At 61.7% G+C, this 55,653-nt stretch carries 56 protein-coding genes and 1 pseudogene (1 of these 57 only partly in view); 37 read left to right on the top strand and 20 right to left on the bottom strand.

Going from position 1 to position 55,653, the window contains the following annotated elements; translation table 11 throughout:
• On the top strand, positions 1-47 hold the 3' end of the coding sequence (gene rarD / locus ACTHN9_RS19885) for an EamA family transporter RarD (protein WP_440538490.1). It extends 853 nt beyond the left edge of the window; the window shows 47 of its 900 coding nt (coding positions 854-900); its start codon lies beyond the left edge, outside the window; the stop codon is at positions 45-47.
• On the opposite strand, the gene ACTHN9_RS19880 is transcribed toward rarD, so the two are convergent.
• The 3 genes from ACTHN9_RS19880 to ACTHN9_RS19870 form a co-directional block, all read right to left on the bottom strand.
• Positions 44-583, bottom strand: coding sequence for an Mpo1 family 2-hydroxy fatty acid dioxygenase (locus ACTHN9_RS19880; RefSeq protein ID WP_440538489.1), 540 nt, complete (start codon positions 581-583; stop codon positions 44-46). The two genes, rarD and ACTHN9_RS19880, sit on opposite strands and share 4 nt — an antisense overlap.
• 145 nt (positions 584-728) lie before the next feature.
• Positions 729-995 carry a hypothetical protein gene (locus ACTHN9_RS19875; protein WP_440538488.1) on the bottom strand — a complete coding sequence of 89 codons (267 nt, stop codon included), beginning with the start codon at positions 993-995 and terminating at the stop codon, positions 729-731.
• Positions 988-1,737 carry a DNA/RNA non-specific endonuclease gene (locus ACTHN9_RS19870; RefSeq protein WP_440538487.1) on the bottom strand — a complete coding sequence of 250 codons (750 nt, stop codon included), beginning with the start codon at positions 1,735-1,737 and terminating at the stop codon, positions 988-990. Before ACTHN9_RS19870 ends, ACTHN9_RS19875 begins: the two co-directional genes overlap by 8 nt.
• A 683-nt stretch (positions 1,738-2,420) precedes the next feature.
• On the opposite strand from ACTHN9_RS19870, the gene ACTHN9_RS19865 reads away from it, so the two are divergent.
• The 21 genes from ACTHN9_RS19865 (at position 2,421) to ACTHN9_RS19765 (ending at position 25,849) form a co-directional block, all read left to right on the top strand.
• The gene (locus ACTHN9_RS19865; protein WP_440538486.1) at positions 2,421-2,996 is read left to right on the top strand and encodes a helix-turn-helix domain-containing protein; all 576 of its coding nucleotides are present in this window, start codon (positions 2,421-2,423) and stop codon (positions 2,994-2,996) included.
• A gap of 363 nt (positions 2,997-3,359) precedes the next feature.
• Positions 3,360-6,059 (top strand): TonB-dependent receptor, encoded by a 2,700-nt coding sequence (locus tag ACTHN9_RS19860; protein ID WP_440538485.1) that lies wholly within the window; start codon positions 3,360-3,362, stop codon positions 6,057-6,059.
• A 231-nt stretch (positions 6,060-6,290) separates the two neighbouring features.
• On the top strand, positions 6,291-6,986 hold the full coding sequence (locus tag ACTHN9_RS19855) for an energy transducer TonB (RefSeq protein ID WP_440538484.1): 696 nt from the start codon (positions 6,291-6,293) through the stop codon (positions 6,984-6,986).
• 98 nt (positions 6,987-7,084) lie between these two features.
• The gene (locus ACTHN9_RS19850) at positions 7,085-7,999 is read left to right on the top strand and encodes a MotA/TolQ/ExbB proton channel family protein (protein ID WP_440538483.1); all 915 of its coding nucleotides are present in this window, start codon (positions 7,085-7,087) and stop codon (positions 7,997-7,999) included.
• 28 nt (positions 8,000-8,027) lie between these two features.
• Positions 8,028-8,450: an ExbD/TolR family protein gene (locus ACTHN9_RS19845; protein WP_440538482.1), complete on the top strand. Its 423-nt coding sequence runs from the start codon at positions 8,028-8,030 to the stop codon at positions 8,448-8,450.
• Positions 8,451-8,516: 66 nt separating this feature from the next.
• Entirely contained in the window at positions 8,517-8,945 is a 429-nt protein-coding gene (locus ACTHN9_RS19840) for an ExbD/TolR family protein (protein ID WP_440538481.1), read from the top strand.
• Positions 8,946-8,955: 10 nt separating this feature from the next.
• Positions 8,956-10,161, top strand: a complete 1,206-nt coding sequence (locus ACTHN9_RS19835) for a tetratricopeptide repeat protein (RefSeq protein ID WP_440538480.1) — start codon at positions 8,956-8,958, stop codon at positions 10,159-10,161.
• A 140-nt stretch (positions 10,162-10,301) separates the two neighbouring features.
• Positions 10,302-12,149, top strand: a complete 1,848-nt coding sequence (locus tag ACTHN9_RS19830; RefSeq protein ID WP_440538479.1) for an extracellular solute-binding protein — start codon at positions 10,302-10,304, stop codon at positions 12,147-12,149.
• A 24-nt stretch (positions 12,150-12,173) separates the two neighbouring features.
• The gene (locus tag ACTHN9_RS19825) at positions 12,174-13,232 is read left to right on the top strand and encodes a microcin C ABC transporter permease YejB (protein ID WP_440538478.1); all 1,059 of its coding nucleotides are present in this window, start codon (positions 12,174-12,176) and stop codon (positions 13,230-13,232) included.
• A complete protein-coding gene (locus ACTHN9_RS19820; protein ID WP_440538477.1) occupies positions 13,186-14,295 on the top strand; it encodes an ABC transporter permease in 1,110 nt (369 codons plus the stop codon). The genes ACTHN9_RS19825 and ACTHN9_RS19820 overlap by 47 nt, the downstream gene beginning before the upstream one ends.
• Entirely contained in the window at positions 14,295-15,935 is a 1,641-nt protein-coding gene (locus tag ACTHN9_RS19815; protein ID WP_440538476.1) for an ABC transporter ATP-binding protein, read from the top strand. The genes ACTHN9_RS19820 and ACTHN9_RS19815 overlap by 1 nt, the downstream gene beginning before the upstream one ends.
• Positions 15,932-17,368: a TldD/PmbA family protein gene (locus ACTHN9_RS19810; protein ID WP_440538475.1), complete on the top strand. Its 1,437-nt coding sequence runs from the start codon at positions 15,932-15,934 to the stop codon at positions 17,366-17,368. The genes ACTHN9_RS19815 and ACTHN9_RS19810 overlap by 4 nt, the downstream gene beginning before the upstream one ends.
• Positions 17,368-18,702 carry a TldD/PmbA family protein gene (locus ACTHN9_RS19805; protein ID WP_440538474.1) on the top strand — a complete coding sequence of 445 codons (1,335 nt, stop codon included), beginning with the start codon at positions 17,368-17,370 and terminating at the stop codon, positions 18,700-18,702. The genes ACTHN9_RS19810 and ACTHN9_RS19805 overlap by 1 nt, the downstream gene beginning before the upstream one ends.
• A gap of 46 nt (positions 18,703-18,748) precedes the next feature.
• Complete coding sequence (locus tag ACTHN9_RS19800) at positions 18,749-21,913, top strand: multidrug efflux RND transporter permease subunit (protein WP_440538473.1); 3,165 nt, start codon at positions 18,749-18,751, stop codon at positions 21,911-21,913.
• Positions 21,914-21,921: 8 nt separating this feature from the next.
• On the top strand, positions 21,922-22,524 hold the full coding sequence (locus tag ACTHN9_RS19795) for a helix-turn-helix domain-containing protein (protein ID WP_440538472.1): 603 nt from the start codon (positions 21,922-21,924) through the stop codon (positions 22,522-22,524).
• Positions 22,525-22,646: 122 nt separating this feature from the next.
• The gene (locus ACTHN9_RS19790) at positions 22,647-22,892 is read left to right on the top strand and encodes an AbrB/MazE/SpoVT family DNA-binding domain-containing protein (RefSeq protein ID WP_440538471.1); all 246 of its coding nucleotides are present in this window, start codon (positions 22,647-22,649) and stop codon (positions 22,890-22,892) included.
• Positions 22,889-23,287, top strand: coding sequence for a PIN domain-containing protein (locus ACTHN9_RS19785; RefSeq protein ID WP_440538470.1), 399 nt, complete (start codon positions 22,889-22,891; stop codon positions 23,285-23,287). The genes ACTHN9_RS19790 and ACTHN9_RS19785 overlap by 4 nt, the downstream gene beginning before the upstream one ends.
• Before the next feature lie 284 nt (positions 23,288-23,571).
• Positions 23,572-23,766 carry a YqaE/Pmp3 family membrane protein gene (locus ACTHN9_RS19780; RefSeq protein WP_440538469.1) on the top strand — a complete coding sequence of 65 codons (195 nt, stop codon included), beginning with the start codon at positions 23,572-23,574 and terminating at the stop codon, positions 23,764-23,766.
• Between the two features lie 42 nt (positions 23,767-23,808).
• Positions 23,809-24,549 (top strand): DUF5677 domain-containing protein, encoded by a 741-nt coding sequence (locus ACTHN9_RS19775; RefSeq protein WP_440538468.1) that lies wholly within the window; start codon positions 23,809-23,811, stop codon positions 24,547-24,549.
• A 128-nt stretch (positions 24,550-24,677) separates the two neighbouring features.
• Positions 24,678-25,130: a hypothetical protein gene (locus tag ACTHN9_RS19770; RefSeq protein ID WP_440538467.1), complete on the top strand. Its 453-nt coding sequence runs from the start codon at positions 24,678-24,680 to the stop codon at positions 25,128-25,130.
• A 290-nt stretch (positions 25,131-25,420) separates the two neighbouring features.
• Positions 25,421-25,849 carry a hypothetical protein gene (locus ACTHN9_RS19765; protein WP_440538466.1) on the top strand — a complete coding sequence of 143 codons (429 nt, stop codon included), beginning with the start codon at positions 25,421-25,423 and terminating at the stop codon, positions 25,847-25,849.
• A gap of 116 nt (positions 25,850-25,965) precedes the next feature.
• Here the strand turns inward: ACTHN9_RS19765 and ACTHN9_RS19760 are convergent, their stop codons facing one another.
• Positions 25,966-26,307, bottom strand: a complete 342-nt coding sequence (locus tag ACTHN9_RS19760; RefSeq protein ID WP_440538465.1) for a hypothetical protein — start codon at positions 26,305-26,307, stop codon at positions 25,966-25,968.
• 419 nt (positions 26,308-26,726) lie between these two features.
• Between ACTHN9_RS19760 and ACTHN9_RS19755 the strand changes: the two genes are divergently transcribed.
• The 6 genes from ACTHN9_RS19755 (at position 26,727) to ACTHN9_RS19730 (ending at position 28,439) form a co-directional block, all read left to right on the top strand.
• Entirely contained in the window at positions 26,727-26,921 is a 195-nt protein-coding gene (locus ACTHN9_RS19755; RefSeq protein WP_440538464.1) for a hypothetical protein, read from the top strand.
• Between the two features lie 20 nt (positions 26,922-26,941).
• Entirely contained in the window at positions 26,942-27,160 is a 219-nt protein-coding gene (locus ACTHN9_RS19750) for a hypothetical protein (RefSeq protein ID WP_440538463.1), read from the top strand.
• A 55-nt stretch (positions 27,161-27,215) separates the two neighbouring features.
• Positions 27,216-27,467, top strand: coding sequence for a hypothetical protein (locus tag ACTHN9_RS19745; RefSeq protein ID WP_440538462.1), 252 nt, complete (start codon positions 27,216-27,218; stop codon positions 27,465-27,467).
• A gap of 44 nt (positions 27,468-27,511) precedes the next feature.
• Positions 27,512-27,844, top strand: coding sequence for a hypothetical protein (locus ACTHN9_RS19740; RefSeq protein ID WP_440538461.1), 333 nt, complete (start codon positions 27,512-27,514; stop codon positions 27,842-27,844).
• Between the two features lie 37 nt (positions 27,845-27,881).
• Positions 27,882-28,100: a hypothetical protein gene (locus ACTHN9_RS19735; protein ID WP_440538460.1), complete on the top strand. Its 219-nt coding sequence runs from the start codon at positions 27,882-27,884 to the stop codon at positions 28,098-28,100.
• 84 nt (positions 28,101-28,184) lie between these two features.
• A complete protein-coding gene (locus ACTHN9_RS19730) occupies positions 28,185-28,439 on the top strand; it encodes an H-NS family nucleoid-associated regulatory protein (protein WP_440538459.1) in 255 nt (84 codons plus the stop codon).
• 176 nt (positions 28,440-28,615) lie between these two features.
• Here ACTHN9_RS19730 and ACTHN9_RS19725 read toward each other — a convergent pair whose 3' ends face one another.
• Together ACTHN9_RS19725 and ACTHN9_RS19720 are read right to left on the bottom strand one after the other, a co-directional pair.
• Positions 28,616-28,963: a hypothetical protein gene (locus ACTHN9_RS19725; protein ID WP_440538458.1), complete on the bottom strand. Its 348-nt coding sequence runs from the start codon at positions 28,961-28,963 to the stop codon at positions 28,616-28,618.
• 213 nt (positions 28,964-29,176) lie between these two features.
• Entirely contained in the window at positions 29,177-30,544 is a 1,368-nt protein-coding gene (locus ACTHN9_RS19720; protein ID WP_440538457.1) for an MATE family efflux transporter, read from the bottom strand.
• Between the two features lie 535 nt (positions 30,545-31,079).
• On the opposite strand from ACTHN9_RS19720, the gene ACTHN9_RS19715 reads away from it, so the two are divergent.
• Positions 31,080-31,862 (top strand): Fic family protein, encoded by a 783-nt coding sequence (locus ACTHN9_RS19715; RefSeq protein ID WP_440538456.1) that lies wholly within the window; start codon positions 31,080-31,082, stop codon positions 31,860-31,862.
• A 46-nt stretch (positions 31,863-31,908) separates the two neighbouring features.
• Here the strand turns inward: ACTHN9_RS19715 and ACTHN9_RS19710 are convergent, their stop codons facing one another.
• Positions 31,909-35,628: a CheR family methyltransferase gene (locus tag ACTHN9_RS19710; RefSeq protein WP_440538455.1), complete on the bottom strand. Its 3,720-nt coding sequence runs from the start codon at positions 35,626-35,628 to the stop codon at positions 31,909-31,911.
• Positions 35,629-35,845: 217 nt separating this feature from the next.
• A complete protein-coding gene (locus ACTHN9_RS19705; protein WP_440538454.1) occupies positions 35,846-36,364 on the bottom strand; it encodes a hypothetical protein in 519 nt (172 codons plus the stop codon).
• 451 nt (positions 36,365-36,815) lie between these two features.
• Here ACTHN9_RS19705 and ACTHN9_RS19700 point away from each other — a divergent pair, with 451 nt between their 5' ends.
• The 7 genes from ACTHN9_RS19700 to ACTHN9_RS19670 all read left to right on the top strand — a co-directional run bounded on the left by ACTHN9_RS19700 (position 36,816) and on the right by ACTHN9_RS19670 (position 44,672).
• Entirely contained in the window at positions 36,816-38,279 is a 1,464-nt protein-coding gene (locus ACTHN9_RS19700; RefSeq protein ID WP_440538453.1) for an efflux transporter outer membrane subunit, read from the top strand.
• A gap of 57 nt (positions 38,280-38,336) precedes the next feature.
• Entirely contained in the window at positions 38,337-39,593 is a 1,257-nt protein-coding gene (locus ACTHN9_RS19695; protein ID WP_440538452.1) for an efflux RND transporter periplasmic adaptor subunit, read from the top strand.
• A 90-nt stretch (positions 39,594-39,683) separates the two neighbouring features.
• Positions 39,684-40,379 (top strand): ABC transporter ATP-binding protein, encoded by a 696-nt coding sequence (locus ACTHN9_RS19690; protein ID WP_440538451.1) that lies wholly within the window; start codon positions 39,684-39,686, stop codon positions 40,377-40,379.
• 4 nt (positions 40,380-40,383) lie between these two features.
• Complete coding sequence (locus ACTHN9_RS19685; protein ID WP_440538450.1) at positions 40,384-41,529, top strand: ABC transporter permease; 1,146 nt, start codon at positions 40,384-40,386, stop codon at positions 41,527-41,529.
• Positions 41,526-42,704: an ABC transporter permease gene (locus tag ACTHN9_RS19680; RefSeq protein WP_440538449.1), complete on the top strand. Its 1,179-nt coding sequence runs from the start codon at positions 41,526-41,528 to the stop codon at positions 42,702-42,704. Before ACTHN9_RS19685 ends, ACTHN9_RS19680 begins: the two co-directional genes overlap by 4 nt.
• A gap of 128 nt (positions 42,705-42,832) precedes the next feature.
• Positions 42,833-43,936: a sensor histidine kinase gene (locus ACTHN9_RS19675; protein ID WP_440538448.1), complete on the top strand. Its 1,104-nt coding sequence runs from the start codon at positions 42,833-42,835 to the stop codon at positions 43,934-43,936.
• A gap of 1 nt (position 43,937) precedes the next feature.
• A complete protein-coding gene (locus tag ACTHN9_RS19670) occupies positions 43,938-44,672 on the top strand; it encodes a LytR/AlgR family response regulator transcription factor (protein WP_440538447.1) in 735 nt (244 codons plus the stop codon).
• A 53-nt stretch (positions 44,673-44,725) separates the two neighbouring features.
• On the opposite strand, the gene ACTHN9_RS19665 is transcribed toward ACTHN9_RS19670, so the two are convergent.
• The 11 genes from ACTHN9_RS19665 to ACTHN9_RS19615 all read right to left on the bottom strand — a co-directional run bounded on the left by ACTHN9_RS19665 (position 44,726) and on the right by ACTHN9_RS19615 (position 54,647).
• Entirely contained in the window at positions 44,726-44,992 is a 267-nt protein-coding gene (locus ACTHN9_RS19665) for a hypothetical protein (RefSeq protein ID WP_440538446.1), read from the bottom strand.
• A complete protein-coding gene (locus ACTHN9_RS19660; RefSeq protein WP_440538445.1) occupies positions 44,989-45,537 on the bottom strand; it encodes a hypothetical protein in 549 nt (182 codons plus the stop codon). Before ACTHN9_RS19660 ends, ACTHN9_RS19665 begins: the two co-directional genes overlap by 4 nt.
• 293 nt (positions 45,538-45,830) lie before the next feature.
• Positions 45,831-46,319 (bottom strand): GFA family protein, encoded by a 489-nt coding sequence (locus ACTHN9_RS19655; protein ID WP_440538444.1) that lies wholly within the window; start codon positions 46,317-46,319, stop codon positions 45,831-45,833.
• A gap of 50 nt (positions 46,320-46,369) precedes the next feature.
• Positions 46,370-48,007 (bottom strand): AMP-binding protein, encoded by a 1,638-nt coding sequence (locus ACTHN9_RS19650; RefSeq protein ID WP_440538443.1) that lies wholly within the window; start codon positions 48,005-48,007, stop codon positions 46,370-46,372.
• 13 nt (positions 48,008-48,020) lie between these two features.
• On the bottom strand, positions 48,021-48,416 hold the full coding sequence (locus ACTHN9_RS19645; RefSeq protein ID WP_440538442.1) for a RidA family protein: 396 nt from the start codon (positions 48,414-48,416) through the stop codon (positions 48,021-48,023).
• Complete coding sequence (locus ACTHN9_RS19640) at positions 48,413-48,874, bottom strand: acyl-CoA thioesterase (protein ID WP_440538441.1); 462 nt, start codon at positions 48,872-48,874, stop codon at positions 48,413-48,415. The genes ACTHN9_RS19645 and ACTHN9_RS19640 overlap by 4 nt, the downstream gene beginning before the upstream one ends.
• The gene (locus ACTHN9_RS19635; protein ID WP_440538440.1) at positions 48,871-50,115 is read right to left on the bottom strand and encodes an acyl-CoA dehydrogenase family protein; all 1,245 of its coding nucleotides are present in this window, start codon (positions 50,113-50,115) and stop codon (positions 48,871-48,873) included. The genes ACTHN9_RS19640 and ACTHN9_RS19635 overlap by 4 nt, the downstream gene beginning before the upstream one ends.
• Before the next feature lie 2 nt (positions 50,116-50,117).
• Positions 50,118-50,975 carry an enoyl-CoA hydratase family protein gene (locus ACTHN9_RS19630; RefSeq protein WP_440538439.1) on the bottom strand — a complete coding sequence of 286 codons (858 nt, stop codon included), beginning with the start codon at positions 50,973-50,975 and terminating at the stop codon, positions 50,118-50,120.
• Between the two features lie 23 nt (positions 50,976-50,998).
• Entirely contained in the window at positions 50,999-51,532 is a 534-nt protein-coding gene (locus ACTHN9_RS19625; RefSeq protein WP_440538438.1) for a MarR family winged helix-turn-helix transcriptional regulator, read from the bottom strand.
• Positions 51,529-52,314: an SDR family NAD(P)-dependent oxidoreductase gene (locus ACTHN9_RS19620; RefSeq protein ID WP_440538437.1), complete on the bottom strand. Its 786-nt coding sequence runs from the start codon at positions 52,312-52,314 to the stop codon at positions 51,529-51,531. The genes ACTHN9_RS19625 and ACTHN9_RS19620 overlap by 4 nt, the downstream gene beginning before the upstream one ends.
• Positions 52,315-52,316: 2 nt before the next feature.
• Positions 52,317-54,647, bottom strand: a complete 2,331-nt coding sequence (locus tag ACTHN9_RS19615; protein ID WP_440538436.1) for a bifunctional salicylyl-CoA 5-hydroxylase/oxidoreductase — start codon at positions 54,645-54,647, stop codon at positions 52,317-52,319.
• A 164-nt stretch (positions 54,648-54,811) separates the two neighbouring features.
• Here ACTHN9_RS19615 and ACTHN9_RS19610 point away from each other — a divergent pair.
• Positions 54,812-54,919, top strand: a pseudogene (locus ACTHN9_RS19610) (IS66 family transposase); the annotation flags it as partial.
• 96 nt (positions 54,920-55,015) lie between these two features.
• On the opposite strand, the gene ACTHN9_RS19605 reads toward ACTHN9_RS19610, so the two are convergent.
• Entirely contained in the window at positions 55,016-55,645 is a 630-nt protein-coding gene (locus tag ACTHN9_RS19605) for an MBL fold metallo-hydrolase (protein WP_440538435.1), read from the bottom strand.
• Positions 55,646-55,653 lie beyond the last annotated feature (8 nt).

Raw genomic sequence — 55,653 nt, 5'->3', positions numbered from 1 at the left:
CGGCTGTGCACAGCGTGCTGCTGTTGCGCGAACAACGAAGGCTTTAAATCGGCTGATGCCGATCGTGCTGACTATCGCGCAGCGCGGCGGCTCGGCGCTCGACTGAATCGCGCAGTGCGCGGCGCCAGCCGAAGCCGAAGAGGATTTCGGCGAGCACGAACAGCGGGCCGATGACGAGGCCGATCACGTCGTCGGCGAAAGCAGGCTTGCGATGCTCGTAAGCCATATGTCCCACGAATTGGAAGATCCACCCGACGATGAAGAGCGCCGCGCCGCAGCCCGCCCAAATCGGCGTGGATCGATGCGCGAGCCATGCGCCGGCGGTGAGACAGGCCGCCGAGAACACCGCCATGACTAGTCCCAGCGCGACATCGAGCGCGACATAGTAAACCGTGGCGCAGCCGAACAGCAGGAGGGCCGGCGACAGGGCTAGCGGGACGGAAGTCAGGCTCCACTGCGGCCGGCTCAGCAAGATCGCCAATGCCAGCACGATCATCGGAATGCCCACGAAGTGCGTGATGATATTGCGCCGGTCTCGGTGGTAGGACGCATATTGCGCGAGTTGGTCGGTCAACGTTTTCATGCGAGCGATCCTTTTGCCGGCGGGCGTGTCGCTACTCCCTATTGCCCTATTGCCCTATTGAGCGACGAATCCTCGAACCATCGCATGCGCGCGCCCTTTCTTCAAGCGATTGAACGTATCGTTCGCATAAAAGCGCGGCCCGCCTTTAAAGAAACGGATTGTCGACGTGGCCTTGGGCGGCGGGTGGCTCGTCCTTCGAGCCGTCGGGTAGTGCTTTTTCACGCTCGAGCGTTGCGACGATGTCGTCCACCGCCTGCTTGAGTGCGCGCGCCGCTTTCAGGCCTTGCTTGTCCTTGCCGATCTTGAGGGCGCCCGCGATGAGGATTTGGGTCGTGCCGTTCGATATCGTCAGCGCGTCGCCTTCGATGCTCAATACGTCGTCGTCGCTTTCGAATGCATGGAAATCAGACACCTTTGAGTCCTCCGATACGTTGATCTTTCAGTGCCTCCGGAATGCCGGGGAAGCGCAAGCCGCTCATCGTTTCGAGTTCGTGCACGGTCTTCACATCGTAGCGGTTCGTCGCCGTGTTATCGACAACGATTGCGAATGCTTTGTTCGCGCCGGGGACGTACACGACTTTGTAGAGCTGCGTGGGCACGAATACCCCGGTCGGGCCGATCGTGCGCAGCGATTGTCCCGCGAAAAGCGGGCCCGTGACGACATAAGCCTCGCCGTAGCGGAGGGCGATCTTGCGCACCGACGACTCGATGCGCGCCCACAGATGCTCGTTGTTGTCGCGATCCTGGGGGACGACGTTCGCCAGCGTGAACGATTGCGCCATCGCTTCGCCGTTCCAACGGTCGCCGGCCGGACTCATGTGTCCGCGATCGAAGCCGCTGCGTTTGTAGTCGGCGAGCGTGGCGCCGTCGCCTGGCGGGAGCGCGGTTTCTTCGAAGAACTTATTCGTGCGTACTTGCTGTTTGGCCGCGCTTAGATGGGCGCGTGTCAGATATTCGGCGGACCACAACGGGCCATGCGTCAACCCGGAGTGCAGGACCACGAAATCGGAATAGCACAGCACGTGGGTTTTCGGGGCTAGCTTTGGGTTGGCGAGAATGGGGAACTGCGCGTTTGGGACGAACTGCGAGCAGGCGGGGGTAGCGGCGGCGTGGGTACTGGCAGCAATCAGTAAAGCGGCGAACAGCTTCTTCATGGGAACGGCAATTGGGGCTCGTAACGGGGGGCGCAAAGTATAGCCGCGAAGAAGTCGCACAAAGCGTCGCGTTGCGCGCGTAGCGATCGGTTGCGCTCTCAGCAAGCCTCGGTTCGGCAAAGAGCCTAAGGGCAGCTCGTCGCTACCGCAGATTCGGATGTTGCTGCGCTGCAGCTAGAAAGTGCAGCTCCTATCCTGACAAATACATTAACTACAGCACCAAGAAGAATTGAAATATAAATACAACAGTAAGAAAAACGAAAGATATGCGGTTAACAAAGTTAGATGAACCTCTCTAAAGAAGCGTGCTCCGGTAGCGGATTTCATCGTGTTACCGTCATAGCATGCACCTTGTTTGGTCCGTCGATTCCGGTTGCAATCTGGTGCTCTCGGTTGCAACCTGAGTTGCAATGCCGAGATGTTCGCCCAATTGTCCGGCGGTTCTTCGTGGCTAAATTCCCATACGCAAGCGGCAATTAGTGGCACTCGATCATTCCCGCGAAGGTTGCACCATGGGTTTTCCCGCATCGACGAAACCGCAGCTTCCCGCGGTACCGTACGCGAGGCCTGCCGTTGTCGGCACCGTGACGGTGCATTAATGAAGGAATCGGCATCGGGTAAACCTTGGGTAAACGTAATTTGCTTCTATCAAACAATTTTTGACGGCCGGTTTGTGTCCTGATATGGTTCCGCACACTGAAGATAAGACGAGCGCTGCTCTTGTGCTAGGCAGCAAAATTAGGGCGCTTCGCAAAAGGCTCCAACGCACACTCGACGAAACGGCAACGGCTGCCGGCATATCGAAGCCGTTCCTTTCGCAAGTTGAGCGAGGGCTGGCCACGCCATCCATTACGTCATTGGCAGGGATTGCGAGAGCGTTAGGAGTGACGGTGCAGTATTTCGTCGATACACCGACGGAAGCGAAGTCGGTGCGGCGTGTGGGTGAGTTGCAGTTCTTTGGTTTCGCCGATTCGGCTAGCCTTTTCGCCCGGCTAACCAATGTATCGGGTGAGCGGCAACTTGATGCGATTCTCGTCAGGTTGCCTGCGGGCCAGCCGCCGTCGGAAGTGACCACGCATGCAGGGGAGGAGTTCTTGTATGTGTTGCGCGGAGAAATATCGCTGAGCCTTGAGGGTACGACTTTCGTATTGAATGCCGGAGATAGCGCGCACTACGAATCGACGGTCCCGCACGCTTGGGCCAATACGGCCAGCGACGAGACCGTGCTTGTTTGGGTCGGAACGCCACGATTGTTTTGATTTGCCATTGTTTATCTTTTTGTGGGTGCTGGTCTTAGCATGACAGTTAGGAATCCTAATTTCATGACTGTAGGTGCGTGAGCAGTAGCCGAGCGAGGCTCGCCGCCTCGTCGCGGCAGAGATCGTGCGCTTGCATGCCGATCATTGGTTCGCAAGCGGAATGCGGACGTTACGATTTAGGACTACTAAACAATCCGTTCGATTGACTTTTGCGAAGCCAAAGCGATCGAGGTCGCGCATTTTTGACGCAGTGCAAGAACGAGGCAGTCAACAGGGGGCGGTGCAGGGGTGCGCCGCAGGCGAGAAGGTGCGCCAGGCCTTCTCGCAGAACAACTTGGCGATATCGACGAGAGAAAGGGAAAAATGAAACTAACGGCTCTAGGATCAGCCATACGCAAAATTGTGTGGGCTGAGGTAGCGTTGACCGCGGCATTGGGTACGTCGGTCGCCTTCGCGCAAAGTCAGCCGGCCGCGGCGCCGGCGAGTGCATCGGGAACGGCTGCCGCGGCGGCGCCCTCGGGAGCTACGGGCACGGCGGACAATGCCAAGGGAAACGTGCAGAAACTGCAGCGTTTCGAAGTGACGGGTTCGTTGATCAGAAGCTCGGATAAAGTCGGTTTCAATCAAGTTCAAACTGTTACGGCCAAGGACATCGAAAAGAGCGGTGCGGCGACGGTTGCCGACTTTCTGCGCAATACGTCAGCCAACTCGGCCAATAGCTGGAGCGAAGGCCAAACGGGGAACTTCGCGGCCGGCGCGGCCGGTATGGCGTTGCGCGGCCTCAGCGAAAAGTACACCCTCGTCCTGGTCGACGGGCAGCGCGTCGCCCCGTTCGCAGCCTTTTCGAATACGGTCGATTCGTTCTTCGACTTGAACACCTTGCCGCTGAACGACATCGAGCGCATCGAAATCGTGAAAACCGGCGCGGTGTCGCAATACGGTTCCGATGCGATCGGCGGCGTCGTCAATATCATCACGAAGCACAACTTCCACGGCTTGCAACTCGACGGCAGCTACGGCAGCGCGCTCAACGGCGGCGACGGTGAAGGCACCACGAAGTTCGGCATCCTGGGCGGCTTCGGCAACTTGAACAGCGACCGTTTCAATGTGACGGCAGCTGCCAGCGTGTATAAGGCGAACGGCTTCACGATGGCCGATCGCGATTCGACGCGCAATGAAGACTACACGGGGCGTCCGGGCGGCTATTCCGTCCTTGCGCCGTCCTATTGGAATATGTCCGATGGCAGCGCGCAAGCTTTGGGCCCATGCCCGTATGGCAGCACGGTGCAACCGGCTGCGCTGAACGGGCAGCTGCCTAAAACCGCCGGAACGGTTTGCGGATTGAATACGGCCTCAGGGGTTTCGATTCTCCCGCAGACGCAGCGTCTCAACGCAAAGCTGCACGCAGACTTCAAAGTCAACGACACGACGACCGCGTTTGCGGATTTCCTCCTAAGTCGCAATCAAACCACCACGAACGATGGTGTTTGGGGCAATACCGTCGGTGCGCCGCAAACCCCGACCCTCTACTGGGATCCGCAGGCGCAGCAGCTCAATCCGTTCAACTTTACGGTTCCGACCAGCAATCCGTACAACCCGTTCCCGAAGGCGACGCCGCTGACGTACTCGTTCCCGGCTACGATCGCGGAAAAGACGGACTCGACGTACTGGCGTGCGGCCGCGGGCATCAAGGGTTCGTTCAACCTGCCATACGGCGACTGGGATTGGGCGACGTCCGTCAGCCATTCGCAAAGTGTGGTGTCGAATGTCTATACGAACCAGCTGAACGTTGCAGCCCTTAACAACATCTATCAGAACGGCACGTTCAACTTCTCGAATCCGTCGGCTACGCCGAACGGACTCAATGGGCTGTATCAGAACGCCAGCAACCTCGGCATCTCGAAGCTCGACACCGTTGACGCGACGATTTCGACGCCGAATCTGTTCCATCTGCCGGCTGGCGACGTGGGTCTTGGCTTCGGCGCGCAGTTCACCCACCAAAGCATTGCGTTGACGCCAGGCTCGGAATTCTCCAGCGGTGCAGTCGCGAACCCCAATCTGCAGACTGTGCTCGGTCAGCGCAACGTCGGCGCGGTCTACTATCAGGTGGACGTGCCTATCGTCCATAACTTGACGTTCAGCCAATCGGGCCGCTACGACCACTACAGTGACGTGGGTGGCGCATTCTCGCCGCGCTTCGCGTTGCGCTATCAACCGGTGCAAGCGCTCACGATGTATGCGTCGTACAACCGTGGCTTCCGTGCGCCGACGTTCGTCGAAGACAGCAAGTCGCAAGTGCTCGGTATTCAGATCAATAACGCCGGGCAAAATTACACCTCGATTACGACGGGTAACCCTGACCTGCATCCGGAGCGGACGCGCAACATCAACATCGGCTTCCAAATGTCGCCGACGCGCACGACCGATGTTGGGCTCGAGTGGTACAAGATTCGAGTCGATGGCGTAATCGGCCAGGGCGACCCATCGAAAACCGTTACGGATGCGAACGGCAATCCGCTGTACGTCTTTATCCCCTACGCGAATCTAGGTTATCTCGACACGAACGGCTTTGAGGGCACGGTTCGCCAAGCGCTGCCCACCTCGGTCGGTACCTTCACGTTGTCGGGCGACTGGGCGTACGTTAAAGCCTTTACCATCGGTTTTCCGGGTAGTTCGCCGGTCGACGGAGCGGGCAATAACTACACGCTTTCGCAGCCGTTCGGCGGCAGCTTCCCACGCTGGCGCGGCAACACCACGCTGGACTGGACGTATCACAAATTCGATGCGGCTCTGACGTGGCAATTCACGGGACCGTATGCGCAAAACCTGGCTAAGGCACCCGCGCCGTCCAAGGTTGGATCGTACAGTCAGTTCAACTTGATGGTCTCGTACACCGGCTTCAAGCACTGGACAATCTACGGCGGTGTCGACAACATCTTCAACCGCACGCCTCCGTACGATCCGGAGTTTGCGCGAGGCAGCATCAGCATCAACGGCTACGACCAGTCGCTGTATACGTATATCGGCCGCTTCGCCCAAATCGGTGCAACATATAAGTTCTAAAAACGCAAAAGAACTAGGTATCTCGAGCTAGCCAGTCGGTCCGCCGCCTTCACGCAAAGCGCCACGCTTTGCTAAAACATAGAAGGCGCCGCGCCAAGCGCGAAGGCGGCGGACCTGTTTTAAAGCTGTCGCAAGAAGTCCCTTGTGATCGGCCTCATCCCGCGGTCGTTGCACGACGAGCGCCGCAATCACGGAACAAGGCGATTCACGCCGGGAGGATCGAAGGTGGGTATGAAAGTGGAAGGACAATCGCCCGGAGCCGCAGCCGGGATGCAGTGGTCAGGTCGCCCACGCGAGTTCGGGCGCAAGCAGCAAAGTCCCGTCCGCCGGTTCGGCGGGATCGCAGTCGTCATCGTCTTGCACATCGTGCTGGTCTATGCGCTGCTGAACGGCCTCGCAACGAAGGTCGTGCACGTCATTCAGCATCCGATCGAAACCAAAATCATCGAGCCGGTGAAGCCGCCTCCGCCGCCGCCGTTGCCGCCCGTGCAACTGCCGCCGCCGAAGTTCGCGCCGCCGCCGCCGCCGTTCGTCCCGCCGCCCGAGGTGCCGGTGCAAGCGCCCCCGCAGGCCACCATTACGCACCAAGCAACGCCGGTGCAATCCGCGCCTGTCGTTGCGCCGCCGGTGCAGGCGCCGCCGAAACCCGTCGTCCATACGGAAGTGGGCGTGGTGTGCCCGAATTCGGATCAGATTCGCGGCTCGATCGCGTATCCGAAGGACGCACAGGAAAACGGCGACACGGGCGATGTGCTCATCGAATTCACGGTCGACCCGCAAGGCCACATCACGAACGAGAAGGTGGCGAAGTCGTCGGATCACGACAGCCTCGACGACGCAGCGTTCAAAGCGGTCAAGCGGTTCAACTGTATTGCGCAAGGTCAAGCCGTTCGGGTGCAGGTGCCGTTCTCGTTCAACCTCAACTAAATCGACGTTGAGTGTCGGACAACGACGGACATACGCACACGAGCAACAGCACAAACAAGTTTCACGAGTTCATCGATTGAACTGAACTGGAGCAGATTATGAAGAAGCGTTCCCTCGCCGCATTGGCTACCACCACGTTGATCGCCGTCGCGACGGCTACCACGGCCCTGCCGCAATTCGCCTTCGCGCAAGCCAGCGATACGGCCGCCACGACGGCCGCCACGGCAGCGGCCAGCACCACCGCCGCGCCGCAAGCCGCGACGCCCGCTGCCGACCAGCCGGTGCCGCCGCCGGCGCCCGCCGCCACCGAAACGGTCAACAACCCCTACGGCCTCGGCGCGCTGTGGAAGAACGGCGATTTCGTCGCACGCTTCGTGCTGATCTTGCTGGTCATCATGTCGATGGGCAGCTGGTACATCATGATCACGAAGTTCTTCGAACAATTCCGCGCGAACCGCCGCGCCAAGGCGGCCGACGAGCAACTGTGGACGGCACCGTCGCTCGCAGAAGGCGCCAAGCAGCTCGACGAATCGTCGCCGTTCCGCTTCATCGCCGAAACGGCGATCGAAGCCGGCGAGCATCATGACGAGGCGCTGCTCGAAGCGGTCGATCGCAACACCTGGATCGACGTCTCGGTCGAGCGTGCGATCACCAATGTGTCGAACCGCCTGCAAGACGGTCTGGCCTTCCTCGCCACGGTCGGTTCGACGGCGCCGTTCGTCGGCCTGTTCGGTACGGTGTGGGGGATCTATCACGCGCTGACGGCCATCGGTATCGCCGGTCAAGCATCGATCGATAAGGTTGCGGGCCCTGTCGGCGAAGCGCTGATCATGACGGCCATTGGTCTGGCCGTAGCGGTGCCGGCCGTGCTCGGCTACAACTTCCTCGTTCGCCGCAACAAGTCGGTGATGGAACGCGTGCGCGGCTTCGGTGCCCAACTGCACACGGTGTTGCTCGCAGGCGGCAAACGTCCGGCACGCGCAGCCACGCGCGCCGCGTCGCTCGTTCAGTAATCTCCCGTTCCGTTAAGCGAGGTCCACCATGGCCATGAGCGTTGGGGGCGAGGACGACGACGAAGTCATCGCCGCCATTAACACCACGCCGCTCGTCGACGTGATGCTCGTGCTGTTGATCATCTTTCTGATCACCATCCCGGTCGTCACGCATACGGTGCCGCTGCAGTTGCCCAAAGAAACGGTGCATCCGCTGCAAACGACACCGAAGAGCGTCGAAATCGCAGTCAACAAGGACGGCGATTTCTTTTGGAACGAAACGCACGTCGATGGCCCGACGCTGCTGACGAAGCTCAAGACGGTGTCCGCGATGCAGCCGCAACCGGAGATTCACGTGCGCGGCGATCAGAACACGCGCTATGAGTTCATCGGTCGCGTCATCACGGATTGCGAGCGCGCCGGCATTGCGAAGGTGTCGTTTATTACTGAGCCGCCGGCTCGCGGCGGTTAGGCGAGCTTGGCACGAGATCGGGGCGCGACGCGCTAGCGCCCGCTCCGATCGATAGGGGAATCGAATATGGGAATGAACGTATCCTCGGGTAACGGCGGCGAACCGGAAGTGATGGTCGACATCAACACGACGCCGCTGATCGACGTGATGCTCGTGCTGTTGATCATGCTGATCATCACGATTCCGATTCAAATGCACGCCGTGAAAATGAACTTGCCGGTCGGCAATCCGCCACCGCCGGCCGTTCAGCCGCAAGTCGTGCAGATCGACATCGATTTCGACGGCACCATGACGTGGAACGGCACGCCGATCCCGGACAGGGCGACGCTCGAGTCGAAGCTCGCGCAAGTCGCGGCCGAGCCGGTCCAAGACGAGATCCACCTGCGGCCGAACAAGCTCGTGCCGTACAAGGATGTCGCGGAAGTGATGGCGGCCGCGCAACGCGTCGGCGCGACGAAGATCGGTTTGATCGGCAACGAGCAGTACATGCAATAAGGAAGTGGCAATGCGAACGATCCATCGACGGTTCAAGCACGCCGCCCTTGCGGCGGCGAGCGCGGCATTCCTCGCACTCGCGGCGGCACCGGCCTCGAGCGTTGCGGCCGATACGCTTCGCCCCGAAGTGGGCAAGCCTTTGAACGACGCACAGACGCTCTACCGCGCCCACAATTACAAGGGCGCGCTCGGGAAGATCGCGCAAGCGGCCGCGGTGCCGAACAAGACGCCGTACGAAACGTACATGGTCGAGGAAATGCGCGGCGCCGCGGCGATGGCGGCCGGCGATACGGGCACGGCGGCGCAGGCGTACGAAGGCTTGCTCAGCGGCGGACAGCTCAAAGGCGAGGACGAGCAGCGCGTGACCGCGACGCTGGCCGGCGTCTATTTTCAGCAGCATAACTACGCGCGTGCCATCGCGGTCGCGCAGCGTTACCTGAAGGCCGGCGGCACCGATCCGCAAATGCGCACGCTGCTCGTGCAGTCGTACTATCTGTCGAACGATTGCGGCAACGTCGTGAAGCTGCTCAAGCCGACGATCGACGGCGACGTGCGCGCGGGCCGCACGCCCGACGAGTCGCAGCTGCAACTGCTGGGCACGTGCGCGCAGCGCGTCAAGGACGACGCGTCGTATCGCGGCGCGCTCGAAAAGCTCGTGGCCTATCACCCGAAGCAGTCGTATTGGGACGATCTCTTTACGGCAATTCGCAATAAGCCCGGCTATGCGTCCAGTCTCGACATCGACACGTACCGGTTGCGCCGCGCCACCGGTGCTTTGAGCAGCGTCGACGATTACATGGAGATGACGCAGCTCGCGATCGTCGCCGGCACGCCGGCCGAAGGCAAGCAGGTGATCGATCAAGGATTCTCGTCGGGGGTGCTCGGTCACGACGCGCAGGCCGAGCGCGAGAAACGTCTGCAAGCGCTCGCGGCCAAGCGTGCGGCAGCCGGCGTCGACAAGGCGAATCCGCCTGCACCGATCGACGAGGGCTTCAACCTTGTATTTGCCGGTAAGGCGCAACAAGGTCTTTCGATGATGGAAGCGGCGATCGCGAAGGGCGGGCTCGATCACCCCGATCACGCGCAACTCCATTTGGGTATCGCCTATTACATCGCCGGACAAAAGGCGCGCGCGGTGCAAGCGCTGCGCGCGGTGAAAGGCACCGACGGGTCGAGCGATTTGGCCCAGCTCTGGCTGCTGGTAGCGTCGAAGTGAGGCGGCGCTAGGGGGGGAGCAGGCCGTCGTGCGGCAGCGATGCCCGCGACGGCCCGTGCTTCGCGCTCTACCGCTCCGATGAATGGCGCGCCGGTCACGATCGGCGCGTGTCCACCCGCACTGGGAAGATGAGACCTTTAATGTTTCGCCTGGCGTTCGCGACGGCGTTCGGACTGGCGTTCGCCTTCGGCGCCCAGGCCCAGCCCGCGATCGCGCAATTCGGCCATTTAAAATACCCGCCGAATTTCACGCACTTCGATTATGCGGACCCCGATGCACCGAATACGGGAACGCTCAAGTTTCAGAATTACGATCAGTCGCAAAGCTACGATTCGCTCAACCCGTTCATCGTGCGCGGCCAGGCTGCGCCGGACGTCAGAAACCTGATGTTCGACACGCTGATGCAGCGGAGCTGGGACGAATTGGCCTCCGAATATCCGCTGATCGCCGACGATGTGGAAGTGGCGCCCGATGGGTTGTCGGCAACGTTCCACATCAATCCGAAGGCGCATTTCTCGAACGGCGACCCGATCACCGCGGCCGACGTCAAGTACTCGTTCGATACGCTCAAGAGTCAGCAGGCGTCGCCGACGATTTCGTCGCAGTTCTCGGAACTGAAGCGTGCGACGGTCATCGATCGTTCGACCGTGCGTTTCGACTTCTACGACAACTCGCGCGCCGCCCCGCTGATTGCGGGGGATCTCCCGGTGTTCTCGCCGAAATGGGGCGTGCAGCCGAACGGCAAGCGTTTGCCGTTCGATCAAATCGCTGTGGACCCGCCGATCGCGAGCGGCCCGTATCTGGTCGAGCAACGCAAGAACGATAAGCAAATCGTCTATCGTCGCGATCCGAACTATTGGGCGGCGAATTTGCCCTCGCGCCGCGGCATGTTCCATTTCGATCGGATCGTTTTCAAGCTGTATCTCGATCAATATACGAAGCTCGAGTCATTCAAGGCCGGCAACGACGACGTCGATCGCGAGTACAGCGCGACGCAATGGGCGCGCAAGTATGTCGGCAAGAACTTCGACAACGGGCTGCTCAAGAAGGAAACATTCCCGGATGGCCCGGCGCAGATGCAGGGCTTCATGATCAATACGCGCAAGCCGGAGTTTCAAGATCGTCGCGTGCGCCATGCGTTGGCCCTGGCATTCGACTACGACTGGATGAACCGGATGATGTTCTACGGCATCTATACGCGGTTGAACAGCTTCTGGGATGCGAGCCCGTTCGGCGCGACCGGCATGCCGAGCGAGCAGGAACTGAAGCTGCTCGAACCGTTCCGCTCGCAACTGCCGCCGGAGGTCTTCGGCCCGATGGTGCAGCAGCCCAGCACGAAGCCGCCGGGTTCGCTGCGCGCGAATTTGGTCAAAGCGCGCGAGCTGCTGGGCGAAGCGGGCTGGCACTATCGCGACGGCGCGCTGCGTAATGCCGCGGGCGAGCCGATGAAAATCGAGATCATGGACGACGAGCCGGGGTTCGACCGCCTGTTGATTCCTTACACGCAGGCGCTGCAAACGTTGGGTATCGACGCCCATATGCGCGAGATCGACAGCGCGCTGTATCAAAAGCGGCTGGATAGTTTCCAGTTCGATATGACCACGTACATTTATCCGCCCGTGACGATCCCGGGCATCGAACTGGAGCGCCGCTTCGGCAGCAAGGCAGCTTCGGAGGTCGGCTCGGAAAATTACCCCGGCATTCGTTCGAAGGCGGTCGATGCACTGATCCACGCGGCGGTATCCGCCGCGAATCTCGACGACCTCGAAGCGGCAACGCGCGCGCTCGACCGCGTGCTGATCAACGAGTATTACGTGGTGCCGCAGTATTACGAGCGCAATGTCCGGATCGCCTACAAGACGACGATCGGACACCCGCGCGTGGTTCCCGATACGTATCAATCCGAAGACTGGATCATCGATTACTGGTTCCCGCGGCCGCATGGCGCCACCGCCGTCAAGACCTCGGCATCCGCCGCGGCGCATTGAGTTGTCGGAACACTGAGGAGTCCTATGTTTGCTTACATTCTCAGGCGTTTGCTGCTGATGATTCCGACCTTGATCGGGGTTGTCTCGCTGACATTCGTCGTCACGCAATTCGTTCCCGGCGGCCCGGTGGAGCAGATGGTCACGCAGTTGCGGCATGGCCGGGCCAACCACGGCGGCGATGGCGGTGGAGGCGGGGGCGGCGGCTATCACGCGAGCCAAGGCGTCGATCCGCAGCAGATCGAGCAGATCAAGAAGCAGTTCGGCTTCGACAAGCCGCCGCTCACGCGCTACTTCTTGATGCTCGAGCATTACGCCACCTTCGATCTCGGCCAGTCGTACTTTCAGCATGAGAGCGTGTGGGGCGTGATCAAGGAGAAGCTGCCCGTTTCGATCTCGCTCGGGCTTTGGACGATCGTTCTGACGTATGCGGTCTCCGTTCCACTCGGGATTGCAAAGGCCGTCCGTAACGGATCTCGCTTCGATACGGTCACCAGCGTGTTGGTGCTGATCGGCTATGCGATCCCGGGCTTCGTGCTGGGCGTGCTGCTGTTGATGCTTTTCGGCGGCGGCACGTTCTGGGACGTGTTCCCGATGCGTGGGCTAACGTCCGATAATTTCGACGACCTGACCACCATCGGCAAGGTCCTCGATTATCTTTGGCACATGGTGCTGCCCGTCACGGCATCGGTGGTCGGCAATTTCGCCATCGTCACGATCCTCACGAAGAACACGTTTCTCGAGGAGATCGGCCGTCAATATGTGTTGACGGCTCGCGCGAAAGGCGCGCCCGAGCGCGACGTGCTCTGGAAGCACGTGCTGCGCAACGCGGCGATCCCTTTGCTCACGGGCCTGCCGGCCGCTTTCGTGGGTGCTTTTTTGAACGGCAACTTGCTGATCGAGACATTGTTCTCGCTCGACGGCATGGGCCAGCTTTCGTACGACTCGGTGATTCGCCGCGACTACCCCGTAGTGCTCGGCTCGCTGTTCCTGTTCACCTTGATCGGCCTCGTAACAAAACTGATTGCTGACGTCTGCTATGTCCTCGTCGACCCCCGCATCCAATTCGACCGCATGGACCGCTAAGCCGGCCCTCGTGCCGGTAGCGTCGATCTCGCCATGGCGGCGCACCTGGCTGCGCTTCAAAACGCAGCGGCTCGGTTATTGGAGCCTCGTGATCTTCGTGTCGCTCTTCGCGATCAGCTTGATCGGCGAAGTGCTGTGCAACGACAAGCCGCTCGTCGTTCGCTACGAAGGCCATTACTACTTTCCGATCGTGAAGGAGTACCCGGAGACGCAGTTCGGCGGCGATTTCCCCGCCAAGACGAACTACCTCGACCCGTATATCCGTTCGCATATCGAATCGAACGGCAATTTTGCGATCTATCCGCCGAACCATAACTACTACGACACGATCGATTATTTCGCCGTGCGGCCGTTTCCGGCCCCGCCGTCGTCGTCGAATTGGCTCGGCACCGATCAGTTCGGCCGCGACGTGCTGTCGCGGCTGCTGTACGGCTTCCGAGTATCGGTATTGATGGCGCTGGCGCTGACGATATCGGGCGTGTTCTTCGGCGTGCTCACGGGCGCACTGCAGGGTTTCTACGGCGGCAAGACGGACCTGATCGGGCAGCGGCTCATCGAAATTTGGAGTTCGATGCCCGATCTGTATCTGCTGATCATCTTCGCGTCGATCTTCGAGCCGACGCTGTGGCTGCTGTTTATCTTGCTGTCGATGTTCGGTTGGCTCGTGTTGTCCGATTACGTGCGCGCCGAATTTCTGCGCAACCGCTCGCTCGATTACGTGAAGGCGGCGAGAACGATGGGGCTCTCCAACTGGCAGATCATTTGGCGCCACGTGCTGCCGAACAGTTTGACGCCCGTGATTACGTTCTTGCCGTTTCGCATGAGCGCGGCGATTCTCTCGCTCACCAGCTTGGACTTCCTCGGTTTGGGCGTACCGCCCCCCACGCCGAGCTTGGGTGAGCTTTTGCAGGAGGGCAAGAACAACCTCGACGCCTGGTGGATTTCGGTGTCGGCGTTCGCCGCACTCGTCGTCACGCTGCTCTTGCTGACCTTCATGGGCGATGCATTGCGTAACGCGCTCGACACGCGCAATCGCGGCTCGGCGTTCGGAGGAGCGAAGTGATGAAAACGAATCCTTTGCTGAGCATCGAAAATCTTTCGATCAGTTTCGGCGCGAAGCAGTGCGTTCAGGAATTGAACTTGGCGATCGCGCGCGGCGAGCGCGTGGCGCTCGTCGGCGAATCGGGATCGGGCAAGAGTTTGACCGCGCTGTCGATCTTGGGTCTGCTGGACCGCCACGCGACGGTGTCGGGTCGCATCGTGTTCGAAGGCGAGGATTTGCTGGCCAAGACGGAGCAGCAAATGCGCGGCATTCGCGGCGCCGATATCGCGATGGTGTTCCAGGAGCCGATGACGGCGCTCAATCCGCTCTATACGGTGGGCAAGCAAATCTCGGAAAGCTTGCGCTTGCACGAGGGCTTGCGGCCGAACGCGGCGCGCGCACGCGGCATCGAACTGCTGCGCCGTACCGGCATTCCCGAACCGGAGCGCCGTATCGATAGCTTCCCGCATCAGTTGTCGGGCGGACAGCGTCAGCGCGCGATGATCGCGATGGCGCTCGCGTGCCGGCCGAGGCTGCTGCTGGCGGACGAGCCTACCACGGCACTCGACGTGACCGTCCGTCAACAGATCGTCGATTTGCTGATCGGGCTGCAGGAACAGGAGGCCGCCGAGCGCGGCATGGCGGTGCTGTTGATCACGCACGACCTGAATCTCGTACGACGGTTCGCGCAGCGCGTGGCCGTGATGGAAAAGGGCGTGCTTGTGGAAACGAACGCCACCGATGCGTTGTTCGCCAATCCGCAGCACCCCTATACGAAACGCTTGCTCGATAGCGAGCCGCGCCGATGCGTCGAACCGGTACCGGCCGATTCGAAGCATGTCCTTGAAATCGCGGGCCTAGCCGTCGATTATCGGACGAGTGCGAAGGGCCTGCGCGGCTTGTTCGGCAGCGCGAAGTTTCGTGCGCTCCAGGATGTGGACCTGACTTTGCGACGCGGCGAAACGCTCGGTATCGTCGGCGAATCGGGTTCGGGCAAATCGACCTTGGCTTCGACGGTGCTGGGCCTGCAGCGCGCGGCGTCGGGCGACATCCGCATCGGCGGCCGCCCGCTCGCGAGCTATCGTTCGTCTAGCGCCCAATGGTGCGCGCTGTGCGCCCGGATGCAGGTGGTGTTTCAGGATCCGTTCGGCTCGTTGTCGCCGCGCATGACGGTCGAGCAGATCGTCGGCGAAGGTCTGCGTGTGCATAAACCCAATCTTAGCGAGCCAGCGCGAAGCGATCGCGTCGCGCAGCTGCTCGAGGAAGTCGGGCTCCCGGCGGACGCACTGCTGCGCTATCCGCACGAGTTTTCCGGCGGACAGCGGCAGCGGATCGCGATTGCGCGGGCCCTGGCCGTCGAGCCCGAGCTGCTGGTGCTCGACGAACCGACGAGCGCGCTCGATGTCTCCGTGCAACAACAAGTGTTGGCGCTGCTCACGCGCCTGCAAAAGAAGTACGGCCTCAGCTACCTGTTCATTACGCATGACTTGGCGGTCATGCGGGCGATGGCGCATCGCGTCGTCGTGATGAAGTCGGGCCGCATCGTGGAGTCGGGCGATACGCTCGACGTGCTGCGCTCGCCCACGCACCCTTACACGCAATCGCTGCTCGCGGCGTCGATGCAGATGCCCGAAGCGGATGCCAACGAGGCTATCGCATGATCGACGAACAGTGGGCGCGCTCGGCGGCCGCCCTGAAAAGCGACGCGCAGTTTTGGTCGCTCCGGATCGCAGACGACCGCACGGACGAGCACACCGTGCGCAACGACGTGGTGCAACCGTTCGCGACCATCCGTGATCGCGGCGCGTTGCTGACGGCATGGTGCGGCGCCGGCGCGGGCTATGCGGCGACGGCCGATTTGTCGACGGCAGGCCTGCAGGCCGCGCTCGATCTTGCTGGCGCGCGTGCGCGCGCATCGGCGGGCGTGACGCTGATCGACCACCGCAGCGCGCCCCGGCCTACCGCGAGCGGCACCTACCGTTCGCCGAATGCGGAAACCGCGCTGCCGACGCGGGGAGAATGGATCGATCGCTTAGCCGCCGAGTGCGCGGCCGCGGCGATCGATGCGCGGATTGTCGAGCGCACCGCCGGCATGCGCGTGGCGCATAGCGATCAACTTTACGTGACGAGCGACGGCGTGCGCATCGAGCAGCGGTTTCGCTACTTGATGCCGCAAATGACGGTCGTGGCGCACGCGAACGGCGATACGCAGGTGCGTACGCTCGGCGGCTTCCAGGCGCTGCTCGCGCAAGGCGCCATGGAAATTCTCGCGCGCTACCGCTTCGACGGTTCTGGCGTGGCCGTGGCCGACGAAGCGCTGCAATTGCTTGCCGCGCCGAATTGTCCATCGGGTGTGCGCGATCTGCTGTTGATGCCCGATCAGATGATGTTGCAGATTCACGAGTCGATCGGTCATCCGCTGGAACTCGACCGCATTCTGGGCGACGAGCGCAACTTCGCCGGTTCGAGCTTCGTGACGCCCGATATGTTCGGCACCTATCGCTATGGATCGGCGCTGCTCAACGTGACGTTCGACCCCTCGCTGCCGGAGCAGGCTGCCTCCTATGCCTTCGACGATGAAGGGGCGCCCGCCAGCAAGCAGTACCTGATTCGCAACGGGGTGCTCGAACGGCCGCTCGGCGGGACGTTATCGCAACAGCGCGCGCAGCTAGCCGGCGTGGCCAATTCGCGTTCGTCGAACTGGAATCGCGCGCCGATCGATCGCATGGCGAACTTGAACATCGAACCCGGCGGCAGTTCGTTTTCGGATCTCATTGCGGGCATCGAGCGCGGCATCCTCATGCGCACGAACACGTCGTGGTCGATCGACGACCGCCGCAACAAATTTCAATTCGGTTGCGAGTTCGGTCAACTGATCGAAAACGGCCGATTGACGACGGTGGTGAAACAGCCGAACTATCGCGGCGTGTCCGCGAGTTTTTGGCGAAGCCTGAAAGCCGTCGGCAACGAGGCGACGCGCGAAGCGTATGGCACGCCGCTGTGCGGCAAGGGCGAGCCCGCGCAGGTTATCCACGTCGGGCACGCATCGCCGGCTTGCGTATTTGCCGACGTCGACGTATTCGGAGGAGCGTAATGGCGACATTCGATTGGCAGCGCCATTTCGACGCGCTTGCGCAAGGCGTGGAGCGGCTGCGCGCGGGCAGCGAAATCGCCCTGCTTTCGTTTTCCGCGGAGCACTCGGAGTTCATTCGCTTCAATCGGGGCAAAGTCCGGCAGATCGGCACCGTCTCGCAAGGCAAGCTGACACTGCGATTGATCGATGGGATGCGGCAGGCCTATTCGACGATGACGGTGGGCGGCCAATTGGATGCCGACATGCACGAGGCATCGGAAGCGCTTGCCGTGCTGCGCGCGAGCTTGCGGGAGGCTCCCGAAGATCCTCACCTTTTGTTCGGCCAGTCGCCATGGACGCAATCGACGCAGCGCTCGGGACGCTTGCCGGAACCGCAAGCGCTCGTGCGCACGGTGGCCGAATGCGCGCAGGGGCTCGATTTCGTCGGCTTTTACGCGGGCGGCACCATGGCGAGAGGCTTTGCTTCGTCCGTCGGTAGCCGGGGCTGGTACGAAGTGGACAACTTCAACTTCAGCTGGTCGCTTTACGACCGCAGCGGGCGAGCGATCAAGAGCGAATACGCGGGCGACGCTTGGGACGATGCGGTCTTTGCCCATAAGGTGGAGGAGGCGGCCGCGCGGCTGCCGATTCTCGGCCGCACACCGCGCGTGCTGATGCCGGGACGGTATCGCACGTATCTGACGGCGTCGGCATTGGGTTCGTTGATCGAGAGCGTCGCGTACGAAGGATTCTCCGCGCGTGGGCAAGCCACCTCGCGCAGTGTGCTTTACAAGCTGCATAAGGGCGAGGCGGTGTTCGATCCACGCGTGACGATCACCGAAGAGCTTGGCCTGGGGATTACGCCGGGTTTCAACGACGACGGCTACCTGCGCGAGAGCGTACCGCTCGTGACGAACGGCCGCGGTGCGCAGCGGCTGACCGATGCGCGCAGTGCGCGCGAGTACGGGTTGACGCCGAACGGTGCGCTCGCCGAGGAGCCGGCTTCATCGCTCGCGATGGAAGGCGGCGATTTGCGCGGGGAAGACGTCTTGTCCGCGCTCGATACCGGCCTTTACGTCGGCAATCTTTGGTACGTCAACTTCTCGGATCGCATGCATTGCCGAATGACGGGCATGACGCGCTTCGCCACCTTTTGGGTGGAGAACGGACGCATCGTGGCGCCGGTCGAAGCGATGCGCTTCGACGATAGTCTGTATCGCTTGCTCGGCGATCAACTCGAGCGGCTCGACGCGGAACCGGAATTGATGCTCAACGATTCGACTTGGGGCGAGCGCGCCACGGGCGGAATGACATTGCCGGGGGTGCTCGCGAAGTCGTTCGAATTGACGCTTTGAACCAACGATCGTCGCGCAGACAACAATAAGACATGAGGGTTGGCACTTGCCGTCATTTTTCATCGATCGTCCCGTTTTCGCCTGGATCGTCGCGCTCTCGATCATCATCGCGGGCGTGTTGGCGTTGCCGATGCTGCCCGTGGCGCAGTACCCGCGCCTCGCGCCGCCGCGCGTCGTGATCGCCGCGTTTTATCCGGGTGCATCGGCGGAAGAGGTCGATAGCAACGTCGCGAGCTTGATCGAGCAGAGCTTGGACGGCGCGGACGGTCTGCAGTACTACGAGACGACGAGCGATGCGCTGGGCGATCTGGAGATCGACGTCACGTTCGAGCCGGGCACGAACCCCGATTTGGCGATGGTCGACGTGCAAAATCGGTTGAAGCAGATCGAGTCGCGCTTACCGCAGCAGGTCGTGCAGCAAGGGATCAGCGTCTTTAAGGCGGCGAATACGTTCTTGATGCTGGTGACGCTCGTCTCGACGGACGGCACGCGCGATTCGACCGCGCTCAGCGATTACCTGAACCGCTTCTTGCTGCGCGAACTGAAGCGCACGCCGGGCGTCGGTTCGGCGCAGCTATGGGATGCCGATCGCGCGATGCGGGTCTGGCTCGATCCGATGAAGCTGCGCGAATACGGTCTTTCGCCCGCCGACGTCAATGCGGCGATTCAGTCGCAGAACGCCACGGTGACGGCCGGGGCGATCGGCGACGCGCCGGCGGTGGACGGCCAGGCGATCACGGCTTCGGTGAGCGTGCGCGGTCAGTTGCGCACGCCCGAGCAATTCGCGGCGATCGTGCTCAAAGCGCAGCCCGACGGTTCCGTGGTACGGCTCGGCGACGTGGCGCGTGTCGAGCTGGGGGCCGACGGCTATACGTTCTGGTCGCGCCTGAACGGCAAAACGGCCGCGACGGTCGGCATTCAGCTCGGGCCGCTCGGCAATGCGTTGGCGACTTCCAATGCGATTCACAAACGGATCGCCGAGTTGTCGAAGACGCTGCCGCCCGGCATTGCAGTCGAAATCCCCTTCGATGGTGCCCATTTCGTGAAAATCGCGATTAGCGAAGTGGTGCTGACGTTGCTCGAAGCGATCGTGCTTGTCTTTTGCGTCATGTGGCTGTTTTTGCGCGATTTGCGCTATACGCTCGTGCCGACGGTGGTCATTCCCGTGGCGCTGATGGGCGCATTCGCGGCGATGTACGTATTCGGCTTGTCGATCAACGTATTCACCCTGTTCGGGCTCGTGCTCGCGATCGGCATTCTGGTCGACGATGCGATCGTCGTCGTCGAGAACATCGAGCGGATCATGCGCGATGAAGGGCTTTCGCCGCGCGATGCCACGCGCAAGGCGATGGCTCAGATCGGCGGCGCCATCGTCGGCGTGACGGCGGTGCTGACCTCGGTGTTCGTGCCGATGGCGTTCTTCTCGGGCGGCGTGGGCGGTATCTATCGGCAGTTCTCCATCGCAATGATCGCCGCGATTCTCGTCTCGGCATTCATGGCGTTGTCGCTGGCGCCTGCGCTGTGCGCGAACTTGCTCAAAGTACCCGAAGACGATGCGCACGCGTCGGGTGGATTCACGGGGAAATTCCTGACGGGATTCGAGCGGGCGTCGGACGGCTATCGCGGCATGATTGCCCGGTTCATGCGCTCGCCCAAGCGGCTGTTCGCGATTCACCTCGCGTTGATCGGCGCGGGCGCGGTGATGTATGCGTCGTTGCCGGGGGGCTTTCTGCCGACGGAAGATCAGGGGCAGCTTCAGGTGATGGTGCAATTGCCGCCCGGCGCGTCGCAGCAGCGGACGTACGGCGTGGTTCGTGAAGTAGAAGACATCCTTCATCGACAAAGTGCGATTGCGAACGTGACGACCGTGATCGGTTGGAGTTTTTCCGGCAGCGGGCCGAACGTCGGGATGGCGTTCATCGATTTGAAGGATTGGTCGCATCGGAAGGTCGGTGCGTTGGCGCTGCGCGATACGCTCAATGACGCCTTCGAAAAAATTCGCGATGCCGACGTGGTCGCGCAATTGCCGCCTTCGGTGCCGGGCTTGGGCCATGCCGAAGGATTCACGTTCCACCTCGAAAACCGCGGCGGCATGAGCCGTGCGGATTTCGAAGCGGCGCGCGAACGTCTGCTCGATTTGGCGAAGAAGAGCCCGTTGCTCGCCGATGTGCATTCGGAGACGTTGCCGGATGCGCCGCGTGTCGTCCTCGAGATCGATCGCGCGAAAGCGTATGCCATGAACGTTTCGTTCGAGGCGATCCAAGCCACGCTTGCGAGTACGTTCGGGACGACCTACGTCAACGATTACCCGGCGGGAGGCCGGATGCTGCGGGTCCTGGTGGCGGCGGATTCGTCCGCGCGCATGACGGATGCCGATCTATTGAACCTGTCGGTGCCCAACGCGCTGGGCAAGATGGTGCCGTTTTCCGCATTCGCCTCGCTGCGATGGTCGCGCGGCCCGATCATGCTGGCGCGTTACAACGGCTATCCGTCGCTCGATATTACGGGGCGTGCGGCGGACGGGACCAGCTCGGGTGCGGCGATGGCCGAAATGGAGCGACACGCGGCGCAGTTGCCGCAGGGCACCGCGTACGATTGGGCGGATGCCGCGCTTGCCGAAACGCAAGCCGCGCGTCAAACGCCGCTGCTGATCGGCTTGTCGCTGCTGGCGGTTTTCATGGCGCTCGCGGCGCTCTACGAAAGCTGGGCGATTCCGCTGTCGGTACTGATCGTCGTGCCGCTCGGCATGATCGGCGCGGTGGCGGCCATGCATCTACGCGGCTTGCCGAACGACATCTACTTCAAGATCGGGTTGGTGACGGTGATCGGCTTGGCCGGCAAGAATGCCATCTTGATCGTGCAGTTCGCGCGCGATGCGCAGGCGCGCGGCGTGCCGCTTGTCGATTCCATCGTGCAGGCGTGCGCGATGCGTTTCCGTCCGATCGTCATGACTTCGGCTGCGTTCTTGTTGGGCGTGGTGCCGTTGGTATTCTCGAGCGGGGGCGGTGCCGAAAGCCGTCATTCGATCGGCACGGGCGTGTTCGGAGGGGTGATTGCGGCGACGGTGCTGGGGCTCGTTTTCACGCCGATTGCCTTTTATATCGTGATGCGGGCGACGGGCAACCGTGGGCGTCCCGGTGCGACGCCGCCGGGCAGAGTGGGCGACGCGGCGGGAGAACGGCTGCCTGATCCGGAAACGGAGCCCTCGTGAAAGACCGCATGACGCGACACCGAAAAACTTATGAACGAGGCGCGTGGTTGGAGGACGAGCGGCCGAGTTCGACGGTGCTCGGGCCGAAGATTCGCTCGCTGCGGCAGCATTTATCGTTGACGCTCGACGAAGTGGCCACGAGTGCGGGTATTTCGACGCCGTTTCTGTCGCAGGTCGAGCGCGGTCTTGCTCGGCCTTCGGTGGCGACGTTGATGGCGATTGCGCGTGTGCTCGGCGTCAAGATCCAGTATCTGCTCGACGCGCCGCGCGAAGAGCGATATGTGGCGCGTGGGGATCGATTGACGTTCTTCGGCTTCGCGGGTGCGGACAACCGGTTTGCGCGTTTGACGCAGATCACCGAGAGCGGGCAGATGGAGGCGCTGCTCGTGCGCATTCCCGCGGGACAGCAACTCGATGAAATCACGGCGCGAGCGGGGGAGCAGTTCTGGTACGTGCTGTCCGGGACGGTGACGCTGACGCTGGAAGGGAAGACGTATGTGTTCGGCGAAGGCGATTCGGCGCACTACGATTCGACCGATGCGCACCATTGGCAAAATACCGGGGAGCGCGATGCGTTGTTGATGTGGGTGGGGACGCCGAGTTTGTTGTAGGGGGTCTGGAATTGCCGTGTGCGAGCCAATGTCGCTAGTCTCGGACGGTGCGGCGCGTCCATGGTCTGCCCTTGCATTTCTGATTGCCTTACCTTAAAGTAAGGAATTATGGAGGTGTCACGATGACAGCTGCAACCATCACTTCAAAGGGCCAGGTCACCATTCCGGTAGACGTGCGTAATCAACTTGGCCTCGAGTCCGGCGACCGAATCGAATTCAGCTTCAACGAGGCGACGGGCCGGTATGAGCTTTATCCGGCCACGCGCTCGCTCGCGTCGCTCAAGGGCATCGTGAAGAAGCCCGCGAAACCGGTGTCGATCGAGGACATGAACCAGGCCATCGCCGAGCAGGGGGCATCTGCGCGATGATCGGACTGGATACGAACGTGTTGGTCCGCTATTTTGCGCAGGACGACGCCGTGCAGTCGAAAAAGGCGACCGCGCTGATGGAATCCCTGTCGGCCGAACGGCCGGGATATGTTTCGCAGGCCGCGCTGATCGAAGTCGTGTGGGTGCTCGGGCGCTGTTACGGCGTTGAACGCGAGCAGATGAAGGACATCATCGATTCGATGATCGCCACGAAGGAGCTGGTGGTTGAAGCTGCTGACACGGTTCGAAAGGCGCTTCGTGTTTTCGTGGCGTCTGCGAAGGCCGATTTCGCAGACTGCCTGATCGAGCGATCAGGGTATGTAGCCGAGTGCGAGTACACCGCAACGTTCGACGTGGCGGCTTCGAAGGTCGCAGGGATGCAGTTGATTAAGTAATCACGGCACAAGCCGATAAACGGGAAAACCCAGTCTCGCGGCCGTTAAACGTCTTATGGATAGCGATCCCGTAACGTTAGGTTAGCCTCCGTCGTGCGCGGAGTCATTTCATGGAAAGAGGCAAAGGGCCCTATCAGAATTGACAGTTGTGCGGTGGTGGCTTCCGGGCAGGATTTCGGGATTAGAGAAGCGGGCCATCGCCGAAGCGGGGAAAATTTCGGTGTGTCTCGCCGTACCGGCCGGTTGCCGGTATCAAGACAACGTTAAACCGCACGAGGACCAAAATGCGTCTTTTGCTTGCCCTGATCGTGCCGTGGCTGCAGTTCTTCACGATTGGCCGCCCGTTCTCGGGAATCATCTGCCTGCTGCTTCAGATCACTATCATCGGCTGGATTCCGGCTGCGATTTGGTCTGTCTACGCGCTGAGCCAGTACAAGACGGACAAGAAGATCGAGCGCGCTCTCGCGAACCGCGCCTGACTTCGGAAAACAGTAAGGGCACATCGAACGAAAGGACGTCCTATGACAAGGCCGGAACCGGTCCGGGGCGCTGCCGCCGTGACGCTCGGAAATTTTGAAAAACTGATCGCACGCGCGAACGTCGAGGACTCTGGCGAAGCGCGCATCGGCGCTTGCCTTATCTTGACGATCTTCGAACAGTTCCGCGCGGCGATGTGCCTTATAGACGCCGGACACGCGAGCCACGCGGCGGGACCGATTCGCTCGATGCTTGAGGGCGTTGCAGACCTGATGAACTTGTCCGCGAGCGCTGACTACCTCGATCAGTTGCGTTGGGAGAACGCACGTGCCAACGTCGCGATGTTTAACGACATTCTGACGCTCGACAATGCGCCGGAAGAGATGACGCGGACAGTTGGTGAGTGGAAGGCACGAGACGAACCGGTGCGGGACGAACTTGCAAAGACTGGGCGAGAACGGATTCAGCTTGAGCAAAAGCTCAAGGATGTCGGCCTTGGCGGCATGTATTTACACTATCGAATTCTTTGTGCGTTTGTCCATCCGAACCTGACGAGCCTAATTTCGCGTCACGCGGGCCGCGAACGGATGACGGAACTCGAATACCTTCGCCTGTTTGATCGCCCCGTCTATCGGATGCTCGTGATGATGGCATTTGATCTGCTGGTGCGTGCTGGGTCAGAACTGCACTGCTTCACAGATATTGACGAAGGCGAAGTCAACACCGTCGCCGAAGAGGCGAAACGCCTTTGGGAAGCCGCCGAAGCGGAAAGCATCGAGGTCTGATTATGAAGACGCGTACAGGCAAGTTCGCTTCTGGACTGGGTGTCATCGCCCTCGGCAGCGGTGGCGTCGGCATTGTCGGTACCCTTTGGTTCGTTTGGCACCGACACCACGGAAAATAGAGCGATACCATGAACGAAGTTCTGGCCTTCGACTGGGGTACGACGATCGTGGGCGTCTTGGACGTCCACACTGAGATCTATACGGCGTATCGTGGCGCAGCGAAAATGATCGAGGGTGCGAAGCGCGTCCTGTCTGCGGAGGGGACCATCGTCAGTTTCAATGGAACCGCATGTGACTTGCCAAGGCTCTTCGACCTGCTTCAGTTGTGCGAGACTGAAACGATCAAATCGACGCACGACGACATGTTGATAATCACCTCCAACATTCGGTGGCCGCCCGACCCGGGCACAGACCCGATAAACGGACCGGGCTTAGATGCGACGTACGCCTACTACATCGGCGACGAAGTACCAACCGTGCCTCGCGGTGTGACAGACGAGTGCGAGGCGGATAACTGGCACGATTGCTACATGGCCGCAGCGCTCTGGAAGAAATGGAAGCGCGGCGAACTCGCGCGGTGAATCGGAAAACGGTAACAATGAGAACCGCCGCATACATCGTTGCGCTCGTTGTGGTGACCGCTTGTGGGTGCAGCCAGCATCAAGCGTCCGACGACTCCAAAGAGTCACAGTTGTCGGCCGCTCGTGCCGCGAACGAACAGATTCAGATGGCGACCGCAGAGAGCAAATGTGGCGACTCAGAAGGGCCGCAAGGCTTGTGTACGCGCTTGAAGCAAGCGCAGGCAGACGTTGACAACACGATATATCGCATAAATGGCGGTCACGAATAAGCGGAGCGGAAAACAGACAGCATGGAAAATCGGATTATTGAGAGGCGTCAGCTGATGTTCGTGCGAGCAACGCTCGTTCTGATGAGCGCGGCTATCACCCCGTGGGCAGCTGGGCAGACCCACTCCCCGCCCCTCTCGATCCGTGTTGATGCATGCAGTCGAGTCGGTAAAGTCGTCAATTGGATCTACCAGCAACGCAATGCCGGTACGGACCGAAGCGCGACCGATAACGCCATTCTAAATATGAACGTCAGCACAGTGCTTGGGCCTCAGATCGCGTCAATCACCGACGAGCAGAGTAGAGAGAGTCTGAGAAAAATCATCCTCCAATCGGTTGCGCAGGCGTATTCGCACCCTCCCGGTACACGAACGCCCGGCGAGGGAGAGGCGCTGTATTTTCAGGGCTGCGTTCAAGGCGCCGCGGCGGATGACCAGACCAAAAACAGGTAGGAAAACGGCCGAGGCGGCTGCGAAAGCCAAGCCCCGCGGTCGCTCGATCAAAGGAGAACTCGTTGAAGAAAGGTTCTGTACTCTGTCTATCAGTCTTGGCAGGCGCCGTATGTTCGCTAACGGGGTGCGCCAACGTCCCGTCGGATCCCAATACGCTTGCGGATTTGCAAGGCTCGTACGACGTCGTTGACCAGTTTTCGTACAAGTTCACGCATGCGACCCGCATCGACGTCCGCTTCCTGACCGCCGACGGGCAGGGCAAGACTCCAGCGGTTCTCGTAATCCATGATGGCAAGAAAGAGCAGGAATACGTTTTGGACGATTGTGGCTATCCGGGCGATCGTATTGCGCACAACTTCGCTAGCAGTGATGCGCCTCACGCCTCGGAGGTAGTCCGTTGCGTTAGCAGAGGACGAAGCCGCCCGACGCTCTTCCTGATCCGAAGTCTTGACGGGCATAGGCTCGTTTTTCATCCGGACGGGGGACTCATTTCGGCGCTTGTCAATCGGCCCCTCTATTCGGATACCGGGCTCATGGCGCTGATCAACTGGGCGCCCACGACATCGTCAGGTTTCGTCCTGAGACGCGCGGATCACTAGAGTAACGGACCGTCGTGATGCGTGGGAAAACACGGCGTGAACTCCTTGACCGGGGGACGACGATGAAGGTTATGCAGACGCTCGGGCGGCATAGCAATAGGCAGGAAGGTATCTTTCAATATCGACGCACCGGTCAAGGTGTGCGCATCGACACGTCAATCGGACGCGCAAGCAGCAGCGGGAATTTCATGCTGACGCATGAGGAGTGGATTGCAATCCTCAACGCCATCAAGAAGAGTAGCAAGAAGGGCCTATTCCGAATCACGCGGAGCAAGAGCGTGAATCCCCCGAAAGAATCGCTCTACGAAGCGATCTCGAACGCGGTCCCCAAGCCCTCCGATGGGTGGACGTGGACCGACTCTCTGAGAGCGTGCGTGGTGGCGATTCTCGAGCACGAGGGAAGCATAGATCTGTATCACGGGACGTTGGGTGGAGGACATACTTCGTTGATTTGCCTAAAACGTAACTATTGAGTCGGAAAACGGAGAGGGAAATGGTTGAATCCGGGAAGAAGTGGCGCAAGGGCCTCTACGACAGCGCAGAGGACATGATGCGCGACGTGGTGACTGCGCAAGGTCGCCCTCCTCGCCGCTTTGTGCTGATCGACCGGCATGCGGTTGTACCTGTCGGTGAGCCGATACCGGGCATCGCGCCTGAAGAACAATCTGCTGCTGCTGCCAGGTTGGAGATTGATGCAGCGATGATGAAGTAGGACGGAAAACACGCCGGCGTTGCCGGTATCGCCACGTCTTTCAAGGAAGCCAAACATGCCAACGTCGTTTAGCCTGACCTACGAACAGATCACCGCCTGCGCCGAGCGCCAGATGGCCCTATACTCCGAGACGGCCGCGGTGCTCACGGCGGCCGTACCGCAGGCCGCCGGCGTTGACATCGCGATAGCCAAGACCGAGCGGGCAGCGGTGTACTTAGTGTGGGAGCAACTGGTCCTTGAAATGAGCGCTACTAGCCATGCCGCTTACGAGGCCGACAAGGCACGATTTCTCTCCCTGTTCCAGTAGCGAGAGGTGCAGGTAAACACCGCGAAAACACGAACGTGAGAAGCATGAAGGACCACATTTTTTCTCGGGCAGCTAGCGGCAATGAGCGGCTGTACAAAGTCTTCTGGGTTCTCTGGATGCCGTTCCTGCTTTTGACGATGATTGCTCGAAAATTTGCTGTGGGCGCGCCATCGGACGGCGTCGATCGGTCCTCCGTGTGGCCGGAGTACGTTGGTCTCATCGCATTTGGAATAGCCGCAGCATGGTTGCTGATTGCAATGTGGAGGTGCGCGCCCAACGTCAGACTGCGTATCTGGTTCTGGTTGAGCCGCGTCTACGTTGTTATCCAGTTCCTTGGCTTGCTGCAAGCCGCGTTGATGCTTGCGCGCGTGTCGTGAGGCGAATCGATAGGAAAACGGGTAAAAGGATTAGAGAATGTCACAGACCTACGGAAGCCAGGTCTTCGGCCCTGCGTATAACGTCGTCGTGCCGGTAGTAATGGCTGCCGCGTTCATCTACTTTGGGGTGCGAGCGCGGGGTATGACGCCGAACAAACGAGCGAAGATGCCACTCATCATCGGCAACTGGAAGGCTTGCTTCGTTTTCGCGGTGATCTCGATGTTGTTCGCGATCGCCAAGTGCCTTCACGGGTAGGACTCGAAAAACACGACTATGGTGAAAGGAAGAATCGCAGACGACGAGGCGCGCGCACGCCTCATCCGATGGATCCGTCGTCGCATGGAGGAGTTCGGCATCACGCCGGAAGCGCTTGCGGAATCAATCGAGCAGGACTTGGCGCACCAGGCACGCTTTCGCGACCATCGGGGCAATGAGTGGAACGGGCAAGGAGAGATGCCCACTTGGTTACGAGCAGCCAGCAATGCCGGGGTTGACCCCGACTTCTTCCGCATTACGCCGAAGCCGGAAGAGGCGACCGTCACTGCCAACAAAGACCCACGGCAGTTGGACTTCTTCGCCAAACCATCGCTTTAGGAAGGAAGACGTCCGCATCATCGCTGCGCCGAGGCGCGTTATCCACAGATTCTGTTGATAAAGCTGTGGGTTCGTGCTTTGGAGACGAAGCAAGTCATTGTTGGAAAAGCAGTTTCGCCAGATTGTCACGGCTATAGCGCCGGCGTGAAGCAATTTGCCGGCGCGCAGATTTGGGGTTACTGCTTGCGGCGCGGTTTCAGTGGGCGATAATGCTCACTGTCGTACGCGGTCGTGACCGTGTAGCCATCGCGTTTGCGGATTTTGAGGAAGAACAGCACGGGAGAGAAGCCGGGCTCCCCGCCGCAAGCTTCCGTGTGGTTCTCCCGCACGCGCACGAGGAAATGACGTCCCTTGTCCGCGGTATCGAACCGCAGGCATTCCGTTTTGTTCTTTGACAAGTGATAGTCGCGCGTGATGTCGGCCGCCGTGGTGGCTGCTTCATCGCCGGTTAGAACGGCTTTTCCTCCGGCCCAGGCGTGGCAACTGGCGAGCAGCGCCGCGACGGCGATCGCACGGCGCATCATTGATGGGCCGCCTTGGCGTCGTATTGATCGAGCTTGTGAGCCCGGATGATGCTGCTGAGCTTGTGCGCATAGATCGGGTCTGTCGCGTAACCGTTGCGCGCGAGCGCGACGGCGAATTGGGCGCTACTGGGGTGCAGAAAGCAGGTGCGAAAGCGCTTACTGATTCCTCCGACGGCGTTGTCATTTGAGTTGCAGATGGGGGGGCAGTAGTCTCTAGCGGCTGAGTGTCCCGCGGCACATTGCGCCTATGGCGACAGCAGCGGCAAGCGATCCGATCGCGACAATGAACCAGAGCGCTGCTAGCGGGGCACTGTTCACGAACATGGCGGCGACTAGCAGCGGCCCTTCCAGCAAGACATGTGCGACAACAGCGGCAAAGAAGACGGGCCAGTTCCTTCCAAGCCCCTCGTAGACACCGCTATAGACGAGGAAGCAGCAATTCGCCGTGCTGACCAGCACCATAAACCACAGATAAGTTTTGGCCGCTTCGGCCGATACGTTACTGCCGGTGAAAGTATTGATTAGTGGGGTGGCGAACGACGCCAATGCAACGGAGATCAAACCTGCGACGACTACAGCCCCTACGAGAAAGTTTGGTAAGGCTGATTTGATGATCGCCGTTTCGCCGGCGCCGACGAACCGGCCGACAGTGATCGATACCCCCGCCGCAACGCCAAAATTCACCATATAGACAAATCCGAACAACCGGTTGGCGATGCTGAGCCCGTCGCTAACAGCAGCGGAATGATGTGCCACAATCGCGACGATTGCAGCCTGTTCGAGATTGGCGATGAGCATTACGCCACCTACCGGCAGACCAATGAGAATCAGGTCGGCTATCGTCGTCTTGCTGATCTTGGGCCCGCCACATTGGCGGATCGCTGCGCCATATTTTCCGTGGAGCAATGCCAGCAGGGCGGCCACCAGTACGATGGCCTGCGCGAGGATCGTGGCCCAAGCCGCACCGGAAATACCCAACGCGGGCAGTCCTAGATAGCCGAAGGTCAATGCCGGTACAAGGCAAAAATTGAGCAAGAAGGCGACGATCGAGAAGGTGGCGCCGAGCGCAGCTTGGCCACTAATGCGCATCGCCGTCATCATCGTTGAATAGGTTGGAACGATGATCAGGGACGGCCAAATAACGCGTGCGTAGCTGATCGTATACCCTCTAATGGACCCATCCTGTAACCAGTTCAGCCCATAGTGTACGTAGACGATGAACGCCGTGACGAAAAGCAGTCCAATCACGAACTTGAGGGCGACAATAGACCAGAAAAGTCGACCGAACTCGCGCGGTGTTTCTCGTCCGTCTACTTGCGACAGCAGGGCCACTGAGCTAACGCCAACGATTTCGTTGAGGGCCATCACCACATAGATAATCGCGGTAATCAGAGCAAGCGCCGTCGCGGCCCCTGTGCCGAGCCGTGCGACCCAGAAAGTGTCGACCAGTTGAAACGAATAGTCGACAGCGTAGCTGACCGCGGAGAAAAGCCCGACGTATGCGGCGTCCCGCTGAAAGCGCCCCCGCAGAGCGCGGCCCCGTAAAGTGCTAAGTGGTGAGGTAAAGTCGGGGGCGCTCATTGGAACGTTTCGATCACGGGAATGAATTTGCTGAAGCCACGATAATCCGCATCGCTCGGAAAACCTGTGTGGAATGCGGGCCCCTGCGGATTTAGCCGGCCTTGGATTCAGCAAGCGGCGTCACATTCGAGGCGCGCTCATTCTTATTAAACAAAAACTTATTTCATACCTGTCGCCCATGCTAGGTGGAAGACGGCTCGGCTTTCGGGTACGAAGCTGCTTCGGGTTCGACGGACACGTGTGCACGTCAAGCGCAAGCTGCACCGGATCTTTCGACCGCCGCGTCCGATCGGGTCGCTCGATATCCGCGAGCGAGATGCATTGTTGATACGTGAAGAGACCGTCGGCCTTGTTGCCGCAGCGTTAGGAAGCGGCCTGCGGCGCCGTCAACGGGTGCCTACCTGTGGGAAAATCGCGACCGACGCCGATCAGGAACGACCGTGACGTGCTGCAGGCGCCGATCCCAGGGTGAGCGCGCACCTGAATGATGGGCGCTCTCAAGGAGAGTCGTTAGCCGCCGCCGAATCGAAATCCCATGGACGCATCCCTAAAAATCCTGCTGGAAGCTGTCGACGCCGACAAGGCAAAGCTGGATGCGGCGCGTCCGTTGCCACGACACTCGCTTGCGTCGCTGCGCGAAAAGCTGGCGCTGGAATGGACCTATCACTCCAACGCGATCGAAGGCAACACGCTGACGCTGCGCGAGACCAAAGTCGTGCTCGAAGGCATCACCGTGGGCGGCAAATCGCTGCGCGAGCACTTCGAAGCGACGAACCACCGCGAGGCAATTTTCTACGTCGAAGAGATCGTCGCGAAACACGAGGCGCTCACCGAGTGGCAGATCCGCAATATCCATAGCTTGGTGCTAAAGGGAATCGATGATGGTGAGGCGGGGCGCTATCGTGAAGAGAACATGGCGATCTCCGGGGCGAGCACGACGCCGCCCGACTTCCTGCATCTGCCAGCCGAAATGGCTGCTCTCGTGGCTTGGTACGAAGGCGCCGCTGCAATGAATCCGATCGCGCGTGCCGCCGAGCTGCATACGCGATTCGTGAAAATCCATCCGTTCGTGGACGGCAACGGCCGGACCGGACGGCTGCTGTTGAACTTCGAGCTGATGAAGCGGGGTCATCCGCCCGCGGTCATTCGAAAAGAGGACCGCCTGGCCTACTACGACGTTCTCGACGAAGCCTGCGCGAATGGCGACTTTTCCGGTATCACGCGGCTGGTTGCGGAATCGGTCCACCGATCGCTGGGCACTTACCTCGACCTCCTAGGACTACGTGAGTCACCCCAGCCGCCCCATAGCGGCGCGTGACCCGCCGCCCTAGCTGGAGCGCGACTGCCGCACTCCACCCACCTCGCTACTTCGCCCGCACCTGCGCAATCGCACTCAGCAGTGCATCGAGCATGACCGGCTTCGTCAAATGCGCATCGAACCCCGCTTGCGTGGCTTCGTCGATATCCGACGGCCGGCCGAAGCCGCTCAGCGCGATCGCCTTCACCGATTGCATATCCGGCCGCAAACGCACGGCCTCGATGAAGGCCAACCCGCTCATGCCCGGCATGCCCAAGTCCGACAAAATCAACGACGGCCGCTGCTTATGGAGCAGATCGAGCGCGTCCTCCCCGCTCGTCGCCACCGTCACGGCAGCGCCCTCCATTTCGAGCAGGAGCCGGAAGGTTTCGACCGTGTCGTGATCGTCGTCGACGAGCAGCACATGCTCGCCCCTCAAGAACGTGGTAGGCGAGGTGCCGCTGCCATCGTGCTTGACCGCGTCGACCACCCGCGGCAGCTTGACCGTGAACGTCGCGCCGTGACCGATTCCATCCGAGTGGGCATCCACTTTGCCGCCATGCACGGCAACCAGATCCTTGACGAGCGACAGCCCGATACCCAACCCGCCGCGCACGGACGAAGCGCTGCTGCGCCCCTGTTCGAACATCTCGAAGATGTTCGGCAGCGCGGCGCCATCGATGCCGACGCCGTTATCGGTCACGCTAAGCACCGCATAGTGATCGTCGCTCGAGAGCTGAACGGCGATCTTGCCGTCGCCGTCGGTAAATTTCAGCGCGTTGCTGACGAGATTCCACACCACTTGCTCGATGCGCGTGAGGTCGGCGTGGATCGATACGGGGCCGTCCGGCACCGACACGCGAAAATCGATATCCTTGCGCTCCGCCTCGTCTTGCATCGTATGGCTGATACGCTGCACGACTTCCTTCAGATCCACGGGCCGCCGCGTGATCGACAGCTTGCCGGTACGCAAACGCGACATGTCGAGCAAGTCGTCGATGATCTGCGCCTGGCCGAGCACGGTGCGGCGGATCGTGTCGGCGGCACGCGAAATCGTGGGGTTCGCCCGCGCCTCGGCGGAACGGCCGATCAACTCGGTACTCGCGCTGATCAAGTTCAACGGATGCTTCAACTCGTGCGACACCACGGCGAGAAACTCGTCGCGCCGCCGTTCCGCTTCATCGACGCCCGCTTGTCCGACATGGCGCAACCGCTCCTCGGCGGCGCGGCGCGACGTGATGTCGATAAACGAAAGCACGGCACCGTCGATGCGGTTCTCGGTCGTGCGGTACGGCAGGATCCGCGCGAGGTACCAGCGCCCGTCCGAACTCTTGAGTTCGCGCTCGATCAAGCGCAGCGAGCCGAACGCCTCGGCGGCGTCGTCGGCGAGTTTGTCGTATTCGAGCCGGTGCGTGATGTCGAGCAGCGAGCGGCCGATATCGGTGGCGATGATGCTGAAGACATCGGCGGCGCGAGGCGTATAACGTTTGATCGACAGGTTGCGATCGACGAAGATCGTGCCGATGTCGTTGGCCATGACGAGATTTTGCAAATCGTCGTTGATCTTGCCCGTCTCTTCCACCTTCGCTTTCAACTCGGCATTGACGATCGTCAGTTCCTCGTTGATCGCCTGCAGCTCTTCCTTGCTCGTTTCCAGCTCTTCGGTGGCCGAGCGCAATTCCTCGTTGATGGCCTGCAGTTCTTCGTTCGACGCCTTGAGTTCTTCCGTCGACGTTTCGGAATGCTCGATCGTGGCCTGCAACTGCTCGCGCGTGCGCTGCAATGCGCGCTCGAGCTGCGCGATGATCGGGTCGCGCGGGTTGTCGGGCACCGCCTCGTCCACTTCGCCAACGCTGTCTTCCACTTCGTCGAACAAGATCAGGACGAAATCGGCGTTGGCGTCCGAATCATGCACGGGCCGCGCCGTCATTTTGACGAAATAGGAGCGGCCGTCGCGATCGAGCCGCACGCGCCGCGACTCCACGCTGACATCCGCCAGAAGCGCTTGGTAGATGGCCGAGCGCAATTCGAGCCGCAGCTCGCGCCGCACGGCGGTCAGGATGTTGTGCGAAGGTTCGCCGCCCGCGTATTGAAGGAAGCGCCCCGCGCGGTCCGACAAATGCACGATTTCGGAATCGCGGTTGATGAGGACGCTAGGCGGCGCATGCTGCTCGACGACGCGCTGATGCAATTCGCCGAACGAAAATTTGCGTTTGCCGGCCGGGGGCAGATGCATGAACGTGGGTCGCGCGTTGAGCGCGCCGGGCGCCGCGACCGGGACGGGCGTATCGCTGCGCACCGCAATGCTGGCGCGGTAGATGCGCGCTTTTTTGTCGGCGACAGAGAAGAGGCCGCCCGCGCTGTCGGCCGTTTCCGAACTGCCGAGGAACAGATGCGCATTCGGCCGCAGCGCGAAATGGAACGTGCGCAAGGTATCGATCTGCGCTTCGCAGTCGAGGTAAATGAGCAGATTGCGACAGCACACGAGATCGAGCCGAGAGAAAGGCGGATCGCTCAATACGTTGTGAAGCGCAAACAGCACGCGTTCGCGCAACGCTTTCTTCACGCGAAAGCGATCGCCGTCTCGGGTGAAGAATTGGCGCAAATGATTCGGATCGACGTCGGCGGCAATCGATGCCGGATAGAGTCCTTCCCGCGCCGTGGCAATCGCGCGTTCGCTGATATCGGTGGCGAACACTTGGAACGGTATTTGATCGCGTGCGGCCGACGACGCCTCTTGCAACAGCATCGCCACCGTGTACGCTTCCTCACCCGTCGCACAGCCGACGACCCAGACGCGGACGGGCTCTTCCTGCCGGCGATTCTCGAAGATCGCGGGCATCACGTGATCCCGGAGTACCTCGTAGGCCTCTTTATCGCGGTAGAAGTTCGTCACGCTGATCAGCATGTCCTGCAGCAGCGCGGCGGTTTCCTCGGCGTGCGTTTGCAGATAGTCGCGATACTGCTGCAGTTCGGAGAACCCGTTCACCTGCAGGCGCCGTTCGATCCGGCGCAGCACCGTCGCGCGCTTGTAGTGGCGAAAGTCGTGCCCGGTCCGATTGCGCAGAATCATCATGATCTCGCGCAACGTACGCTCGACGTTGCCCGTTCCCGCGCTGGGTTCGGCGCCTTCTCCTTCGCCTTCGTCCCCGCCCGCCGGCACCCGCGCAAGACAGATCTTCTTCGCATTGGCCCACAGCGCGAGCATACGTTGCGGGATGTCGGCCACGTCGAGCTGGAAGTCGATCGCGCTCGTGACGCTCGGCGGCCAGGCGGTGCCTTCCGCACGCGTCGACGCCTTGTTTTGCGCGAGCGTGACGCCACCGAATTCCTTCAAGCGCGTGAAGCCGAGCGCGCTGTCCGTACTCACGCCGGCGAGGACGACGCCGATCGCGCGTTCGCCGTAAGCCGTGGCCAGCGAATCGAAGAAAACGTCGATCGGGTGGTGTCGTTCCTCGGCGCCGTGGACAAGCGCGGCGTGCAGCTCGTGCTCGACGATCGTGCAGACCAACGGCGGCTCGATAACGTAGATACGGTTCGGTTCGATGTGCATCGTTTGACGCACCGGCACCACGGGCATGACCGTGGCCGGCTGGAGCGCGGCGGCCAACGCGTGTTCGGGCTCGCTCGGCGCTCGAAGCACGACGACGTACGCGGCGCCCGATTGGGCGGGCATCGCATCGAACAATTGCTTGAGCGCGTCGATGTCGTTCGCCGACGCGTCGATCCCGACGACCGGGAACGCGAATCGGTTGCGCAGCGAACGGCCGGGGTTTCGATCGGACATATTGGTCTGTCGGATGAGGCGCGGCACGCACGCGGCGCGGCTCGATCGCGACAGAAAGACGACCTCGCGATGAGGCTAGACGACACTCCGGCTTGGCCGAAGCCGCACGCGGCCCGTTCGGGTTTCGATGAGTTCGTTCCGGCTCATATGATACGCGGCCTCGTATCAGTTACGTGAGGTTTAACACGTTAGGCGCAACCGGCAAAATGCGTCATTCTCATTCCGACGTCGGTGCGGCAACGCTGCCTGCCTTCGTATGCGCGGCGCGCAACAGAACGTTCAGCGAGCGGCCGAGTGGCATGCCGGCAAGCGCGCCCCACGCCGCGAACGAGAGAAATTCGAAAGAATCGCTCGTGCTCCAACGAAAATGTGCAGCCAATGCGTAGTGCTGCGCGAAATCGACGAAAAACGACAGCAGCAGGGTGACAAGCAAGCTCGGATCGCCGGGTAGTCCGACCGTGAGACCGGCTGGCGCGAAGTGAAACCGCAAACGCCAGCGGCTGGCGTGCAGCCAGCCCAGGCCTGCGCCCAGCGCTAGCGCGACAAGCGCCGCCCCTTGTACCGACAGATCCGCATCGGGGAACAAACGCCGCAGACTCGCCGCGCCAAGTGCGAGGAAGACGAGCGGAAATACCAGCGTCCGCTCCGGCCGCACGGTGCGCGGGAAGCAGCGTCGCACGCCGAGATAGCCGAGCATGCACAGCAGCACGTAGCCATATACCGGGATATGAAACATCAAATCGCTCCTTTTCTTAACGTGTGCGCCATGAAATATCGGAGTGCAGCGCTCGGCGCGAAGTGTATTGACGCGCCGATAAGCAAGGTCCGGCATGCGACGAATTGCAATGGACGCCGATGGGCAGCACGCTGCGGCGACGAATGGGACCGCGGCTGAGCGAACGTGGGGTCAAGGATTCACTGACATTCGTAGCTTTAGCGCGGCGACATGAAAAATGGCGATGTGCCACCCGAATAATGATTACGAATGCGACTATCGTCGGCGGTTTGCGGGCGTTATACTCTGTGCCGCATTTGATTGCCCGATACATAGCCAGCTTCATCTTTCCTCCGCTGCCGAATCGGGGGAATTAGGTTGAACAGCCCTCATTCCGAATATGGAAAAGTACGAGCGTGGCCAACTGCGCCGGTCGATGCGCGCGGGCAGATCGTCTGCCGCACGTGCTCGCGTGTCGACGGCAATTCTTTCGCTCGCAGCCATGCTGGTGTGCGGCGGCTGCGCCGTGGGCCCCGATTTCAAGGCGCCGGCCGCGCCGACTGCCAAAAGCGTGACGCGCGAGCCGCTGCCCGCACAGACGCAGGCCACGCCCGTCGCGGGCGGCGCTGCCCAACATTTCGATCCTGCGGCCGAACTCCCCTCGCACTGGTGGAGCGCGTACGGGTCCGATCGGCTCGATCGTCTAGTCGCGCAGGCGTTTGCCAATAGTCCGACGATCGCGTCGGCTCAGGCGGCGCTGCGCGTGGCGCAGGAGCAAGTCAACGCGCAGCGCGGGGCGCGCTTTCCGACGATCGGCGGTACGGCCGGCGTGGCGCGGCAAAAGCTGAACGGTGCGGCGCAAGGGTTTCCGCAGGCCGGTAGTTTTCTATTCACGCTTTACAACGCGTCGGTGAGTTTGTCGTACGACTTCGACGTTTTCGGGGGCGTTCGACGCGGCATCGAAGCGCAGGAAGCCGGGCGCGATGCACAGCGCGAGGAATTGCAAGCCACTTACCAGACGCTGGCCGCCAACGTCGTCACGACGGCTGTGCTCGAAGCGTCGCTGCGCGCGCAGATCGATGCGACGCGCGAACTCGTCGCATCGGCTCAGCATGAGGTCGACCTGAGCCGGCAAGAGTTCGAATTGGGCGGTGCCGCGCGTTCGGACGTGCTGTCGGCTGAATCGAATTTGGCCTCGGTGCAGGCGACGTTGCCGCCGCTCGCGCAGCAGCTATCGGCTGCGCGTAGCCAGCTCGCCGTCTACCTCGGCAAGGCGCCGGGCGAATCCGACGAAGGGCCGATCGAACTTGCTTCGATGCAATTGCCGCTCGATATTCCGCTGATGATGCCGTCCGAAATCGTGCGCCAACGGCCCGACGTTCGGCGCGCGGAAGCGCTCCTGCATCAAGCGAGTGCGCAGATCGGCGTCGCGACGGCGAACATGCTGCCGCATCTCGGCTTGACCGGCAGCTTCGGTGATGAGTCCGCCTCGCTGCGTTCGCTTTTTTCGAGCAACGTGTTTTCGTTGGCCGGCAATATTACGCAACCGCTGTTCCAGGGCGGTGCGCTGAATGCGAAGCGGCGCGGCGCCGTGGCGGCATACGACCAATCGCTCGCGCAGTATCGGCAAACCGTGTTGCTCGCGTTCAAGAACGTAGCGGACGCGCTGCGCGCGCTCGACACCGATGCGCAGACGCTGGCCGCGCAATATCGCGCACAGACGGCGGCGGCCGACAGCTTGCATCTGATCGAGCAACGCTTCGGGATGGGCGGTGCGAATCATCTGGAATTGCTCGTCGCGCAGCAGCAATATCAGCGTTCGCGCATCGCTTACGTGCAGGCGCTCGCCGCGCGCTACCAAGATACGGCCGCATTGTTCCTGGCACTCGGCGGCGATTGGAAGCAGACAAGCGAAACCGTATCGGCGGCCCACTGAGCGTTGCGCCCGGGCGGCACAGGGATTCACTCAATTCAACCCGCGGAAGTCGATTACATGACGGACAAATCGGAGTTGTTGCGGCAGTTGCGGATCGAACGCGACGAGCGGCCCGCGCAAGCGGCGCCTTCTCGGCGCTGGTGGTGGGTGGCGGGGTTGCTCGGCCTCTTGATCGCGCTCGGGCTAGGGGCGCTCCTCTTCCTGCATGCCGCGCTGCCGACGGTGCAGGCGGCCGTGGCCAAGCCGGCGGCGACGGGCGCCGGGATGGAGGCGGGCACGTCGGTGCTCGACGCCTCCGGTTATGTGGTGGCGCGCCGGCAAGCGACGGTTTCGGCAAAGATCACCGGCAAGCTCGCTCAGTTGTTCATCGAGGAAGGCGTGCATGTCAAGGAAGGCGACGTCGTCGCCAAGCTCGACGATCGCAATGCGACGGCCGCGTTGTTGCAAGCGAAGGCCGCGGTGACGCAAGCCGAAAGCACGCTCTTGCAAGCGAAGGCGGCCGCGGCGGACATCGCGCCGATCTACGCGCGCGACCGCAAGATGGCGGCGGCCGGCGTGATCAGCGCGACCGCGCTCGACCAGAGCAAGGCGAACTACGACGGAAAGCAAACGGACGTGGCGGTGGCGCAGGGCAACTTGGCCGTGCGCCGCGCGGCGCTCGAGATCGCACAGCGCGATCTCGACGATACGATCGTGCGCGCCCCGTTTACCGGCGTCGTCACGACCAAGAATGCGCAGCCCGGTGAAATCGTGTCGCCGTTGTCGGCGGGCGGGGGCTTTACGCGTAGCGGGATCTGCACGCTCGTCGATATGGATTCGCTCGAGGTGGAAGTCGATGTCAGCGAAAACTTCATCAGTCGCGTGAAGGCCGGCGAGCCGGCCACGCTCAAGCTGAACGCGTATCCCGATTGGTCCATCCCCGCCTACGTCATCGCTGTCGTGCCGACGGCCGATCGCAGCAAGGCGACGGTGAAGGTGCGAGTGGGCTTCAAATCGCGCGACCCGCGCATCCTGCCGGAAATGGGCGCGCGCGTATCGTTCCTGAGCCGGCCCGCCGGCGGCAATGGCGGCTCGGCCAACGCGGCCGGGGTGACGCTGCCTTTCGCCGCGGTGCAAGCGAATGCCGGCAGCGCGACGGGCATCGTGTACGTCCTGCACGACGATACGGTCGAGCGGCGCGAGGTCAAGCTCGGTGCGCGAAACGGCGATGAGCAGACCGTCATCGCGGGCGTATCGCCGGGCGATCGCGTGGCCGTCGGCGATCTGACGAAGCTTGCCGATGGGGCGCATGTCAAGGTGGCGGATCGCTCGTAGCGCGAAGCAAGCACGAGGCAAGCACGACGAAGCACGATACACGCGCAGTGCACGGATTGGAACTCGGGATCGAATGAGGAGCAAAGCAAAATGACTGCCATGGTGTCCCTCAGAAACATCGTAAAGACGTACACGCGCGGCAAGCAGGCCGTGGAAGTGCTGCACCACCTCGATCTGCAAGTCGCCGAAGGCGATTTCGTCGCGCTCATGGGCCCGTCCGGATCGGGCAAGACGACGGTGCTCAATCTGATCGGCGGCATCGATCATCCGACGAGCGGCGAACTGGTCGTGGCCGGCGAGCGCATCGACCAATTGAAGGGCGGCGCACTGGCGCGTTGGCGCTCGAACAACGTCGGCTTCGTTTTCCAGTTTTATAACCTCATGCCGATGCTCAGTGCGGAGCGCAATGTCGAACTGCCGCTCTTGCTGACCTCGCTCGGCAAGAGCGAGCGCATGAAGCGCGTGCGCGCGGCACTGGCCATCGTCGGCTTGGAGGATCGCGCCAAGCACAAGCCGTCGGAGCTTTCCGGCGGGCAGGCGCAGCGCGTGGCGATCGCCCGTGCGCTCGTGTCGGATCCGAAGCTGCTCGTCTGCGACGAACCGACGGGCGACCTCGACCGCACGACGGCGGACGAAATCCTGCATCTGCTGCAATTGCTCAACCGCGACTACGGCAAGACGATCGTCATGGTGACGCACGATCAGAAGGCTGCCGACTACGCAACGCATACGCTGCATCTCGACAAGGGGCGGTTCGTCGAAGAGCGGCAACGGACCGAGGCGTGACGCCATGAAATTCATCCCGTTGATATGGGCGATGCTCTGGCGCAAGAAAGTGCGCACGTCGCTGTCGTTGCTCTCGATCATGATTGCGTTCCTCCTGTTCGGCATGCTGCAAGGCGTGAATTCGGCATTCAAGGAAACGATCGAGCGCTCGAACGTCAATCGGCTCGTGGTCACGAACCGGATCTCGATTACCGAGAACCTGCCGTACGCGTACATGCAACAGATCGAGGCACTGCCGGGCGTCGAGCGCGTATCCCACGAATCGTGGTTCGGGCCTTATTACCAGGACCCGAAGAACTTTATCGCGGCCTTCCCGGTGGAGCCCGAACGGGAGTTTCCGGCGCACCCGGAATACCAAGTGCCGGCGGACCAACTGGCTGCGCTGGAACACACACGCGACGGTGCGATCGTCGGCGCTCATCTCGCGGCGAAATACGGCTGGAAGATCGGCGATCGCATCCCCTTGCATTCGACGATCTGGGTGAAAGCGGCCGATGGCAATTCCGATTGGGATTTCGATATCGTCGGCTTGTACCAAGACCCGGCCGATCGTTCGCGCGAAGACGCCATGTTCTTCAACTACAAGTATTTCGACGAAGCGCGCAGCTTCGCGAAGGGGACGGTGGGCTGGTACATCGTCGTGGTGAAGGATCCGTCCCAATCGGCCGTGGTGGCGAAGGAAATCGACGACCGTTTCGCAAACTCGCCCGACGAAACGAAGACGCAAACCGAAAAGGAATTCCAGCAGTCGTTCATGAAACAGATCGGCGACATCAATCTGATCGTGACGTACATCTTGTTCGCGGTCTTCTTCGCCTTGCTATTCGCGGTGGGCAGCACCGTGATGCAAGCCGTGCGCGAGCAAGTGCCGGAGCTGGCCGTGCTCAAGACGCTGGGCTTTTCCGATACGCGCATGCTCGTGCTCGTCCTCGTGCAATCGTTGACGCTGTGCGTCGTCGCTGCGTTGCTCGGTCTCGGCCTTGCGGAATTGATGTTCCCTGGGCTGCGGAACACGCTCGGCGTGGTGAAGCTGCCGCCGACGGTGATTCTCGAAGGGGTGCTCATGGCCGCGCTGCTCGCGGTCGCGACGGGCATCGTGCCGGCTTGGCGCGCCAAGCGGCTGGTTATCGTGGAGGCGCTGCGTTCATGATCAAGCAAATCGTTGCAGTCACGTGGATGAACTTGCGCAGCTTGCCGCAGCGGATCAGCACCGCTTGGGTTATCGTGATCGGCATCGCCGTGACAGTGGCCGTCATGGTGTCGGTGTTGGCGATGGCGGCGGGCTTTCAGCATACGCTCAAGGGCACGGCGCGCGACGACCGCGCCATCGTGCTGCGTGCCGGCTCGCAAGCCGAACTCGAAAGCACGATCGATCGCGAGAACGCGCAGACGATCATGGATGCGCCCGGCGTGCGCAAGGACGAAGCGGGCCGGCCGATTGCGTCGGCCGATGCCGTCGTGATCGTCTCGCTGCCGCAAAAGAAGGACAACGCCGATGCCAACGTCACGCTGCGCGGCGTCGGCGCGAACGCCATGAAGCTGCGTCCGGAGATGCATTTGATCGCGGGCCGGATGTTCCGTCCCGCCGTGCGAGAACTGATTGTCGGCAAGTCCGCGCTGGCGCAATTCAAGGGGCTCGAACTCGGCAGTCACATTGCGTTCCGCAATTCGGAGTGGACGGTTGTCGGCATCTTCGAGAGCGGCGGCGACGCGCACGAATCGGAGTTGCAGGGCGACGTCGAGACCGTGCTATCGGCGTATCGGCGCAACGGCTTTCAATCGGTGACGGTGATGCTGGATTCGGCGGCCGCGTTCGATCGCTTCAAAGGCGCGTTGACGACGGATCCGACCTTGAAGGTGGGCGTGCAACGCGAAGCCGATTACTATGCGGCGCAATCGCGCAATCTGTCGAAGCTGCTGAATCTGTTGGCCTATTTCGTCGGCGGCATCATGGCGCTGGGCGCGTGCTTCGGTGCGCTCAATACGATGTACACGGCTGTCTCCACCCGCACCCGAGAGATTGCCACGCTGCGGGCGATCGGATTTAGCGGCGCGCCGATCGTGATTTCGGTCTTGGTGGAATCGCTGCTGCTGGCGGTCGTCGGCAGCGTGATCGGTTCGGCGGCGGCTTGGGTGTTCTTCGATGGCAATACGGTCAATACGCTGGGCGCGGGATTCACGCAGGTCGTGTTTCATCTGACGGTCACGGCTTCGCTACTCGTATCGGGCGTGTTCGTCGCTTGCACCATCGGCATGCTGGGCGGGTTGCTGCCGGCGATACGCGCGGCGCGCCAGCCGATCGCAACGGCATTGCGGGCCAGTTGACAGCGGTTTTTCGACCGTTCGTCGCGCGACGCTACCGTCCGTCGCCCGTCTTGGGCGGAGCGCGCAATCCGGTGTAGAGTGGCCGGCGGCGTCGCGTTGGCTTGGCGGCGCCGCCAGACAATCTCATCATGGACACTGGGCTCAATTCACTTTCATCGGCTACCTCCGCTTCGGGCCTTCATCGAGGCGGGGCGGCTCGCCGCTTCGCTTCGGTCGGCGGCCGGTTGGCATACGTGGCCTGGCTCGTCGTATTCAGCTCGATCGTCGGCGTGGGGATTTGGGCGGCGCATCGCACCGAACCCGTCTTACCGTATTTCGTCATCGCCAATGCCATCGGCCTCAGCGCCTCGGCGCTTGGCACGTTGCTCGATAGGCTGCATACCATCCGGTTCAGGCCTTTCACGCGTGTGCTGCTGATTGCGCCTGCAAGCGTCATTGTCGGCGCCGAGTTCACGGCGGCGACGGTCGGCGGCGTCCCCCATTTGATCGGACGGGGCGGCATCGATGCCTGGCTCAACTACGGCACCTCGTTCGTCATCGCCGCGGTGGCATGCGCCTTCTTCACGGTATTGGGGCAAGCGCTGCATATGCGAGCGACGCTCGAGACGCAGCGGCGCGAGGCGGCGGAGCTGCGGCAATCGGAGACGGCGGCGAGGCTCGCGTTGCTGCAAGCGCAGATCGAGCCGCATTTCCTGTTCAATACGCTGGCCAATATCCAAAGCTTGATCGAACGCGATCCCACTCGGGCCGTGTCGATGCTGGACAGCCTCAATCGCTATTTGCGGGCGAGCTTGAGCCGGACGCGCAGTGCGACGTCGACACTGGACGACGAACTCGAGCTTGTCGAGGCACTGCTCAAGATCGCCGCGGTGCGTCTTGAAGACCGGTTGCGCTATGAGATCGACGTGCCCGAGCCGTTACGTCGTTTGACGCTCTCGCCGCTGCTATTGCAGCCACTGGTCGAGAACGCGTTGCTGCACGGCATCGAGCCGTCGATCGACGGCGGACAGATCCGCATCGTCGGCCGGCGAGCGGGCGACGTGCTCACGCTCGACGTGATCGATACCGGTGTGGGCCTGGGTCGCTCGGCCAAGCTGCACAGCGGCGTGGGGCTTTCGAATGTTCGCGCGCGGATCGCTTCTTTGTATGGCGAGCGCGGACGCGTGTCCGTGGCTGCAAACGCCGACGCCGCGCGGGGCGTGACCGCGAGCCTGTCGATTCCGATTTGCTGATATGCCTTCCGCCTTGATCGCCGACGACGAGCCGAATCTTTCGGCTGAACTTGCCTCGCGCCTGACACGGTTCTGGCCGGAGCTGCACATCGTGGGGATGCCCCGCGATGGGGTGCAGGCGCTGGCGCAGCTTAACGAAAAGCGGCCCGATTTTGCGTTCCTCGATATCCGCATGCCGGGCATCGACGGGCTGAAGGTGGCGCAGCTCGCCACGGGGGCGCGGGTGGTGTTCGTGACTGCCTACGATGCGCATGCGGTGGAGGCGTTCGAGGCGTCCGCAGTCGATTACTTGCTCAAGCCGGTCACCGACGAACGGTTATTGCGTTGTATTGCGCGCTTGCAGCAAGCGGGGGCGCCAATGACCGATGCCGCAGCCGTGGCGCTGGCCGCTAGTGGGCAAAAGGATGCGATGACGATTCGTTGGCTGACGGTGGGTGTGAAGGATGCGACGAAGCTCGTTTCGATCGATGACGTGCTTTTCTTTCAAGCTACGGACAAGTACACCGAGGCTGTGACGTCGGAGCACCGACACTTGATCCGTACGCCGCTGAAGGAACTGCTGCCGCGCTTGGATGCAGAGCGGTTCGCGCAGGTGCATCGCGGGGTGATCGTCGCTTACAAGGCCATCGATCGAATCGAACGCGACTTGCTGGGGCGCCTGCGGATTCATTTGATTGGGCATGATAGCGTGCTGCCTGTCAGCCGCGCTTACGGTGGGTTGTTTAAGCAGATGTGAGAGCCGCTGCATTGCGCCGCATACTACGGGTGCTGCTACATTCGAGGCCGCGCTTACTTGCTCTTGTCGAAGTAGTCGTCGGCTATCCAGCCGTCGCCTTTGGCGGGGCAGTACACAGCCGTGTATTGGAACACTTTCTCAACGACGACGCGCCCCGGATAACACACGTCGCCCTGCGTCAGCCGGAAGATTTCGTCTTGTGCATCGCCATCCGGTGATCGATAGACGGGCATTTCTCGCTGGGCGCGCCATGTTTCATCACTATGGCTCATACAGCCGGCGAGGGCCAGTGCCGCAGCCAAAATCGCGAATTTAGTCATCGTGTTTTTGGGTATTCGATTTTCCTAGCTACTCGTTTCGAGTGATTCAATCCAGTAACAATGTCGGCCGGACTGATCATCCCAAGGGCGAGCCAGCGAGGATCGTGCGCAACGATCCCAACTGTCCTCAGTACGTCGACGACGTTACTTGAGCAGCTGTTATCGAGAAGACTGTACTCGTGCGATTTGGGATCGGCGGCGAACAGTTGAACTCTATGCTCCAATTCTGTACGGATTGTGTCCTTCTCCTTCTGCGATACGCGGATGACATAGCCAACACTGTTGCGATACCCGTTTCGATGAAGGTAGTCGTTCGTACCGGTGGTGAAATATCGTGCAGATGCACGAGAATATGCCGTTTCATCGACAATAAGGGCTACGTGGCCGAATTGCGAACCCCAGCTCGATAAGCGCGGCTCGCTGATCACGACCTCAACGGTTACCGATTCGTTGCCGGGTTCTTTCGCTGACGTACCGATACTTGGCGTCGCTGTTTGGGTTGTGATCAATCCCCCATCCGGGGACATGTTTAACTGGTCAAGCATGACTCCGACTCCATCGTCACAAACGTCGAGAGCGGCATTCTTGATCGGAAGAAGGACGCATGCTCAAACCAGCCCGATTTTCAGACGATTCTGAGTTGGATGGGGATCGATTTGCTCAGGTCCACCGCGAGGTGACCGTCGCATACGCCGCAGTTGATCGTATCGAGCACGATCTGCTGGGGGCATGCGGATTCACCTGATCGGACAGGGTGCGGTGTTGCCTGTCAGCCGCGCTTACGCCGGGCGCTCCAGGCAGATGTGAGGCTTTGCGGTTGCGGCCCGTGAAGCTGCTGTTAGGCGCTCTTGGCGTGCGGCCTTCCTGGACGCGCCCCTTGTGCCGCGAAGGCTTCGACGAGCGGACCGAAATCCGTCATCGCCGGAAAGGCGGCGAAGCGGTGTGGCGCCCCGGTCTTCGCCCAAGGCAAGGCTTCGCTCGTGTAGGTCTCGACAAAGGGCGCGAACCAGGTGGCGTCGTCGAGCATGGATGGCCGGACGTTCACGAAGCCCATGCTCGGTTCGAGTTCCGTAAATACCCAGCTCTTGCACCACTCGCAATGGCGATGATGGATCTGAGCCCCGTGCAGGCCGCCCGTCACCGCTTCACCCTCGATCACTCGGAAGCCGGCTTCCGGTATGGCCATGGATAGCGAGAACGCGCTTGCGCTCATCTTCTGGCAGCCCGTGCAGTGACAAGCCATCGTCAGCAGCGGGGGTGCCGAAATTTCGAACCGCAGTTTTCCGCATCGGCAGCCGCCTTGCCAAGGCAAATTCCACGCTTCCATTGGAGCCTCTAGTTGGGTGATCGGAGGACAAATTCTAATACGGAGGCCCCTTACAACGTCCGTAGCGCAAACCGCTTCAGCTTCCCCGTCTCCGTTCTCGGCAGCGCATCGATGAACTGAATGACGCGTGGATACTTGTAGGGCGCGACGGTCTGCTTAACGAACGCCTGGAGCTGCGTAACCAGCGCATCGTCGCCCACATACCCCGGCTTCACGACCACGAACGCCTTGACCACTTGCCCACGTTCCTCATCGGGCACGCCGATCACACCGCATTCCGCGACGGCCTCATGCTGCATCAACACGCTCTCCACCTCGGGACCGGAAATGTTGTAGCCGGCCGAGACGATCATGTCGTCGGCGCGTGCCTGATAAAACACATACCCGTCCGCATCGAGATAAGCCGCATCCCCCGGCAGATTCCATCCTTCGCGCACGAACTTCCTTTGGCGTTCGTCGGCCAAGTAACGACACCCCGTCGGCCCCCGCACCGCGAGCTTGCCGACCACGCCCGTTTCCACCGGCCGCATTTCATCGTCGACCACGGCCACCACATAGCCGGGAATAGCTTGCCCGATCGCGTGCGGCCGGACCTTCTCGCCGGCCGACGAAATGAAGATATGGATCATCTCCGTGCCGCCGATCCCGTCGATCATTTCGATGCCCGTCGCTTGACGCCACAACGCTCGTGTCGAATCGGGCAGTGCCTCGCCCGCCGAGACGGTTTTGCGCAGGCTCGAGAGATCGTAGCGCGGCACGAGCGGCGCCATCTGACGATAGAACGTCGGTGCCGTGAACATCGTGGTCGCGCGAAAGCGCTCAACGGTACGCAGCAGCGTTTCGGGCGTCAGCTTTTCGATGAGAACGGTCGATGCGCCCACCCGCATCGGAAAGCAAAGCAGCCCGCCGAGTCCGAACGTAAATGCGAGCGGCGGCGTCCCGCAAAAAACGTCGGCCGACGTCGGCTTGAGAATGTGGCGCGGGAAGAGATCGCACATCGCCAGCACATCCCGATGAAAATGCATGCAGCCTTTCGGCGCACCCGTCGTGCCGCTCGTAAACGCGATCAAGCAGACATCGTCCGCCGCCGTATCGCATGCCGCAAAGTGCGCCGGTTTCGTCGCCGCCATCGATTCGATCGAATCGGACGCATCGCTATGAAACACGCGGACGTCCTTCAGATCGGCGCAAAAGAACGCGTCCTCGGCATCGCGGCATCGATTCAATTCGTCGATGAGCCGCACATCGCAAAGCGCTGCACCGATTTTCGCTTTATCGACGATCTGCTTGAGTTCCTTCGCGCGCAGCAGCGGCATCGTGGGCACGACAACGAGCCCGGCCTTCAAACTGGCGAGGAATGCGGCCGCCATTTGCAGCGTATTGGGACCTCTCAGCAAAATCCGATTGCCCGGCACGAGGCCCATGTCTTCGACGAGCACGTGCGCCCACCGATTCACCATGTCGGCCAGAACGCGGTACGTCGTGCCCTGCGGCGCGTCGTTCACCTCCGACCAAATCGCGACGCGATCGCCGTGGCCGGCTGCAATGGTGGCATCGAGCAATTCCGTCGCGCAATTGAAACGCTTGGGGTAGGAGACATCGGGATGATCGAGCAGCAAGACAGGCCATTGATCTTGCGGCGGCAGATTGTCTCGCGCAAACGTATCGACATGGGCAGACGGTTCCATGGCTCGCTCCGGATCAGTCGGGTATCACGGCGGTGGCTTCGATTTCGACCTTCGCTCGATCTTCGATCAGCGCGGCAACCTGCACCGCGCTCATGGCGATGTCGTAATCGCCGATCAACTCGCGGAAGGCTTGACCGATGTCTTTCGAGGCGGCCAGGTAGTCGCGCTTGTCGGTCACGTACCAGGTCATTCTCACCAGGTGCTCGGGACCGGCGCCGGCCTCCTTCAGCACGGCGACGATATTGGCCAGCGCTTGGCGCGCTTGATCGGCGAAACCGTCGGAGCGGAAATGCCCCGTTTCGTCCCAGCCGATCTGGCCGGCGACGAAGATCTGCGTGCCGTGCGCGGCAACGCCGTTGGCATAGCCGCGCGGTTTCGGCCAGCCGGCCGGCAAGAGGGGACGTTTCATGACGAGGCGCCTTCGTGTTCGATCGTGGAGGGAATCGCGGCCGCCCGTAGCAGCGCCGCGCGGATATCGTCGGGAATGACGATCGATTCGCCCGATTCGAGCGAGGTGGTCACGAGCACTTGCGTGGCGGCGAACCTCACGCCGTTCGGCCCGCGGCCGACGATGCGAATTCGAATGGAGTGCCTGCCGACATCGATCAGCGAGAGGGCGAGCGAAATCGTCTCGCCCATCCGGCTCGGCCGCGCGAACTCGCATTCGAGCCGGACGATCGGCAGACCGACGCGGCGCCCGCCGATCATGTCGGCGTAGTCGATGCCGAGTGCATCGGTGAACCAGTCTTCGACGAGCGCGTTCGTGAGCGTCAGGTATTGCGGGAAAAAGACGATGCCCGCCGGGTCGCAGTGCGAAAAGCGAATGCGCACGGGGCGCTCGAACACGATCGGTGCGTCGTTCGTCATCGTGCGGCTCCCGGTGCTCGATCTTGCGAGCGGCTGTCCGCATGTGCCTTGAGCAGATCGCGCCCGACGATCAACTGCTGCACTTCCGTTGCACCTTCGTAGATGCGTAGCGCGCGAATCTCTCGATAGAGCATTTCTACCGGCGTCCCACTGCATACGCCCTGGCCGCCCCAGAGTTGGACCGCCGCGTCGATCACGCGCTGGGCCCCCTCGCTCGCGTGCCATTTCGCCATGGCCGCTTCGCGCGTGACACGCTTGCCCTGGTCTCGCATCCAAGCGGCGCGATAGACGAGCAGCGCGGCCGAATCGATCGTGAGCGCCATCTCGGCGAGCTTCGCCTGCGTCAACTGAAAATCGCCGAGCGTTTGCCCGAACATGCGGCGCGACGATGCGCGTTCGAGCCCTTCATGCAACGCGTGCCGCGCGAAGCCGAGCGAAGCGGCGGCAACCGAGGTCCTGAAGATATCGAGCGTGCGCATCGCCAGCTTGAAGCCTTCGCCGGCGGCACCGAGCCGCTGCGATTTCGGCACGCGGGCGCCTTCGAAGCGAAGACGCGCAAGCGGATGCGGCGCGATGACGTCGATGCGTTCGGCGATCGACAATCCCGGCGTATCGGCGTCGACAATGAACGCGCTGATGCCGCGCGCGCCCGGCGCTTCGCCCGTGCGCGCGAAGACGACATAGAAATCGGCGATGCCGCCGTTCGAAATCCATGTTTTTTGGCCGTCGAGGACATACGCATCGCCGTCCTCGCGGGCGGCGAGCGAGAGTGCGGCCACGTCCGATCCGGCTTCCGGCTCCGAGAGCGCGAAGGCCGCAATCGCTTCGCCGCGCGCGACGCGCGGCAGGTAACGGCGCTTGTGTTCTTCCGTGCCGGCGAGCGAGATGGCGCCCGAGCCGAGCCCTTGCATCGCCAATGCGAAATCGGCCAGGCCCGAGCGCGAGGCGAGCGTTTCGCGCAGCAGACAGACGGCGCGCGTGTCGATCGTGTCGCCAAGACCGCCATAAGCGACGCCGCCTACGCCGTAGCGCAGCCATCCGCCTTCTCCCAGCGCACGGACGAGCCCGCGGCACGACCCGTCGACGGCGTCTCGTCCCTGCGGCCCCGAGGCGAGCGGCGCGGCGTGTTCCAACAGATCGCGCCGCGTATCGCACCAGGCGTCCAGGTCGTGCACCAGCGTGCGGTGCCGCTCCTCGAAAAACGGCCAGTCGAGCATCTCGTGCCGTTGCGTGTCGGCCATGCTCAGTCTCCTTGGAAGATGGGCCGCGTCTTGGCCGCGAACGCCTCGTATGCGCGCTCGAAGTCGCGTGTGGCCATACAGATCGCTTGCGCCTGCGCTTCGGACTCGATCGCTTCGTCCACGCTCATGCTCCACTCCTGGTGCAGCATCGTCTTCGTGACACCGTGAGCGAAGGTCGGACCGGCGGCGATCATTTGCGCGAGTTCGTGCGCATCGGCGAGCAAGCGCTCGGGATCGCATAGCCGGTTGTAGAACCCCCAAGCGAACCCTTCGTCGCCGCTTGCGGAGCGGCCCGTGAACAGCAATTCGGAGGCGCGGCCTTGCCCGATGATGCGCGGCAGGATCGAGCAGGCGCCCATGTCGCAGCCCGCTAACCCTACGCGCGTGAACAGGAATGCGAGTTTGCTGCGCGCGGTGCCGAGCCGCATGTCGGATGCCATCGCGATGATGGCGCCCGCACCGGCGCAGACACCGTCCACGGCCGCGACGATCGGCTGCGGACAATGACGCATGGCTTTCACGAGATCGCCGGTCATCCGCGTAAACATCAACAGTTCCGGCATCGGCAGGCCGACGAGCGGGCCGATGATCTCGTGCACGTCGCCGCCCGAGCAGAAGTTCTCGCCGGCGCCGTGAACGACGACCGCTTTGACGTCCGTCGCGTAGGCGAGCTGGCGGAAGAGGTCGCGCAGTTCCGCGTACGAATCGAACGTCAACGGGTTCTTGCGCTCGGGGCGGTTCAACATGATGGTGGCTACGCCTTGTTCGAGCCGCCATCCGAAGTGGCGTGCGCGAAACGAGGCGAGGGACGTGCGATTGCCCGCACGCAACGGGTCGGCGTTGGAAACGGCATCCGTCATGGCGTAGTGCTCCTATTCGCTCGCTAGCTGCTTTTGACGCTATCGAGCAGATGTTCTTTGAGTTTGCCCAGGCGCTGATGCATCTTTGCTTTGTCGTCGATGGACAGGCCGCCGAACAATTCGATCACCCAGTCCTCGTGCGCCCGGGCCATCTTGTCGAATAGCGCGCGGCCGGCCGGCGTGAGGCTGACGGTGAAGGCGCGGCGATCGTTGGGATCGACATCGCGCGCGACTAAGCCTTCTTTTTCGAGCTGATCGGTCAGGCCCGTGACGTTCCCGCCCGTCACCATGAGCCTGCGCGAGATCTCGCTCATCTTCAGCCCTTCGGGATGACGTTCAAGCTGCGCCATGAAATCGAAGCGCGGGAGCGTGGTGTCGAATTCGGCACGCAGACGGCGACGCAGCTCCGCTTGGACGAGATTGGTCGTCGTTAGCAGGCGCAGCCAGAGCCGCAGGCTCATATGACTGTCGATGCCCGTGCTCATTTCTAGGTCGACGATGTTTTCCGCGCGCGGCGTGGACCGCTTTTTCGTCGATGCGCGAACGGTGTCGCTCACATTACTTCTCCACCTGAGATCGATATCGATTGGCCCGTGACCGAGCCGGATTCCCGAGCGACGAGCCACAGTACGGCATGCGCGACTTCTTCGGGCTCGATGAAACGCCGCTGGGGATTGGCGCGCTGCAGCGCCGCGCGCGCATCGTCTTGCGAACGGCCCGTCTTGCTGACGACTTGCTCGAGCGACGTTTGCAACAGCGGTGTTTCCGTGTAGCCGGGGCAGACTGCGTTAACCGTGACACCGGTCGTTGCCGTTTCGAGCGCTAATGCGCGTGTCATACCGATGACGCCATGCTTCGCGGCGCAATAGGCCGCGACGTAGGGATAGCCGATCTGCCCGGCGGTGCTTGCCACATTGACGATGCGGCCGAAGCCGCGCTCGATCATCGCCGGCAGGGCGGCTTGGGTGCACAAAAACGTGCCCGTCAGATTGACGTCGAGCATGCGTTGCCAGAGGCCGAGATCGGTCTTGGCGAACGGCGCGGCTTGCGCTTGCCCCGCGTTGTTGACGAGGATATCGACCGGGCCGAGCGCTTCGCGCGCCGAGGCAAACGCGGCGTGTACGGCGTCGGGATCCGTCACATCGGCCGCTGCGCAATGGATGACTTTCGACATGCCGAGCGCCTGACGTTGAGCGTCGAGCTTGGCAGCGTCGCGTCCGACGAGCGTGACGCGGGCGCCTGCGTCGACAAGCGCACGGGCAATAGCTGCGCCGATGCCGCTCCCGCCGCCCGTGACGACGGCGTGCATCTCGCCTAGCGCGTTGCGGTTTGCGTTCATTTTTAGGCTCCTACCACGTGCGCCGCGCGTTCGCGTTCGAGATTGCGTTCGAGTTGCGTTTTACCGGCCATGTATTGCTTCGGCCAGGTCACATCGAAGTAGCCGATCTTCGCGGCTTCGGTCAGCGTCCAAGCGGGATTCGCGAGATGCGGCCGCGCGATGGCGCACAGATCGGCGCGGCCCGCCGCAATGATGCTGTTGACGTGATCGGCTTCGGAGATGGCACCGACGGCGATCGTCGAAATGCCAGCCTCGTTGCGGATCCGATCGGCGAACGGCGTTTGGAACATGCGCCCGTACACGGGTTTTTCGGCTTTGCTGACTTGCCCTGACGAGACGTCGATCATGTCCGCGCCGGCCGCCTTGAATGCGCGGGCGATCTCGACCGCATCGTCCGGCGTCGTGCCGCCGTCCACCCAGTCGTGCGCGGAGATGCGCACCGAGATCGGCTTGCCCTGCGGCCAAACACGGCGGATCGCCTTGAACACTTCGATCGGGAAGCGCAGACGGTTTTCTAGGCTGCCGCCATATTCGTCGTCGCGCCGATTCGTGAGGGCAGAGATGAAGCTCGATAGCAAGTAGCCGTGCGCGCAGTGCAATTCGAGCCAGTCGAAGCCGGCTTCATCGGCCATCTGCGCGGCGCGCACGAACTGCGCTTCGATCTCGCGCAGTTCGTCATGCGTGGCGGCGTGCGACCATTGGCTCACGCCGGCGAGGTACTGCTGCGGCGACGCCGAGACGATCGGCCAATTGCCGTCGGGCAACGGCTGGTCGATGCCTTCCCAGCTCACGCGCGTCGATGCCTTCGCGCCGGCGTGGCCGAGTTGCATGCCGATCTTGGCGTCGCTCATTGCGTGGACGAAATCGACGATACGACGCCACGCGTGCAAGTGCTCGGGGGTGTACATGCCCGGGCAGCCTGGGGTGATGCGCGCTTCCGGCGAGACGCAGGTCATTTCGGTCATGACCAGGCCCGCGCCGCCCATGGCGCGCGCGCCGAGATGCGTCAGGTGATAGTCGCCGACGGTGCCGTCCACAGCCGAGTATTGCGCCATCGGCGAAACGACGACGCGATTCTTAAGTGTCACGTCGCGTATCGAAAACGGCGTAAACATCGGCGGAATCGAATGCGCGTCGTCGGCTATGTGCTTGGCCCCCGCCTGCTGCGCGAGCCATTGTTCGAACGAGCGCACATAGCGCGCATCGCGTTCGCGGAGGTTTTCGTGCGAGATTCGCTGCGAGCGTGTGAGGAGCGAGTAGGCAAATTGCTCGGGTTCGAACGAGGCGTAGCGATCGACGTGCTCGAACCATTCCGTCGAATTACGCGCGGCGTTTTGGATGCGAAGGACATCGACGCTGCGCGTTTCCGTGTAGTGCGTCAGTGCGGCATGCAGATCGTGCGGGTGCGCGTCGATGCTGTCGGCCAGCGCAATTGCATCTTCCAAGGCGAGCTTCGTGCCTGATCCGATCGAAAAATGTGCCGTATGTGCGGCATCGCCCATCAATACGACGGGCGTTGTGCCGCCGCTTGCCCGCGGGTTGTAGTGCACCCACTCTTGGTTGACGACGCGCGGAAAGCGGATCCATTGCGCCGAACCGCGCAGGTGCGCGGCGTTCGACATGAGCGGGTGTCCGTCGAGGTACTTGGCGAACAGGCGCTCGCAGAAGGCGATGCTGTCCTCCTTGCTCATTTCGTCGAGGCCGGCGGCGTGCCATACGCGCTCGGGGGTTTCGACGATGAAGGTGGAAGTGTCTTGGTCGAAGCGATAAGCGTGGGCTTGAAACCAACCCCATTCGGTTTTCTCGAAGGCGAAGGTGAACGCATCGAACAGTTTGTGCGTGCCGAGCCACACGAAGCGGCAATCGCGGATGTCGATGTCGGGGCGGTAGGTGTCCGCGTATTTCTGCCGGATGGGGCTGTTTGCGCCGTCGCAGGCGATGATGAGATCGGCGTCGTAATCGTCGTCGTTCGTGACGTTCGTTTCGAACACGAGCTTCACGCCGAGTGCTTCGCAGCGGGCTTGCAGGATATTGAGCAGACGTTTGCGGCCGATGCCGCAGAAACCGTGGCCCGACGAGCGGACGGTGCGGCCCCGGAAATGGACGTCGATGTCGTCCCAGTGGTTGAACGCATCGAGGATCGCTCCGGCGCTGGGGCCATCGGCGGCGCGTAGATTGTCGAGCGTTTGATCGGAGAAAACGACGCCCCAGCCGAACGTGTCGTACGGGCGGTTGCGCTCGATGACGGAGACTTCGTGCGCCGGATTGCGCAGCTTCATGAGTAAGCCGAAGTACAAGCCGGCCGGGCCGCCCCCGATGCAGACGATGCGCATGATCGCTCCTCGCGTGTCGATGGGGGAAATTTAGGTGTAAATAGTTTAGGTGTCAAGGAAATGTGTGGGGGCGCGTGTCGGGCTCCGACTCACAAAGGGATGCATGCGGTAGATGTCGCGTCCCTCCGACGCTGTCAGTAAGCATCTGACTTGTACCGTTCCCCACGTCGAAATTCGCGTACCAGATCCCGTTCTACCGTCAGTCGGTCATGTACGCGCGCGACGGCGTTGAAATCGAGCCGGGCACCATGGGCTACTGGCTGGGCAGTCTCCGCACGCATCACTCCCATTCGCTGACAGTTCACATCGTTGTCGTCAACGAAATTCGCGACGGTGCTAATGACCATCAGATCAACGCGGCCGTATGGCTATAGCCGTTCGATAGCACCGTCCACGATCGCGTGCCATTCATCCGCGGAGGTCATCGAGACGGGCGTTGGCCCCTGGCAGGCGCTGGCAATCACCACGTCGGGATCGAGTTCGCGCAATAGGCCAAGACTGGCTCTGAGACTGGATTTTCGCCCTCCCGAGAAGCGCCAGATCAGCGTTCCCCACGACTGCCCCTTGGGGAAGATCGAATCGCCTGTGAAGAGATAGGTCTTGCCGTGCGGCGAGCGGTACATGAAGCAGGTGCTGCCCGAGGTGTGCCCCGGCGTCGGAATGACCTCGATGTTGCCCAGGTGCGTCTCGCGCGCGTCGAAGGTCACGTCGATGGGGCAGTACGACTTGACGGCCTTGGCCTCGAGCTTGTGGCAGCACAGGGCCGCCCCGAACGTCTGCTTGATCGTTGCCAGTGTCGGCCCGGCCTCATCCCGGTGGGACAGGTACTGGCGGGCGATCCCGCCCAGATCCTCGATCGGCTGCAGCTCCTCCAAGACACCGGTGCCGTAAAACAGGATGTTGCCTTCCGGCCGCGTCAGCAGATAGGCGTGCGAGGTGACGCCGTGGAACGGATGTTCCGTCTGCGTCTGCCAGAGGTCAGGGAAGAGCTGCTGCATGGTTCAAG

The organism is Trinickia sp., from assembly GCF_051953405.1.
In the GTDB taxonomy this organism is placed as follows: domain Bacteria; phylum Pseudomonadota; class Gammaproteobacteria; order Burkholderiales; family Burkholderiaceae; genus Trinickia.
Note: the sequence above shows the minus strand (reverse complement) of the source record. Positions and strands in the feature narration are given on the sequence as shown.

Excerpts from the sequence above, each read along its gene's own strand:
- ACTHN9_RS19605 (WP_440538435.1), bottom strand. The coding sequence starts at position 55,645 with ATGCAGCAGCTCTTCCCTGACCTCTGGCAGACGCAGACGGAACATCCG.
- ACTHN9_RS19725 (WP_440538458.1), bottom strand. The coding sequence starts at position 28,963 with ATGATGCGCCGTGCGATCGCCGTCGCGGCGCTGCTCGCCAGTTGCCAC.
- ACTHN9_RS19735 (WP_440538460.1), top strand. The coding sequence starts at position 27,882 with ATGTCACAGACCTACGGAAGCCAGGTCTTCGGCCCTGCGTATAACGTC.
- ACTHN9_RS19765 (WP_440538466.1), top strand. The coding sequence starts at position 25,421 with ATGGAAAATCGGATTATTGAGAGGCGTCAGCTGATGTTCGTGCGAGCA.
- ACTHN9_RS19620 (WP_440538437.1), bottom strand. The coding sequence starts at position 52,314 with ATGAACGCAAACCGCAACGCGCTAGGCGAGATGCACGCCGTCGTCACG.
- ACTHN9_RS19670 (WP_440538447.1), top strand. The coding sequence starts at position 43,938 with ATGCCTTCCGCCTTGATCGCCGACGACGAGCCGAATCTTTCGGCTGAA.
- ACTHN9_RS19835 (WP_440538480.1), top strand. The coding sequence starts at position 8,956 with ATGCGAACGATCCATCGACGGTTCAAGCACGCCGCCCTTGCGGCGGCG.
- ACTHN9_RS19790 (WP_440538471.1), top strand. The coding sequence starts at position 22,647 with ATGACAGCTGCAACCATCACTTCAAAGGGCCAGGTCACCATTCCGGTA.
- ACTHN9_RS19780 (WP_440538469.1), top strand. The coding sequence starts at position 23,572 with ATGCGTCTTTTGCTTGCCCTGATCGTGCCGTGGCTGCAGTTCTTCACG.
- ACTHN9_RS19740 (WP_440538461.1), top strand. The coding sequence starts at position 27,512 with ATGAAGGACCACATTTTTTCTCGGGCAGCTAGCGGCAATGAGCGGCTG.
- ACTHN9_RS19795 (WP_440538472.1), top strand. The coding sequence starts at position 21,922 with ATGACGCGACACCGAAAAACTTATGAACGAGGCGCGTGGTTGGAGGAC.
- ACTHN9_RS19770 (WP_440538467.1), top strand. The coding sequence starts at position 24,678 with ATGAACGAAGTTCTGGCCTTCGACTGGGGTACGACGATCGTGGGCGTC.
- ACTHN9_RS19705 (WP_440538454.1), bottom strand. The coding sequence starts at position 36,364 with ATGTTTCATATCCCGGTATATGGCTACGTGCTGCTGTGCATGCTCGGC.
- ACTHN9_RS19650 (WP_440538443.1), bottom strand. The coding sequence starts at position 48,007 with ATGGAACCGTCTGCCCATGTCGATACGTTTGCGCGAGACAATCTGCCG.
- ACTHN9_RS19615 (WP_440538436.1), bottom strand. The coding sequence starts at position 54,647 with ATGCGCATCGTCTGCATCGGGGGCGGCCCGGCCGGCTTGTACTTCGGC.
- ACTHN9_RS19665 (WP_440538446.1), bottom strand. The coding sequence starts at position 44,992 with ATGACTAAATTCGCGATTTTGGCTGCGGCACTGGCCCTCGCCGGCTGT.
- ACTHN9_RS19710 (WP_440538455.1), bottom strand. The coding sequence starts at position 35,628 with ATGTCCGATCGAAACCCCGGCCGTTCGCTGCGCAACCGATTCGCGTTC.
- ACTHN9_RS19630 (WP_440538439.1), bottom strand. The coding sequence starts at position 50,975 with ATGACGGATGCCGTTTCCAACGCCGACCCGTTGCGTGCGGGCAATCGC.
- ACTHN9_RS19845 (WP_440538482.1), top strand. The coding sequence starts at position 8,028 with ATGGCCATGAGCGTTGGGGGCGAGGACGACGACGAAGTCATCGCCGCC.
- ACTHN9_RS19635 (WP_440538440.1), bottom strand. The coding sequence starts at position 50,115 with ATGGCCGACACGCAACGGCACGAGATGCTCGACTGGCCGTTTTTCGAG.
- ACTHN9_RS19695 (WP_440538452.1), top strand. The coding sequence starts at position 38,337 with ATGACGGACAAATCGGAGTTGTTGCGGCAGTTGCGGATCGAACGCGAC.
- ACTHN9_RS19680 (WP_440538449.1), top strand. The coding sequence starts at position 41,526 with ATGATCAAGCAAATCGTTGCAGTCACGTGGATGAACTTGCGCAGCTTG.
- ACTHN9_RS19810 (WP_440538475.1), top strand. The coding sequence starts at position 15,932 with ATGATCGACGAACAGTGGGCGCGCTCGGCGGCCGCCCTGAAAAGCGAC.
- ACTHN9_RS19660 (WP_440538445.1), bottom strand. The coding sequence starts at position 45,537 with ATGCTTGACCAGTTAAACATGTCCCCGGATGGGGGATTGATCACAACC.
- ACTHN9_RS19870 (WP_440538487.1), bottom strand. The coding sequence starts at position 1,737 with ATGAAGAAGCTGTTCGCCGCTTTACTGATTGCTGCCAGTACCCACGCC.
- ACTHN9_RS19730 (WP_440538459.1), top strand. The coding sequence starts at position 28,185 with ATGGAGGAGTTCGGCATCACGCCGGAAGCGCTTGCGGAATCAATCGAG.
- ACTHN9_RS19850 (WP_440538483.1), top strand. The coding sequence starts at position 7,085 with ATGAAGAAGCGTTCCCTCGCCGCATTGGCTACCACCACGTTGATCGCC.
- ACTHN9_RS19825 (WP_440538478.1), top strand. The coding sequence starts at position 12,174 with ATGTTTGCTTACATTCTCAGGCGTTTGCTGCTGATGATTCCGACCTTG.
- ACTHN9_RS19645 (WP_440538442.1), bottom strand. The coding sequence starts at position 48,416 with ATGAAACGTCCCCTCTTGCCGGCCGGCTGGCCGAAACCGCGCGGCTAT.
- ACTHN9_RS19855 (WP_440538484.1), top strand. The coding sequence starts at position 6,291 with ATGAAAGTGGAAGGACAATCGCCCGGAGCCGCAGCCGGGATGCAGTGG.
- ACTHN9_RS19815 (WP_440538476.1), top strand. The coding sequence starts at position 14,295 with ATGAAAACGAATCCTTTGCTGAGCATCGAAAATCTTTCGATCAGTTTC.
- ACTHN9_RS19785 (WP_440538470.1), top strand. The coding sequence starts at position 22,889 with ATGATCGGACTGGATACGAACGTGTTGGTCCGCTATTTTGCGCAGGAC.
- ACTHN9_RS19720 (WP_440538457.1), bottom strand. The coding sequence starts at position 30,544 with ATGAGCGCCCCCGACTTTACCTCACCACTTAGCACTTTACGGGGCCGC.
- ACTHN9_RS19760 (WP_440538465.1), bottom strand. The coding sequence starts at position 26,307 with ATGCCCGTCAAGACTTCGGATCAGGAAGAGCGTCGGGCGGCTTCGTCC.
- ACTHN9_RS19655 (WP_440538444.1), bottom strand. The coding sequence starts at position 46,319 with ATGGAAGCGTGGAATTTGCCTTGGCAAGGCGGCTGCCGATGCGGAAAA.
- ACTHN9_RS19805 (WP_440538474.1), top strand. The coding sequence starts at position 17,368 with ATGGCGACATTCGATTGGCAGCGCCATTTCGACGCGCTTGCGCAAGGC.
- ACTHN9_RS19745 (WP_440538462.1), top strand. The coding sequence starts at position 27,216 with ATGCCAACGTCGTTTAGCCTGACCTACGAACAGATCACCGCCTGCGCC.
- ACTHN9_RS19820 (WP_440538477.1), top strand. The coding sequence starts at position 13,186 with ATGTCCTCGTCGACCCCCGCATCCAATTCGACCGCATGGACCGCTAAG.
- ACTHN9_RS19830 (WP_440538479.1), top strand. The coding sequence starts at position 10,302 with ATGTTTCGCCTGGCGTTCGCGACGGCGTTCGGACTGGCGTTCGCCTTC.
- ACTHN9_RS19860 (WP_440538485.1), top strand. The coding sequence starts at position 3,360 with ATGAAACTAACGGCTCTAGGATCAGCCATACGCAAAATTGTGTGGGCT.
- ACTHN9_RS19690 (WP_440538451.1), top strand. The coding sequence starts at position 39,684 with ATGACTGCCATGGTGTCCCTCAGAAACATCGTAAAGACGTACACGCGC.
- ACTHN9_RS19715 (WP_440538456.1), top strand. The coding sequence starts at position 31,080 with ATGGACGCATCCCTAAAAATCCTGCTGGAAGCTGTCGACGCCGACAAG.
- ACTHN9_RS19775 (WP_440538468.1), top strand. The coding sequence starts at position 23,809 with ATGACAAGGCCGGAACCGGTCCGGGGCGCTGCCGCCGTGACGCTCGGA.
- ACTHN9_RS19750 (WP_440538463.1), top strand. The coding sequence starts at position 26,942 with ATGGTTGAATCCGGGAAGAAGTGGCGCAAGGGCCTCTACGACAGCGCA.
- ACTHN9_RS19685 (WP_440538450.1), top strand. The coding sequence starts at position 40,384 with ATGAAATTCATCCCGTTGATATGGGCGATGCTCTGGCGCAAGAAAGTG.
- ACTHN9_RS19840 (WP_440538481.1), top strand. The coding sequence starts at position 8,517 with ATGGGAATGAACGTATCCTCGGGTAACGGCGGCGAACCGGAAGTGATG.
- ACTHN9_RS19640 (WP_440538441.1), bottom strand. The coding sequence starts at position 48,874 with ATGACGAACGACGCACCGATCGTGTTCGAGCGCCCCGTGCGCATTCGC.
- ACTHN9_RS19865 (WP_440538486.1), top strand. The coding sequence starts at position 2,421 with ATGGTTCCGCACACTGAAGATAAGACGAGCGCTGCTCTTGTGCTAGGC.
- ACTHN9_RS19675 (WP_440538448.1), top strand. The coding sequence starts at position 42,833 with ATGGACACTGGGCTCAATTCACTTTCATCGGCTACCTCCGCTTCGGGC.
- ACTHN9_RS19880 (WP_440538489.1), bottom strand. The coding sequence starts at position 583 with ATGAAAACGTTGACCGACCAACTCGCGCAATATGCGTCCTACCACCGA.